This is a genomic window from Stenotrophomonas sp. (assembly GCF_032056425.1).
Taxonomy (GTDB): domain Bacteria; phylum Pseudomonadota; class Gammaproteobacteria; order Xanthomonadales; family Xanthomonadaceae; genus Stenotrophomonas.
On sequence record NZ_DAMBCN010000004.1, the window covers coordinates 57,672 to 113,706 of the forward strand.

The window sequence follows — 56,035 nt, forward strand, 5'->3', positions numbered from 1 at the left end:
TCCCCGGCGGAGCCCGAGCGGTGGTGGATATGGGCAAGATGTGGGAAGTTGAAGAGGCCCATGCGCACAGCGCAGAGGAGGCCAAGAGGTACGTCGAGCGCAAGGCTGCGGCCGTGCTGCTGCCAGGAATTGCATTGGATCAGGTGGCCGACCTTCTTGGTAGTAGAGAAGATTTGCGACCATTACCCTCAGTGCAGGGCCTTCCGCCTGGGTTTAGGTGGATCAAGCCCGCTTTGACGGCTAAGCGCGCCACGGTGGTTGCCTTCGGTGATCAGTGGGTGGCGGCAATTCACCAGTCCAACCGAAGCGCGCCGTTGGAAGCCATCTTGGCGCTTCATCTGGACTGTGCCCCGGGACATCGGCCTGTCCGTAGATGCACAAGTTTGGAGCAAGGCAAGCGCGGCTTGGAATTGTGGGTGGGACGGCATCAAGGCCGAATCGTCAGGGAGATCCAGCAAGGTAATCGGCTGCGCAGTGCTGGCGAGACACTGAGGCGAATGAACCTCCTCCCCTCGTGGAGCTAGTGTTCCAACAGTCAGGCACGGGCGGCACGCCGTGGTTCAGCGCCCAGGCCGCAACACGCTTGTCGCTGGCCTGTGGCCAGCTAGCCCGGCTCGGTCATTGCCTTGTTGGGTGGATCGAGCAGACCTATGCTTGAGAGGTAAGAAGAGCGGCGGCTCGCTGTACCTCGGGCCGTATCTGGAACAATTCATTAGGTCACAGACCTGCATAGACCAACGGCCCCAGACAATGTCGCTTGAGTCCCTACTGGCATTAATCCTCTCCCTTCCAATCGGCATCGCCGGCGGGCTGTACTCCAGCTTGATAGTCACCAAGTACGCACGCTTCTCAGAGCTTCGCAGCGAAGCACTTCGGATCATCAGATCTATCCGTTTCGTTGGCGATGACAACAAGCTTGAGATCTTTGAGCCAAACAACTTGGACTCTATGGGGCTCATCGCCTCAGATCTTGCCGGCCTTGGGCACAAGGCGGCTTGCGAGACAGTGCTTGAGATTTACAACGTGATCCTCTACTCGAACAGCGCAACGATCGCTGGTGATATGCGGCCAACGAATTACATGGATGCCTATACTGACTGGCAGCGGCGGACCAGAGAGATCAGCCCAAACAAGCGTATCTATCTCCCCTGGGGCTGGCCCTGAAAGGCGCGCCGGACAGATGGCAGGGTTTGGCGACTGGGCGATAACACCCCGAGCGTCGGCTTTGGGCCAAGTAGAGCCCGCTGCAGGTTCAAACGGGCAGCTGGTTCATCGCGAAGGTTGGCGCGATGCATCGACTCAAGCCCAGGATGTACTCCGCAGGGTCCAGCCGCGCTTGGAAGAGAGCCGTACTGACTTGGTCGTTTTCGCCGGCGGCATCCTGGTTGGCGGGCGACCATCGCTATCAAGATGCGATGCAGGCAGCTGCGGAAAGCATGAACGAGCACCGCAGGATAACGCTGGCCAAGGGTGGCTATCGGCGTATCAAGCCTCTGGACGCCGAGCAGTGGCATCTCCAGAACAAGATCTGTCTGCAGCAGGGGCCAGGCAAGACCTTCAGCGGCCCCACCATCGTGGTGGCCGAGGTGGCACCGTGTCGGAGGTCTGTCCCCGAGCGCTACAGCAATCAGCTGTAGTCCGCTGTATTTGCCTCAGACCTTGAGCCTTTGGTTGCCAAGGCCGATCTCTGGATCCGTGGTCGGGCCGTTCAACGTGATGTCGGGAGTGTCGCTGTTGACGACACTCCCGAGACCTCCATCAAGCTGCAGGTATGGTGGGCGCCGCCGCCTTAGACGGCGTTAGGCGTGGAAGCGGCAGACTGCTTCCTTGGAGGAAATGACCATGACGAATCGATAGAACACACCCTTATCAACGACTCGATCAAAAGCAGCACTGATCCGATTCGGGGAAATCGTCTCCACTTGGTGAGATACCGTGCCTGAAGCAATAGCCGATGACCGTCTGGGTCTCAGCGATTTCACCGATCATTGAACCGGAAAAATCGCTTGCGGCTAAACGCCACTGCAAGCGCGTAGAAGCCAGACGGCTCTGCAATCGAACGCACTTGATGCTCGACGCGGTGCAACAGAACAGTTACCGCAACTTCCGAATTTTACGTGGATCGACAGTGGGGGCCGGATCGCTGGCAACAGCGTCATTTGTTACAGGAGGCGGTGCGGGGGGCGGAGGTGTTGCTCCACCATTTGCCGGGCCAGGAGTGATTTCTGCGTCGGGAGCAGGATTCTGAAAGAGTTCCGTGATGAACTCATCCAGTGCCTGAGCTCTTTCTCGGATTCGCTGGTGCTCCTCCTCATCGGCCTTGATTTGCACTGCCAGAGCTGCATCAGCGATCTGGTAGGTCAGCAGCGACAGGATGACGATCAGCCAGAGAACGCCATCAATGTCTTCCGGCTCGCCGGTGTCAACGATCACTCCAAAATCCTGTTTGGGTGAAGTGGTCTTGATAGCTTGAGCCGACGCGCTGACGGTGGCCTTGAGAGTCCGAAGCCGCTCTTTGGCGTCCTTGAGTTTGCCGTCGGCGACAGCATCCGCCGTAATCCGAGATTCCATGAGATCTTCTAGCGCGAACTTCAAGTTCTCATCGCGTTTTCGCTCGAACTCCTTATCATCGTCCAGCGCTGTGTGGTCTGACTGGCGAAGTTCATTACGCAGCTGCACATCCTTATCGAGAACACGGAGAAAGCCAGTAAAGCGACGAAGATCGTCTTCATTAAGGAACTCGTGCCCATTGAGTCCTTCCCTGACAGCTGCCTTGGTTGCACTTGGCGGTGTGCCAGGGGTATCCAACAGGAGCTCATCAAAGGAAGCCTGGTCATCTGTTGCGTTGACATCGGCCATCAATTTCTCCTCAGTCCATTTGAATTTGCATGCTAACCGAAGCCTTGCACTGAGCGCGTAGGGAATATCCCTACACTCCTTTGAGCCAAGCATCAAGGTGCGGGCGCTCGATCCACCAAGCGCACTGCGCTGTCATGTCTAACCCGCGCGATGTACTAGACAATCGGCATTTGCCCTATGCTGCTGCCTCAATTGCCTTGAAGGCACTGGCTGATGAATCGACAGGGGATCTTGAAGACGCAGCCGCCCGCCGTTGATCGATGGTGCGTGAGTCTTTCTTAGTCGCTTGGCCTATCGCATGTCAGGTCCGCAGCGTTACTTTTTAACCAAACAGGGGTTGTCTGTGTCATCCGATAAGAATGGTGAGAAAGAGTCCTGGCGTGGCTTTATATGGATAGCCGTTGCCATCATCTGCGTCCAAGCCGTCGCCGGCGGCGTGATCTACGGAGTCTGGAGCAAATGGGAGGTTCGCGGTCAGTTCGGCGACATGTTCGGCGCAGTGAACACCCTGTTCTCGGGCCTTGCATTCGCTTCGCTGATCTACGCGCTTACGCTTCAGCGGCGAGATCTTGCTCTACAGCGGAGAGAGCTGGAGATGACCAGGTCGGAGCTGGAGAGATCGGCCACCGCTCAAGCCGATGCAGCAGCCACCGCCGGCCGCGTCGAGAAGCTCCAGCTTGAGAGCACCGAGTTGACGATCTTGACGAACAAGATTCAGTCGGCTGCAGCAGTCAGCCAAGCATTGATGGCCTACCTGCCACAGGCATCTAACATGAGCTCGAATCATGAGAAACCCGAAACTTACACGTTGCTGAAAAAGGTGCGCTCCCTGAACTCAGAAATTCAGTCGGACCATCTTGAACTTGCGAGGAGGGTGTCTGAGCGCAAGGCCGGTCAAGCAGCAGGCGCAAAGCAGAGTGGCTGAATGACAATCGGCCATTCTCACTATGGGCGTTGGCAAAGCTGAGTGTGATATCGCCCGTGTGGTCTGCAATCCTCTTGACTAGCTGCGTCGGGTAGCTGACCGTCAATGGACACGGGTAAAACCAGATGATGACGCTGGTGGTTGATGTCTACCCGTACGCACTGATGCAGTAGAGCCAGCCTAGGCTTGCTAGGTGGTCCGTTTAACGAAGTATTGGGAGTGTCGCTGTCGGCGACACTCCCGAGATCTCCATCAAAGGCGCCGAAGCGGCCGCCTTAGCGGGCGTCAGGCGTAGAAGCGACAGCATGCTTCCTGGAGGCAAAGTCGATGACGAATCGATAGCGCACGTCCTTATCAACGACTCGATCGAAGGCTGTGTTGATCTGATCCGGGGTGATCATCTCCACATCGGGAGCGATACCGTGCGCGAAGCAATGGTCAATGACCGCCTGGGTCTCGGCGATGCCGCCGATCATCGAACCGGCCAATCGCTTGCGTCCAAAGGCCATGGCAAATGTGTTGAGGCCCCGCGGCTCTCCAAGTCCGACGTTCACCAAGGTACCCTCGAGCGCCAGGGTATCCAGCAAGGGCTGGACCTCAAATGGGTACGGCACAGTGGAAATGATCATGTCCAGGCTATTGGCCAGCGGCTTGAGAGCTTCGCGGTCCGTCCACAGCACAGCGCGCTTGGCGCCCAGGCGCTTTGCATCTGCAACCTTGCCCGGCGAGGTGGTGAAGATTGTTACTTCGGCACGCTGGGCCACCGCAAGCTTGACTGCCATGTGACCCAGTCCGCCCAAGCCCACCACGCCGATGCTCTGGCCCGGCTTTACCTGCCAGTGCCGGAGAGGGGAGAAGGTGGTGATGCCGGCGCACAGGATGGGAGCGGTAGATGCCAGATCCATTCCCGGTGGGATTCGGATGGCGAAGCGCTCAGATACCACAACGCCTTCTGAGTAGCCGCCCAATGTGGTGCCGCCCGATACCTTGTCTGGGGAGTTGTAGGTAAAGGTCGTGCCACGTAGGCAGATCTGCTCTCGATCATTCAAGCAGTTCTCGCAGGTGCCACACGAATCGACCATGCAACCAACGCCGGCGATCTCGCCGACGGTGAACTTGGTCACCTTCTCACCGACCGACACGACACGGCCAACGATCTCATGGCCAGGCACGCACGGGTAGGCAGGTACACCCCAGTCCCCGCGGACGGTGTGGACGTCGGAGTGGCAGATGCCTGCGTATAGCACGTCGATGAGGATGTCGTGTGGACCGACCGCTCTACGTTGGATCTGCATCGGCACGATCGGAGCGCCCATGCGCTCCGTCCCATAGGCCGTCACGCGGGTCGGGCCGGTCGGGGCAGCTACTCGAGAGGTGCTTTGCTCAGCGCCACGCTGAGGAATCGCTGCAAGTGCCGGAGCGGCGATCAAGCTGGCTCCAGCCATTGCCAATGCGCGCCGGCGGCTGATCACCGACGGCTGGGTGCCGGTCTCGCTAGCATCATTGCTTGTATTGCACATACGCTGGTCTCCTGGCCAATTCTTCGATGATGCTGACTCGGGCCTGGGCGCATGACTATGGCCCCAGTGGGAATGACCCTATCAGCATTGCTAATGAATCACCGGTTTTGCCTGGAGCCCCGCAACGTCGATGCGATGTAATCACGCATCAAGTTGACAGCGCCACCAGCCAACTGGCCGGCACGGGCGCATCCGAGGCGAAGCTGATGTCTCAGCGAGATGCCGGAGTCAGCGGTGATCAGAAATCGGGGTCAGCTCGGCGGTTGCCAGTGAGTTCGCTCCGAGCATGTACCCGATCTGGGCGGCGCTCATCTCGGCATTGATCTGGATTCGGTCGATTTTCAGCGCCCACACCTTGAAGCGGTAGCGATGGGTTTGCCCGGGAGGCGGGCACGCGCCACCGTAGCCAGGCTTGGCGAAATCAGTTCGACCCTGTTGTGCGCCCGCGGGGAGGTTCTGACCGGATGTCGTGCCGGCGTTGGTTGCCAGGCTGTGCACCGAGGCTGGGATGTTCACTACAGACCAGTGCCACCACCCACTGCCGGTGGGAGCATCGGGGTCATACATGGTGACTGCATAGCTCCTGGTCCCTTCAGGACCGCTGCTCCAACTGAGCTGCGGAGAGACGTCGCCTCCCGTGCATCCCGAGCCTGCCTGCACCTGGGCCAAGGATAGCTGCACTCCCTGGCCGATATCCTGGCTGGTCAGTACAAAATCACCGGCATGGGCACAGGATGCAGCCAGTAGCAGTAGCGTGCTCGTAAGCAGTCTGTTCTTCATCTCAAAGGTCTCAATTCTGCGCGGCGATCAGGATGGTTTGCACACACACACCTCGGCGTCGAAGTTCGCGCCGAGATGAGGTTGCAGCGATTGGTGAATTGGATCGTGGGGAGCTTGTTGCTCAGATGACATAGGCACACTGAGAACAGGTTGCAGCGCTGAGAAGAGGCTCACTGGCGTGGCCAGCGAGCCTATTCCCTGTCGGACCGACGGGGGGAGGGTGAAAAGGTGGCCAAGAGGTATGCATCGCCGCCTTCCGGCCACCGATCAATCCGACCAGGCCACAGCGTGGCCAGCTCAGGCGGCGCAGTATGCGCCGCCCTTTGATGTCACTTGGTGTCCAGGTTCTTCTTGAAGAACGAGATGAGCTTGTCGAAGGGGATCAGATCCACACGGTCGTACAGGTCGACGTGTCCAGCACCCGGGACGATGTAGAGCTCCTTGGGCTGGCCGGCCAGTCGATAGGCCTCTTCACTGAACTCGAGCGAGTGAGCCTCGCTGCCTGCAATGAAGAGCATCGGCCGCGGCGAGATGGTCTCGATATCGTTGAACGGATAGAAGTTCATGAAGCGAACTTCACTGCTGAGCATGCGGTTCTGCGTCTGTTCCAGCGTGTAGCCCTTGGGAATGGAGATCCCACGCGGGGTACGGTAGAAGTCCCAGAACTCCTTGGTGACCGGGTCAGTCTTGTCGTCCGGCTTGGCCGGCAGATAGTTCAAAAAGATGCCTTTGCCAGTGGTGAATTCCTGGTAGCGCTGCTCTGCGGCCTTCTCCAGCAGGGCCTTGCGCTGCTCCAGGCTCACCGAGTGCTTCAGACCGTTGCGGGTCACCGCGCCCATGTCGTACATGCTGACGGTGGCCACAGCCTTCAGGCGCGGATCCAGCTTGGCCGCGGCGATGGAGAAGCCGCCGCTGCCGCAGATGCCCAGAACACCGATGCGATCGCGATCAACGAAGTCGCGGGTGCCCAGGAAGTCCACCGAGGCACTGAAGGCCTCAACGTAGAGCTCCGGTGCAACCAGGTTACGCGGCTGGCCATCGCTTTCGCCCCAGAAGGGCAGGTCGATGGCCAGGGTGACAAAGCCCTGCTCTGCAAGCTTCTGAGCGTAGAGCTGCGAGCTCTGCTCCTTCACTGCGCCCATCGGGTGGCCAACGATGATCGCCGGGGCGTGGGTGCCGGCGCGCAGGCCCTTGGGGCGATAGAGCGTGCCGACCACGTTCATCTTGTACTGGTTGATGAAGGAGACTCGTTCACCAGACACGGTGTTGCTCTTGTAGAAATTATCCGCACCAGCCGGGATGTCGCCCGTCGGGGCGACGGGGGCGGCGGAGGCAGTGAAGGGGGCAAGGGAGCAGGCGACCAGCGCCAGCAACAGAGTAGTGCGCTTCATGGGGAATCCTTTGGTCTACGGTGAGCGGTGCGGGATGCACCGGCCGATCACCTTGGATGCCAAGATAGACTCTGCTCGCCCTGCCGATAATCGGTCTACAGCTACAAGCATTCCTGAGCTCCCCTCACAAGTCCGTGGTAGGCTGATCCAGCGCCCCCACTGGTTGACCCGGCACATGACAGCTATCAAGACCAATGATCTGCAGGCCTTCGTGGTGGTCGCACAGGAGCAGAGCTTTACCAAGGCTGCAGCCAGGCTGGGGGTGACCCCATCGGCGCTGAGCCATTCCATGCGCTTGCTTGAGGAGAGGCTGGGAATTCGCCTTCTGGCCAGGACCACGCGCAATGTCGCAACCACCGATGCCGGCGAGAGGTTGCTGGGTTCGATCGCGCCTCACTTTGACGCCATTGGTGAGAGCGTGGAAGCGCTGGGGGAGCTTCGCGACCGCCCAGCCGGGACGCTTCGCATTTCCTGCACCGACGATTCCATCGAGATGGTGATACGTCCCAGACTGGCGGGATTTCTCGAGGCGTATCCAGAGATCACAGTCGAGTTCTTCGTCGACTATGGTTTTTCCAATGTGGTGGAGGAGCGCTTTGACGCCGGAATCCGCCTAGGGGAGGCGCTTAGCAAGGACATGATTGCTGTCCGGGTCGGGCCGGACTGGCGCCTGGTTGTCGTGGCATCCCCTGACTACTTCGCCAAGCACGGCCCACCCAAGAAGCCGGCGGACATTACCAAGCACAAGTGCGTTCACATCCGTCATCGGCCGACCGGCGCCATCTACTCATGGGAATTTGAGGAGAAGGGCAACGAATTTACGGTGCAAGGCGAAGGGCAGCTTGTGTTCAACAGCATGACCCACGTCATGAACGCGGCACTTGATGGACTAGGCTTGGCCTATGTACCAGAGCCTTTGGTGCTCGATGCCATAGCCTCAGGGCGTCTTGTCCAGGTGCTGGATAAGTGGTGTGTCCCGTTCTCTGGCTACCATCTTTATTACGCAAACAGGCGCCAGCACTCGTCCGCGTTTGCCGCTCTTCTAGACTGGTTCAAGTACACCGCCTAGCCAGCGAGATTCGTCTAGCTCTCTGAAGGTGCCCGGCAGGCCGATGGGCCTGCCGAGCGCGCCCACTTAGTTCGGCTTGGCAGTCTCTGCGACCGAGTACCTCAGCCAGACAAAGCCATGCTCCAGCGTCTCGGTACTCAAGTGCTTGAGCGAGGCGCCGGTCAGTACAGGGTTGGAGGGCTTAACGTTCGCGTCGAAGATCGTCGGGCTTCCGGCGTGGCCATCCACGCCTGGGTACACGACCACGCTGACCTCATCGATCAACCCGCTGGACAGGAAGTGACCATTGGTGACACCGCCGCCCTCAAGCAGAAGACGCTGGACGTTGAACTCCGATCCCAGTGCCTGCACAGCATGTTCGATGGCGCCTCCATCAGGGCCTGCGAACACGTAGGAAACGCCCTTCTCGCGGAGGTAGGAGAGGTATTCACTGGAAACACGCTCGCTAAGAACGGCCACGATGGGGTTCTCGTCAGCGTACCCTGACTCGTAGCGGAGCTTGCCGGAGGTGTCGATCACAACTGCCCACATACCTTTGGCATCACTGTTGCGGTAGTTGGGACGAGTCGTCAGGTCCGAAAGGGAGGCCTCACCCACCGAAACCGAATCGAACTCGGCCATCGATGAGCGACCAATGATGAAGGCGTCCCCGTTCAACGTGTTTGCCACTGCCTCATAGACCTCGGAGATGCGCTTGTGGCCGGAGCCATCCACGTGGGGCGACCAGCGGCTCACAAGCAGTCCACCGTCCAAGGTGGTGATCATGTGGCAAATAGTGTGGGGGCGATTAGACATAGGAAACTCCATTACAGGGTTTGCGGTAGTAGGCCACGCGGGCACGCCCGCATGCCAAGGCTAGCCGCGGAGAAGCCTCCGCGGAGGTGCCGTTAGTTAAAAGAGGCTTCGGTCGGTGCCGGAACATGTCCAGGCGCCCTCCACCAGGTGCCAAACTTCTGAGATCTCCCGTCCAGGTACATCGGGCTACCGATGGCGGGGGTCCAAAGCGCGTAGTGGCGACGCTTGGCTTCAACTTCGGATTGTTCCAGCGGTTCATCCCAGGCATGGGGTGCCAGGGAGAATCTGCCCACGTGGCCAGGTGTGAATGCTGCGGCGTGCAGGTCATCGGCTGCCTGGCCCGCCTGTTCGGCGTTCATGTGGACATTAGCCCATCTGCGATCGTACTGGCCGTCATCCAGGGCTACCCAGTCAAACGGCCCGTACTGCTTGCCGATCTCAGCAAAATGGGGCCCGTAGCCGGAGTCGCCGCTGAAGAACAGGCGCCTGCTCTTGGACTTGACGACATATCCCACCCAGAGCGTCTTGTTCTTCTCAAACAGGCGCCCTGAGTAGTGGCGTGCCGGCGTCACCACGATCTCCAGGTCATCGGCCGCAATGATCTGGCGCCAGTCTGCGTCGACGACCTTGTCGGCGGGGTAACCCCAGCCACGGAAGTACGAGCCAACGCCAAGCCCGGCCACAACGTGCCTGACCTTCGGCATGAGGCTCTTCACCGTTGGATAGTCCAGGTGGTCGTAGTGGTCGTGGGATATCAAGAGGTAGTCGATTTCGGGGAAATCATCTGCCGAGTAGATGTTGGTCCCGGCAAACGAATTGTTGGTGTGCCAGACAGGGGATGCGTTGTCAGTGAAGACCGGATCGATCAGGATCCGCTTGCCAGCCAGCTGCACGTAGTAGGAGGAGTGGCCAAGCCAGATGACCAGATCCGCATTGGGATCGAGGTCTTTGATCGACGTCTTTACCGCGGGTATCTGGGTGGCGGGACGCCGCGCCTTCCCGTCTGAGGCCACGAAACCGGTACCCGGGTCGGTATCGATCGTCGTATCAACCTCGTTGTGAAAGATGCCGTCCCAGTAGTGCCTGGAGGCCTCGAGCTGGTGCAGGGCGTTCCCGCTTGGCAAGCGGCCAAACTGAGGGTGCTGAAGAAATGCGACGACCACGGCCGCGGCGACGAGTACGAGTGCCGCGCCGACAATGGCCGCCTTACGTAGAGCTCTTGCAACGATCATCTTCTGTGAACTGTCCAGATGAAGGAGAGGGACTCAGCACGCGATCTGGGGAGTCTGAGTAATGGCTGCTGTTTCAAAGCAAAGGCCACAGGCTGTCGTAGTGGCCCAGTGATGAAGATAGCTGCAAGCGTGCAACGTGATTAGCGGCCAGTCTCTGTATGGTCCATTGAGCACAGCTCACAACTGCCGGTGCTAACGTGTCGCCACTTGCCAGGCCCACATTGGTCGACTGATGACATCGCTGAAAACGAATGACCTCCAGGCGTTCCTCGCCGTAGCCACTGAGCAGAGCTTCACCAAGGCCGGTGCCCGTCTCGGAGTGACTCCGTCTGCACTGAGCCACACGATGCGCCAGCTGGAAGATCGCCTGGGTATTCGGCTGCTGGCGCGCACGACTCGAAATGTCGCTCCTACCGAGGCCGGCGAGCGCCTCATGCGATCCATTGGGCCACACTTTGACGCCATCGCAGAGAGCGTAAGCGCGCTGGGCGAGCTGCGGGAAAAGCCCACGGGTACGATACGAATCACCTGCAGCGACGATGCCATTGAGATGGCCATCCGTCCCAAGCTCGCTCAATTCTTGGCGTCTTACCCGGATGTCACCCTTGAGTTCTACGTGGACTACGGCTTTTCCAACGTGGTTGAGGAGCGATTTGACGCAGGTATTCGGCTGGGCGAGGCGCTCAGCAACGACATGATCGCCGTGCGTATCGGTCCGGACTGGCGTCTGGTGGTGGTGGGATCCCCTGACTTCTTTTCTCGACACCCCAAGCCGGAAACGCCCTATGAGATCACGGCACTGCCCTGCGTGAACATCCGGCATCGTCCCTCAGGCGGCGTCTACGCCTGGGAGTTTGAAAAGGACGGCAAGGAGTTCACCGTCAAGGGAGAGGGCCAGCTGGTGTTCAACAGCATGATCCATGTGATCAATGCGGCAGTTGACGGGATCGGGTTGGCCTACGTCACCGAGGATCTGGCAGCACCCTATCTGGCCGATGGCCGGCTCGTGCAGGTTCTGGCCCCATGGTGTCCGATGTTCTCCGGTTACCACTTGTACTATCCCAACCGCAGGCAGGGTTCGCCGGCCTTTGCCGCCCTTGTCGCAACCCTGCGGCAGGATGCTGCCCCTCAACCGTGAGTGCTGACCAGCACAGCGCGCAGATGCTCCAGGACGACGTGGCTTCATCTCTTTCGCCATTGGCAGACCGGATGCGGCCTGGGGCCATGCAGGCTGTGCGAGGCCAGCACAGAGTGACAAGGCCCGGCGGGGCGCTCTTGAAGCAGGATGGGTCTCCACGAGGTCATTCCTGCGTCCTGTGGGGACCGCCTGGGGTAGGCAAGACGTCTGTCGCCCTGCTGTATGCCGGCATGGTGGACAGCACGTTCATCAAAGCATCCGGGCCCAGCTTCACTCGATCGGCTGCACTGGCAACACTGGAGGAGCTCTCCACGCCAGCGGGTGCGGCGGTGCGGGCGCTCTTCCTCGACGAGATCCATCGTGTCACCCGGTCCGTTCAGCAGCTGGTTGCCACTCATCTTCAGCGAAGCAGAAACCTGGTGGTAGTTGGCTGTACCACCGAGAATCCGTCCTTTGAGCTCGCGCCGTCTCTTGCCGCGCTTTGCAAGGTCCATGTTCTGGATGCGGTCTCCTCAGATCAGCTCAAGGCGATCTTGACTGATGCCGTTGTGCGGCTACCGGACACACCGGCGCGACGGATGCTGCTACAGGGCAAAGAAGCACTGGAGCAAATAGCGGCCCATTCCGATGGCGACGCTCGGCGGGCGCTGTCAGCACTGGAGGTGGCGTGCGAACTGGCTGACACCACCGAGCTGGATGGGAGTGCAATTTCAGCGGCTTTGCTGCGTCCACGACGGCGTTTCGACAAGGGTGGTGAAATGCACTACGACCAGGTGTCTGCCCTGTTCAAGTCGGTCCGAAGTACCAATCCAGATGCCGCGCTCTACTGGCTTGCGCGTATGCGCGATGGCGGTGAGAGCGTGGCCTATATGGCGCGGGCACTGACGCGCATGGGCCTTGAAGACATCGGCTTGGCAGATCCACGGGCGCTGTCGATGTCGCGAAACGCGTGGAAAGTGCATGAGACCTTCGGGGGGGAGCTTTCAGACCTGGCGCTGTCTCAGTTGGCGCTGTACCTGGGAGCAACCAGCAAGTCCAACTACACCTCAAAAGCCGTATCCGTGGCCCGCGCGCGAGTGCGCGCGGGCTGGGATCCTGAATGGCCTGACGATTAGGCGGCTTTCGCTCAGCCCTTGGTGCGGGCGGTTGCGGCCGCCAGCACCGATGCAAGGAGCAGTACGACTGCGCTGGCGATGAAGGTGATCCGGTAACCGCTGGAATCAAACAGCAGGCCGCCAATGGTGGAGCCCAGGGCGATGGAGAGCTGAATCACCGCAACCATCAAACCGCCGCCGGCCTCGGCGTCGTTGGGGAGCGACTCGGCCAACCACGACCACCATGCCACCGGGGCGGCGGTGGCTACCAGGCCCCACAGCGCGAGCAGCGCGAACACCGGCCCGGTCATGTGACCCAGGACGATCAGGGCCACCGCGACAGCAGCCATGACCGGCGGCACGACGATCAGGGGCTTGTAGACGCCCTTCTTGATTACCGAGCCAATGACCACCGTTCCAACGAAGCCGGCCACGCCCAAGGCGAGCAGCATCATGGACAGCTCAGTGACGCTGACACCAGTGACCGTCTCAAGGAACGGGCGCAGGTAGGTGAAGAGCATGAACTGGCCAATGAAGAACAGACCAACGGCTGCCATGCCCCGGCGGACAACCCGCTGGTTGAGCACACCGAATGCACCGGCCGATGCGGCGCCACCCTTCTCAGCCTTGAGCGAGGGCAGGCTGATCCATTGCCAGATCAGCGCGATGAGTGCGATGGGGACCAGGCACATGAAGGCACCGCGCCAGCCGATGACACCACCGAGGTAGCTGCCAAGCGGGGCTGCAACAACCGTTGCCAGTGCATTGCCGCCGTTGAAGATGGCCAGCGCCTTGGGAACGCTCTTGGCCGGCACCAGACGCATTGCGATGGCAGCCGACATCGACCAGAAGCCGCCGATCACCACGCCGATGAGCGCGCGGCCGATCATGTAGACCGGGTAGCTGGGCGCCAGGCTGACAATGACGCCCGACACACCCATCGCGATGGTGAGCAGAAGCAGCAGCGTCTTGCGGTTCAGATTGCCGACCAAGCGACTGATGGACAGGCTGGTGATGACTGCAAAGGCGCCGGAGATGGCGATGCCGTAGCCAGCCCAGCCCTCCGAAACGCCTAGAGAGGTTGCGATGGGAGTCAGCAGACTCACCGGCATGAATTCCGATGCGATCAGCCCGAAGACGCACAGCGTCATGGAGAGCACGCCTGCCCAATTGGCGGGTCTGGCGTCTGCCGCACTGTCGGCTGTAGTGGATGCTGCTGTGGGGTTCATGTTGATCGACTCCTGATAATTGGCATGTCTGATGCCCCACCCAAGCCAAGGCTCGGGTGAATACGGGCTAGAGAGAGAGGACGACGGAAAGACGCGTCGGCTGGAGCTGAAACGGTGGCTCGATCACTGGCCGGGGAACGAGCCGTCACTCTGGTGAGCGCTATGGTCTCGTGGGTACTGCCCGCTGATAAGTAGGTGCAATCTTCAAGCACTGCTGAGATTGCTTCAGGAATCACCGGCGCCGCAGCGGGGCCTGGAGAGGGGCGGATGCATGTTGCATCCATATCGCGGGGGCATTGCGCCCCCGCGAGCTACAACTGATAAGCATGACTTCCGAACAGCCGGCCTACAGGCGCGGCGTATCAGTGCGCGGTAAACCCGCCGTCTACCGGCAGTGCCACGCCGACCACAAAGCTAGCGCCGTCGCTGCAGAGCCAGAGCACGGACTGTGCGACTTCGTCAGCCCGACCCAGTCGCCCGATGGACTGCTCCTTCATGATTTCGGCCATCGCCTCTGGCTGGCCTGCAAGCATCTCCTGCACCATGGGGGTATCAATGGTGCCTGGGCAGATTGCATTGATACGGATCCCCCGCGGGGCGTACTCGATTGCAGCGCTCTTGGTCAGCCCAATCACGGCGTGCTTGGTGCCGTGGTAGGCGGCGCGCTGGGGCAGGCCCACAAGTCCACCGAGAGAAGAGCAGTTGACGATGGAGCCTGTGCCGCGCTCACGCATCACACGCAACTCGTGCTTCATGCAAGCCCAAACACCGAACTGGTTCACCGCGGTGACCCGGTTGAAGTTCTCCTGAAGCTCTTCAGCAGCATCGCTGGTTGGGACCTGGATACCCGCGTTGTTGAAGGCCATGTCGAGCTGACCGAAGGTCTCGACCGTGAGGTCAATTGCTGCTTCGACCTGCGCCTCAACACTCACATCGCAGCCAACGCCTACTGCCTTGCCGCCTTCGGCAACGATTCGCGCAGCCTGCTCCTTGGCCTTCTGCTCATCGAGGTCAGCAAGGACCACGGAGGCTCCGGAAGCTGCAAACGCTCTGGCGGCGGCCAGTCCCATGCCCATGGCCGCACCGGTCACAAAGGCAACTTTTCCGTGAAAATCATAGCTAGGGGTCATTTCAGAGCTCACTTCTATCTTGTGGTGTCGCCTTGAGCAGCTGGCCGCTCAAGGCGACCGCTGTTCAGGCCAAGGTGGAGTTGTCGATGACAAAGCGGTACTTCACATCACCGCGCATCATTCGCTCGTAAGCCTCGTTCACCTGCTCGGCGCGGATCAGTTCGATGTCGGCCACAACGCCGTGCTGCGCGCAGTAGTCCAGCATCTCCTGGGTTTCAGGGATGCCGCCGATTGCCGAGCCGGCCAGGCTGCGACGCTTGAGGATCAGGTTGAACACCGCCGGCGAAGGATGCGGGGTGGCCGGCGCACCAACCAGGACCATCGCGCCATCGCGCTTGAGCAGTACCAGGAACGCATCCAAGTCATGCGGGGCAGCAACGGTGTTCACGATGAGATCGAAGGAGGTCTGATGAGCTGCCATCTCCTGCTCATTGCGAGAGACCACCACTTCGTTGGCGCCCAGAGCCAGCGCGGCCTCGCGCTTGCTTTCGGAAGTGGTGAACGCCACGACGTGAGCGCCCAAAGCAGCGGCGAGCTTGACGCCCATGTGGCCCAAGCCACCGATGCCAACCACACCGACCTTCTTACCCGGGCCGGCGTTCCAGTGGCGCAGGGGAGACCAAGTGGTGATGCCTGCGCAAAGCAGCGGTGCGACTGCGGCCAGCTGGTCTTCACTGTGGGTCACCCGCAGCACGTAGCGCTCGTGCACGACGATTTGCTCGGAGTAGCCGCCAAGGGTGTGGCCCGGGGCATCTTGAGTGGGACCGTTATAGGTGCCGACCATGTGGTCGCAGTAGTTTTCCAGCCCGCTTTCACAGTCGCCGCATTGCTTACAGCTGTCGACAATGCAGCCGATGCCAACCAGGTCGCCTTCAGCGAACTTCTTCACATCGGTACCGACGGCCGTGACCCGGCCGACGATCTCGTGACCAGGCACGCAGGGGTACTGGGTGCCAGCCCATTCGCCGCGGGCCTGGTGGATGTCTGAGTGGCAAACGCCGCAGTAAGCGATGGCAATTTGAACATCGCTGGGTCCAACGGAGCGGCGGGTGATTTCCATTGCCTCCAGCGGGAGGTCGCCGGCCTGAGCACCATAGGCTTTTACGGAAGAGGTCATTGCGATGTCCTACTGTGAGTAGTGGGAAAAGCATTCTGCTACCGTCCGCCAACCAGCAGTAGCCGATAAATGGTTCTAGGGCCTATAAGCTGCGCTAATGGGTTGGGCGTGGCAAAGTGACGGTATGGCCAAGCGCAATTTCAATGATCTGCTCGCATTTGTGACCGTTGCCCGCGAGGGCAGCTTCACCCGAGCCGCAGTGGCAATGGGGGTCTCTCAGTCAGCGCTCAGCCAGACGATCAAGAGCCTGGAAGAGCGTCTCCAGATCCGGCTGCTGACGAGGACCACCCGCAGTGTCTCTGCCACCCCTGAGGGCGAGCGGCTTCTGTCTGCGATCGGTACCCGGTTCGATGAAATAGAAGCGGAGCTGGATGCGCTGACGACTCTGCGCGCCGAGCCGGCAGGATCTTTGCGCATCACCTGTGGTGAGCATGTGCTTGGCAATTTGCTGCTCCCGCGCTTGATGCCGGTGATGCGCAGGTATCCAGATGTGAATATCGAGTTCGAGGTCCACTACGGGCTGAGGGACATTGTCAGCGAGCGGTTCGACGCCGGCGTTCGCCTGGGCGAAAGTATTGACCGCGACATGATTGCATTGCCGATCGGTCCGCCACTGCGAATGGCAGCCGTCGCCTCACCGGCCTACTTTGACGCCCATCCGATTCCTCGGTCTCCGGAGGACCTCAGCGCCCATCGTTGCATCAACATCCGTCTGCCGACGAACGGGGGTCTGTACGTCTGGGAGTTTGAGCAAGGGGACAGGCGCATCAATGTGCGCGTTGAAGGTCAAGCAATCTTCAACACCTCGCCGCATATCGTCATGGCTGCGCTGGAAGGCTTGGGTGTTGCTTTCTTGCCTGAGGAAGAGTTCGCGCCTCATGTCGAGCAAGGACGGCTCGTACGCGTCCTAGAAGACTGGTGCCCGCCGTTCCCTGGCTACCACCTCTACTACCCCAGTCGAAAGCAGCACTCGCCAGCCTTCTCTCTGGTCATTGAAGCGCTGCGTTTCCGCTAGGCGACTATGCCGAGCTTGCCACGATCAAGGCACAGGCGGAGCCTGGTACTTGGAGTGCTTTTGAGCTCCCAGCGCCCAGCATCACGACGGGTGCGTGCTGGTCGGCGCATTTGCCTTGGTCAGTACGACAACGCTCAGTGCTACCGCCGCGGCAGCCGTCCAGAATGTTGCTCCAACGCCGGCGCTATCGACGATGTAGCCACCGGCTCCAGAGCCGAAAGCGATGGCGACTTGGCCGGTGAAGGTGAACAAGGCTGACTTGGCCTCGACGTGCCCATCTGAAGCACGCTGGTTCCAAGCGCTCAGGCACAGCGGCAGAGCGCCCCAAGACATCCCCCACGCAATAACGAGTGCAACTTCGAGCGTAGGAGCCATCACCAGCATTGGCATCAGTGCAAGTGGGATCAGCAGCAGACCCTTGGCGGTCATCAGGCTGTACTTGACGCTTTTGGCGACGAAATGGCTGGCCACAAACGTAGATAGAAAGCCTGCGATTCCGTAGCCGAACAGGACGTAGGTGATCGTCTCCTGCTGGATGGTCGCCTGGTGTAGCAGGGGTGCCAGGAAGGTGTAGGCGCCGAAGTGCGCCGCGAAGATCAGGCCAATCATCGCCAGACTGCGACGGGCATCGCGGGAGCCAGCTGCCTGCAGCAGGTCTGAGAACTTCAGTGCGCTGGTACCTGGTACCCGCGGAAGCACGGCGGCCTGAAGCATCATCGCCAGCAAGCCGATTACTCCAGCTGCAGCGAACGAGCCACGCCATGAATAGTGGGATGCCACCAGATTCCCCAACGGCACGCCGAGGATCATTGCTACCGTGACGCCGGCGAAGACCGCTGCAACTGCCCTTTGAGAATTCTCTGGTGAGACCAGGCGCGACGCCACGGCAAGTGCCATGGCCCAGAAGGCGCCCAGGCTGACTCCAACCAGTGCTCTGCCAATGAGCATCATTGGGAAGCTGCTGGCCGTGGCGGACACCGTGCAGGCGGCGACAAGGATCCCCGAGAGGACCAGGAGTATCGAGCGACGATCGTGACGGCCTGCTGCCAGCATGACCGCGGGCGCTGAAATGGCGGCGAGCATTCCGGGGAGCGTCATCATCAGGCCGGCGCTACCAGCAGAAATGTTAAAGGACGCGGCAATTTCCGGGAGGACGCCCACAGGCAGGAACTCGGCTGTGACCGAGGCGAAGGCGCCCAGTCCAAGCGAAAACACAGCGACGGCGCTGCGATACGCCCCGGGCTTGCGGTGGCCTGGCACCGGCTCGAAAGAGGAGTTGGGCATGGGGGGGCTGCCAGAAATGGTGCTGGACAGCATAGATGCGCGAATTCCGGGATAAAACCGGGTTCGATGCAATGACTATCCACCGGTATGTACAATCGAATCATGCAATCTTGTGGGGAAGACCCGCCATGAACCAGCTTTTGGCAATGCGCGCCTTCATTCGAGTTCTGGAGAGTGGCTCCTTTGGCAGGGCGGCCGATCAGATGGCTCTTCCGCGCTCGACGCTCAGCAAGCTGATTGCAGACCTGGAAGGTCACCTGAAGGTAAAACTGGTAAACCGCTCTACGCGGCGTGTTGCCGCCACCTCGGAGGGGCTTGAGTACCTCGTGCATGCCAGACGGATCGTTGAGGAGGTTGAAGCCGTTGATAGCGCGCTTTCAGGGCAGACGCTTAAACCGCAGGGTCATCTAAGGGTGGACGCACCCGCTTCATTCGCCGTGGAGATGTTGATACCGGCACTGCCTCAGTTCCACAGCGAGTACCCCGGCATCTCGGTGGCTGTCGGCATCAGCGATCGCACGGTCAATGTCATTGGTGAGGGCGTGGACTGTGCAATTCGGGCGGGTGGTTTGGACGACTCAGGCCTAGTAGCACGCCGGATCACCGAGATGCAGTACGTAACCTGCGCGGCGCCTTCTTACTTGGCGGCACATGGCATTCCCGCCACGCCTGATGATTTGCGCCTTCATCATCGACTAGTGGCTTACTTCTACTCCGGATCAGGCAGGCTGGATGCTCCGAGCTTCTCTGACGGAGAGCGCACCATTGTCTTTGACCAGGCCGTCTTCACAACCAATGAAGGCAATGGTCTTACCGCGCTACTGTTGGCCGGCGCAGGTGTCGGGCAGTCTCTTCGGCCACTGCTTCAGCGACACTTGGACTCTGGCGAGCTCGTAGAGGTCCTCCCAGGATGGACCAGGCCGCTGCTGCCATTCCATGCCCTCTACCCACCTAACAGGAACAGCAACGCTCGGCTCGCCGTGTTCCTGGATTGGCTTGACCGTACATTTGGCGCCGTTGGTAACCGGTAGTCCTCTTGGTGCACGCGTGCCCCTGCGTCTGGCCTGAGGCGGGCATGTGCCAGAGCAGGTCCGCCGCAACGGCACTCTGCGTGTCTGATAGGCATTGGCCGGACGTCGGGTTCCAAGCCAATGACTCTTCTGCACGAAGCCCGGCGAACCCAAGCGCTGCGTGTTCGGACTGGTCGACCTCCGTGAACCTCTCACCGCAAGCCGCTTCCCATAGCCAGGGCGCCGGCATGCTGGGAACGATGCGACTGCTGCAGCGGCCCTGGCCACGAGAGTCGTCGCGGTCAGGGCGCAGGTAAAGGCGAGTGGGCAACGTTGAACAGGGTGGCCGTGCCGGCCTGGGGCGATGAATCACTCGATTCACGCCCTGGCCGACGATGGAATAGGCCCGGGGCCCGTTGAACCTAGAACTCGGCTTAGCTGATGCCGACTGTCTGGCCGCCGTCGACCACCATGGCATGGCCGGTGGTGAATCCGCCTTCGGTGGAACAAAGCCACAGCACGGCCGAGGCGATTTCCTCCGGCTTGCCCAAGCGGCCGATCGGCTCCTGAGCGACGACTCGCGCATGCCCTTCGGCCGTGCCGCCGCTGAAACGCTCGATCATCGGGGTGTCGATGATTCCAGGGCAGATGGCGTTGACGCGAATGTTGGACTTCGCGTAGTCAAGCGCCGCGCATTTGGTGAGACCGATGACACCGAACTTGGAGGCGGCGTAGGCCGCCTGGCCCTTGATGCCAATGACGCCGGCGCTGGACGACGTGTTGACGATCGAACCGCCGCCGTTCTCGAGCATGATGGGAAGCACGTGCTGCATGCAGAGGAACACGCCGCGAAGATTGATGCCGACGATGCGATCCCACTCTTCTTCCGTGACCTCGCCAATGGGGCCTACCGGCTGTTCGACGCCTGCGTTGTTGAACGCAATATCGATGCGGCCGAAGGTGGAAACGGCCTGATCCACGGCCGCCTTCACCTGATCGGACTTGCGCACATCGCAAGCAACGGCAAGGGCACGGCCGCCAACTTCCGCGATGAGACGGGCTGTTTCCTGGACGCCCTGCTCGGAGATGTCAGCCAAGACGACGCTGGCGCCTTCTTGGGCGAACGCGATCGCGGTTGCGCGCCCAATGCCGCTGGTGGCGCCGGTGACAAAGGCCACCTTGCCGGCAAAACGCTTAATTGGATTGCTCATGATGTCTTTGTCCTTTGCATTGATACGATAAAAAACAGTGACCATCTATGCGACGGCATGTCCTCCAAATGTCTGGGCAGATAAGCAAACTGAGTTTGTTGATCACTCCAGCCATTCGCGTCGATGCTAGAAGTGCGCGACCACTTTGAATAGCGGCCTTAAACTCTATGTCACTGTGAAAAATTCTCAGCAATTCCAATGACGTAGTCCGCTGCACCTGCCGCGTCAATGCGGTGCAGTCACATTGCCTCGGTGATAACTACTCCGTCTGCCATGACCCCGGAGCGAGTGCTCGCCGGCTCATCAACGGAGATCCACTCAACGAGGTGAGCCTAGCCGTTCACCCGTTGATGACTAGATGGCCGTGGTTGTGCATATCGTCAGAGAGCGCGTTGGCGAGCATCCTCACCCCTGCTTGAGCGCCGCTTAGGCGTCGGGCGGATCTCATCGAAGCTCTGCAGTAAGACTGACTTGGCTTCCAAGTGGCCACTTGTTGCACGCTGGATCCAGGCGCTGAGGCACTGATGCCTAATGTAACTTGCGCGGCATCTCCCTACTTGGCAGAAGATGGAATTGCCGCCACGTGTAACGCTTTGAAATTACTACTATGTTCAACGTAGCCGTCAAGTATCGGTATGCTCGGCTAAATTCGAGCCTAAGGGGGGCATATGAGTGACGAAGACTACGTAGCTAACAAGCGCAGTGACAGGGTCTATGTCTCCCGACCATTCAAGATCGGATTGAGTAAGGATACGGACGCTCGTTACGTCACCAGGGTCTTTGATGATGGCCAGAGATCCTGCTTCGACTCGGTAGACGATGAGATCGTGATTAGAGCGACTCACGATGACAAAGTGCAGATCAAGGCCGTTGTTACAAGCGACCAGCAAGGCTTAAAGAGCCTGACCTTGCAGAGCTTCCGCATCTACAAAGACGGTACGCGGCCGAATGAGCAGTACGGCATCAATCTGCGCGGCCAAGAAATCGCTGAGTTTGTCGAATTCGCGCAGCTTGCCAGCAATGTGCAACTCGATAACACCGGCAAGCTGCGCTTGGATCGAGCATCACTTGCGCACGTCAATGTGGACATGGATTCAGCAGCGAGGGCTTGGATTGCTAAGCATCCAGATGCCTTACGTGAGCTCGTAGCGAGTGAGGCCACTTCCCGGGACGTGGTGGCGGTGGCTTACCGGCGCAAGCAGCTTGCGGTATTCGAGAGTCTTTTGAGCGATGACGCCTACTTTGATCAAGTAACTACTGATCACTTTAATGGGCGCAAAGAGGCGACATGGCAGGGCTTTTTCGAGCGAAACCGCTGGATCTTTGGTTATGGCCTGTTTCATCTGTCCGCTGATGGATTCACCGATGAGAAGCTAGAGCAGGTAATAGCAGGATCGACGGTTGCTACTCCCGGGAAACGTATCGACGGCCTTCTGCGGACGCGAGGGCGGATAAGCGCTGCGTGCCTAGTTGAGATCAAGCATCACCGAACTCCGCTGCTGGCTAGGGGAAGCTATCGCGCCGGCGCGTGGCAGCCCTCGCAAGAGCTCACGGGCGCCGTTTCTCAGATCCTGATGTCAGTAGATGGAATGGAGCGTCAGTTCCAGCGCTTGCTTGTGATGCGCGATAAGGACGGCAATCCCACCGGGGAAGAGGCGGTTGTAGCACGCCCCCGTTCCGTTATCGTATGTGGATCTTTGGCTGAGTTCGTCAAGGATTTCGGCATCAACGAGGATCAGTTCCGCAGCTTTGAGCTCTACAGGCGGCACTTGTTCTCTCCGGACATCGTGACCTTTGATGAGCTGTACGAAAGGGCAAAGCTCATCGTGGAATCATCAGACTAGCGCCTGGATGCAAGAGGACTGCAGCTAGATCCTCCTCACCTGGGGCAAGACCAATCCATGGAAGATCCGTGGCTCAGAAGGCGTAAAGACGTCGGAAGTGATCTCCCATCAACTACCCAAGAACTGCATTTGCTGGGGCGGCATAGCTGCACTTGCCGGGCCTTGGGGGAGGGACGAGATGGGCGCACGAGCTCTCAATAAGTTGCGTGGAGAGTGCTGGATGTTCAGCAGGGCAGGAGGGACTGGTAGGGCACTATGAATTTGTCGCCTACAGGTCAAACGGACCTTGCGCGTCCAAGTACTGTCGAACTGATGCTAGGTCGCATACTTGACCTGTGCACATCAGCTCCAGCGCGGACAGACCGCCAAACAGGGGAGCCTTGTTAGCTCGGCGAATCCAACTGTCAGCCTGATCATCATTGGGAAAGATTGCGTGCAGCGCACGATATATCCCAAGCAGGTAGCTGATTCTTTGCAGCGTCTCAGCCTGTATGCCGCCCGCGGCGCCGTCGAGCCGAAAGGCGGATTCAAGAGGTTGTCCAAGAATGGCGTCTTGCTCCTCTCCGCTTAGAGACCAGACGTCCGCGATTCGGGCGAAAACACGCCGAGCGGGCTCGCCAACCGAAAACTGACTGCTCATGAGCCTGTCCTTCACCGCGCCCCTTGGGGGGATCTGCCGCAATCCTACCTCTGCAGTGCGATTGTGACCCATCGATTCAATGCAGACGAATGGGCCTGGGTGTTAAACGAATCCGCGCAGGTCAAAACCTAGCATTCAGTCATGATGGGCAGTGCGGAGGCGGTCTTCCGTCTGCATATCCGGACACGCACTGTGGGATCAATGACTTACGGCAGGAGATTCGGTTCCGCGCGTTTCGGCCAGTCGCGACAATCAATGTCGAGTCGCGCTAATCACTGTGGATGACAGCCGCCACCCACCAGTGCGGCGGCGCTGGCGCTGTGGTGCGGGGATCGAAAGGGGCGCTGCCGCCAGCGCCGGGGGTCCAGGCCTTCGCCACTGACCGATGCAATGGCAGCCAACTGCAGCGCCTCGGCCTCGTCGGTATCGGGCAGCAGGCTGGGCAGGCGCGAGGCCAGCAGGGTCTTGCCGCAGCCGGGGCTGCCGATCAGCAGCAGATGATGACCGCCAGCGGCTGCCACTTCCAACGCCCGCCGTGCATGCGCCTGCCCCCGCACATCGGCCAGATCGGGCAGCGGCAGCGGCGTGGTGTCCACGCGCTGCACCGGTGGCAGCAGGCGCGGGTTGCTCAGGCCCGCACAGCATTCCAGCAGGGTCCGGGCCACGCGCACATCGGCGTGCTCGGCCAGCGCAGCCTCGGCGGCGTTACCGGGCGGCACCACCAGGATGCGGCCCGCTTCGGCGGCGGCAATTGCGGCAGGCAGCGCACCACTGACCGGACGCAGCTCACCGGTCAGGCCCAGTTCGCCAAGGAATTCGTACTGCAGCAGCGCCTGCGGATCGACCTGGCCGCTGGCAGCCAGGATGCCCAGTGCGATGGCCAGATCGTAGCGGCCGCCTTCCTTGGGCAGATCGGCCGGGGCCAGGTTCAAGGTGATGCGCCGCTGTGGAAAATCGAACCGTGCGCAGAGCAGGGCCGCACGCACGCGCTCGCGCGACTCGCGCACGCTGGCTTCGGCCAGGCCGACAATCTGGGTGACCGGCAAGCCGCCGGACAGATGCACTTCTACGCGCACCAGTGGCGCATCGACCCCGGCGCGGGCGCGGCTGTGGACCAGTGCCAGGCTCATGTGTGGTTTCCTGCGGGCGAGCGCTTGATGGTGGGGGAAGCGCTGGGTGGGAAACCATCGGGGATTGCGGATGGCGGGGCTAGGGGGATTCTGGGATGCGCTACAGGACAGCACGGCTTGCGGACAAGGCTGCCGGTCCGCTACACATGGATTCAGAGCCAGGCACCGCGCTCCAGGCGGAACCGGGGCAGATTCTGAGACGGCGTGAGGGTACCCATGGGAAATAGAACGGAAGACGTCGAGGTGGTTCTTCTCGGTGAGGTTGCAGATGTTCTCGATGACAACGTCGATGTGATCGTGAGATTTCCTCAGGGCGAGGCGAGGACATCGACCTTCTTCACGGTGAGGAACATTGAATCCATCATGGCCGGGTACAGAGCGAGCGGCGAATGCCTGGCCGGCAGATTTTTCTGGTCAAAAGACATGATCATCGTGGAGGATCTTCGGATGGAAACCATTCGGGACACCGTCCATGAACTGGTCCGCAGCGGCGAACATCGCCATGCCTTGGGTGCTGCGAAGTTCGAGGAGTGAATTCCGTGGGGGAATGGCAAGGTCCATCCGCGAAAATGCGCTGAAAACGCGAGGCGCAGTGCGCCCCCATTTCTCACTCCGCGCTGCCGCGCCCTTCCAGTTCGCGCACCGTGGCTTCCAGCGCATCCAGCTTCTGGCGGGTCTTCAACAGCACCGCACGCTGCACTTCAAACTCTTCGCGGGTGACCAGGTCCAGCTTGGCCAGGCCGGCCTGCAGCGCGCTCTTGAAGGTGGCCTGCAGTTCCTCGCGCGATTCGCGCAGGCCCGGCGGCACCAGGTCGCTCAGGCGGCGGGCAAGGTCATCCAGTTGGTTCAGGTCGATCATGGGGGTACTCCGGGGTGCGGGCGGGTGCAGGCCACAAGGATACTGCCGGGCCGGTCGCCCGCACAGGCGTGGGCGGTTTCGCACCGGGCGCGTTCAGGCGCTATCCTCCACGCCGGAATACAGGAGATTGGCGATGAAGATGGTCATGGCGGTAATCAAGCCGTTCAAGCTCGACGACGTGCGCGAAGCGCTGGCCGAGCGCGGGGTGACCGGTATTACGGTAACCGAGGTGAAGGGCTTTGGGCGGCAGAAGGGCCATACCGAGCTGTACCGCGGCGCCGAGTACGTGGTCGATTTCCTGCCGAAGGTGAAGCTGGAAGTGGCGGTGACCGACGACCAGGTGGAGGCCGTGGTGGAATCCATCGTGAAGGCGGCAGGCACCGGCAAGATCGGCGACGGCAAGGTGTTTGTGTACGACCTGGGCAGCGTGGTGCGTATTCGCACCGGTGAGCTGGACGCTGACGCGCTGTAAGTGGGGTGTGGGCGGCCATCTGCTGCAGTCGAGCAAGCTCGACTCTACGTATCGGCGCCCGGATGCATGACCCCTATGCCGTAGAGTCGAGCTTGCTCGACTGCTCTTTACCTCTACGGCGCGGTGCGCATCACGCGGTCGATCCAGTCGGCATAGCGCGAAATGCGCACGTTGTGCACCACTTGCCCGTAGTAGCCGGCTTCAAGTGCATGCTCGGGCACTGCGGTGATCCACGAACCCAGGCCGATCAGCTGCCAGCCCTGAGCGTCGCGGATCATCAACGGGCTGCCGCTGTCACCGCTGCCGAGCACGCCTTCCAGCGGCAGGCCGCCGCCGGGCCCGTCGAATCGATACCAGAGATAACGATCATTGCCGCCGGTCACCGCGTTTTCCGCGCGGCGCAGGACGCCGCGGTGCGATCCACCCGGCGCCAGCCCGGTCATGCCGGTGCCCGTGGCCCCCTTGCCGACCAGGGCAGCCACCTTTCCCGCTTCGTCCTGGCCGCGATAGAGGCGAACCGGCGCAACGTCGCTGACCGGTGCGGCCAGCTGGATCAGGGCAATGTCATCGGAGGCGGCGAGGAAGGCATGGATGGGGCCGGGGTTGCCTGACGCCAGCGCCGCTTGGCCAAGCGCATCGGGCATGCGTCGGTAACCGGGATGCACGAACACGCGCTCGACACGGTACGGGTGACCGCTGATCTGCACTTCGGCATCCATGCCTTCCATGGGCGCGGCATGTGCGGCGGTCACTACCCAGCGCGGCGCGATCAGGACGCCGTGGCCCTCGCCGGGCATGTCGGCCAGGGCCGGGAATTCGGAGGCCGGTACGCGGTAGGCGCTGTCATCCACATCGCTGCGGATGACGATGGCGCCGGCGGTGAAGGGCAGGGTAGCCAGGGCGAGTAGGAGCCAGTGGCGCATGGTTCGGTGCAATCCTGTGCGTGGAAGGCGATGACCCTAGCCGGGATCGGCTGGCGCGAACACCCATGTGCGACGAAGTGCCCTTCCGGTGCGATCAACCCGGCGGAATGAGGGGTGATGACTGCCACTCCGGCAGACGGAGTGCGCGGCGGGTGCGCGTCACGATCGCGGCGATCTCTGCCTCGAAGCCGCCACCAGTTTGCAACAGCGGCACGAGTTCGGCACCGCATTGCTTCAGCGCATCGACCCAGGGCGCCTGATCGGTTTCTGCGGCGGCCAGTGCGAAGTGCCTGCGACCCTCGTCGTAAGCGCCCGCCAGCCCGGCGGTGATGCCGGCATGCATGTGTTCGCGGATGCGTGGATTGGGGTGACGGCGCATCAGTGCACGCACATGCCCCGGGGTGGGGAAGCGGTCACGCAGGGCCAGTACCTCGGCGGCGGCCTGCTCGGCCAGTGCCTGTGCGACCGCGGTAAATTCGGCGGTATCGGTGAAGGGCTGGAACGGGGCGACGCGGTAGCCGGCATCGAAGGACAGGAAATCCTTCTCTTCCCAGAGCCAGCACGCGCCGACATTGAGATAGCTGCCCCTGCTCCATGCCGAGGGCTGGAACTCGATCACCCCGACCCACCAGCCGTGGTCGTCAAGCCAAGTGCGCGAACGGCCTTTCTGCATGCAGCCCAATGGGCGCAGGATGGATCGGGCGGCTGCAGTCAGCAGGCGGGTGTGTTCCGGTGTCGGCATACCCAGCGTCCTTGCGAGTGGCGTGCCGAGGAGTATCGCAGACGCGACGCGACGGGATGCCGGAATGCGACGGGGTAGAGTCGACTGTTAGTCGACTAACGCGCGCAGCGCGGGCATTTCGGTCACGGGCGGGAAGAGCAGTCGACTAACAGTCGACTCTACCCCGTCACGCATTCCATCCCCGTCAGGTATTCCACCCCGTCAGGCATTCCATCCCGGCACGCATTCAATACCGCCAGGCCATGCACCCACCCGGCCGCCAAACAGCGCTTAACGCTGCTTGGCCCACTTGTAGAACCGCTTCCAGCTCTGGCGCACGGCGGACACCCAGCCCGGGTCGGCCACCAGTGCGGCCTGTGCGGCGCTCGGGGCCTGGCCGGTCACGCGCTGGCGCATCTTCAGCAGGTTCTTCATGTCGCTGCGGCTCAGCTGGCGGCTGAGCGGGTTGCGGCGCAGCCAGCGCGGTACGCGCCAGGCCGAGGTGAAGTCCAGCAGCACCGGTACGCCGGCGCTCACCACCACATTGGTGCCGTGCAGGTCGTTGTGGGTGATGCCGGCGGCGTGCAGGCGGCTGAGGGCGTGCTGCAGCTGTTCGAACACGTCGTTGCCCACGGCCTGGGCGGTGCTCAGGGTCTGGCCGGGAATGAATTCCATGCCCAGCGCCAGGCCGCCCAGGGTGCCCAGCAGGGCCGGGGCGTGCTTCCATCCGCCCAGGCGCTGCAGCATGCGCGCTTCGCGGCGCACCATCAGGCGCGCGATCAACGAAACGGGCGTGCCGCGGTAGCGGGAATAGTCCTTCACCACGGCCGGGCGGCCGTCCATGCAGGTGCGGTAGACGTCCGGGGCCAGGAAACGATCGCCGCGCTTGAGCAGCAGCGGGGCCACGGCGTCATCGCCGCAGGACGGGGAGGGGGAGGCAGAGAGAGTCATGTGGCGGGGTCTCGGACGACCCGGTGGGCGGCGCTGAGCGTCAAGCGAACCGGTACGACTGGGGGGATTAGCTAAACTTTCGTTAAGTACAATTTTAGTACCGCCGAGTTCGCTATTCCACGGTTTGTCGTAGAAATGTCGGGGTCGTGGTTGGAACAGTTCGTCGCGCAGGTTCGGACAATTCCGTCTCACTTACCCGATAGGTCTTTACCTATCAATGCCTTGCAGGAACGGCAGCAGCGCATCGCGTAGCTGGTCCAGCCCCGGCTGTTCCACCGGGAAGTGGCCGCAGCCGTCCAGCAGCACGCGCTGCTTGGGCGCGGCCAGGCGCTGGTAGAAGCGGTCGCTGATGGCCACCGGGGTCCAGTCGTCGCAGGCCGGGTGCAGCATCAGTACGGGGCAGCGCTGGAACTGTTCGGGCTCCAGTGCAGGGGGAGTGCCGAACAGCGAGGCCAGCAGGCCGACCGGCACCCGGTTGCCGCCGCCCAGCGGATCGGCGCAGACCAGGGCGGTCAGGGCAGGATCGCGCGACATGCGCTGCATGTGGGTGAACCAGCGCACCGGCACGCGCAGGCCACGGGTCAGTCGGCTGAGCGGCCGCAGCGTCGGCAGCAGGGCGCGCATCCACGGCTGCCGCACCAGCGCGGCCTGCACGACCGGGTCGCGCGGGTCGGCCAGGGTGGTGGCAACAAGACCGCGCACACAGCGCGATTCGGCCGCCACCAGGTACGCCAGGTAGCCGCCAATGCTGGCGCCCAACAGCACGATCGGCCGCGCGCGCTGGGCGTGCTCGGCGTCGATCAGCGCCAGCAGGGCGCGCTTCCAGACCGCGTAGTCCACCTGTGCCCAGTGCGCCGGGCTCAGGCCGTAGCCGGGCAGATCAGGCGCCAGCACTTCGTGGCCGGCGTCGGCCAGGGCGGCGGCCAGCGGGGCGAACATACGGCCGTAGCCGCCGGCGCCATGCACCAGCACCACCGTCAGTGGCGCCTGGCGTGGGCCGTGGCGGTCCAGGCGCAGCGTGCCACCGGCCCAACGGAAGGCTTCGCTGCGCGGTGCAGCGATGGGCTGGCCGGGGAAGAAATCCGCGTAGCGGGCGCTCAGGGCGGGGTAATCGGCGGTCGCACGGGCAGGCATGCGGGAAGTGTAGGCCAGCCGTTCAGCCACGTGATGCTGAACCGGGCGCACGGGCAGCTTGACCCCGGCCCGCGCGCTGCCGACCATAAGCTGTTGACCCGCGACATCGGCGGCCGCCCCCATCCGGCACGTCCCCGTCCCCTGCCGCGTTCCCACCTGGTGCTGGCCGCGCGCTTGCATCGCCCCGTTTCCCTGTCCGGCCGCGGCTGGAGGAAAGTGTTTTGATCATCAAGATTGTCTTGGCAGCGCTGTTCGTGGCCTGCGTGCTGTACATCCATTTCCGCGGCAAGGTCCGCGCGCGCTGGTCGCGCCAGTTGCTGGACCATTCCAGCTTCATGGCCCCGATCAACGTGATCATGTACCTGTTCTCGAAGGTGCCGACCACCCCGTTCCTGGACCCGGGCAAGGAGCTGCCGCAGCTGGAACCGCTGCGCCAGAACTGGCAGGTGATCCGCGATGAGGCGCTGGCGCTGCGCGATGCGCAGAAGATCGCCGCCTCCAGCAGCTACAACGATGCTGGATTCAATTCGTTCTTCCGCCGTGGCTGGAAGCGCTTCTACCTGAAGTGGTACGGCCCGTCGCACCCGTCGGCAAAGGCCATGTGCCCGAAGACCGTGGCGCTGATCGAATCGATTCCCGATGTGCGTGCGGCGATGTTCGCGCAGCTGCCGCCGGGCAGTGAACTGCGCCCGCACCGCGACCCGTTTGCCGGTTCGCTGCGCCTGCACCTGGGCCTGAGCACGCCCAACGACGATGGCTGCTACATCGTGGTGGACGGGGTGAAGAAGAGCTGGCGCGATGGCGAGTGGATGATGTTCGACGAGACCTACATCCACCATGCGCACAACGAGACCGAGCAGGACCGGGTGATTCTGTTCTGCGATATCGCCCGCCCGCTGCGCTTCGGCCTGCCGGGCCTGTTCAACCGCGCGGTGGCGGCCACGTTGCTGGCCGGCGGTGCATCGCCGAACCTTCCCGGTGACCCGACCGGTGGCGTGAACAAGGCCTTCGGTGGCCTGTACAAGGTGCGCCTGAAGGCCAAGGCACTGCGCGAACGCAGCGTGGTGGCCTACCAGGTGATCAAGTGGGGCCTGGTGGTGGCCGTGATTGCCGGTATCTGGGCGATCTGAGCGAACGCCTTTGTAGAGTCGAGCCATGCTCGACTGCTCTACGGCGGGGTGCAAGAGCAGTCGAGCATGGCTCGACTCTACAGAAACAAAAAACCCGCGCTGTCGCCAGCGCGGGTTTTTGTTTGGATCAACCCTTCAGTGCGGCCTGCACGAACGGCGGGGTCACCAGCACGCCGGTGTGCAGCGCGGCGGTGTAATACAACGTGTTGAAGGTCTTGGCGGCCGAATCGGCCTGGCGGAAGTCGAAACCGCTCTCGCCCTTGCGGGCCATGGTCACGCTCCACCAGCCGGTGGGGTAGCACGGCTGCGGGAACGGCAGGGTCTTGAACGAGCCGAAGCCGGCCTTGCCCATTTCCGTGCGCATTTCGTTGATCAGGTCCAGCTGCATCAGCGGCGATTCGGACTGCTGCACCAGGATGCCGTCGTCCTTCAGGGCCTTGAAGCAGCTTTCGTAGAAGGCCTTGTTGAACAGACCTTCGCCCGGGCCCACCGGGTCGGTGGAATCGACGATCACCACGTCAACGCTGCCGGCCGGGCAGTTGGCCATGTAGGCCACGCCGTCGTCGAACAGCAGCTCGGCACGGGCGTCATCGTTGGAATCGCACAGTTCCGGGAAGTGCTTGCGCGCCATCACGGTGACCTGCTCGTCGATATCGCACTGGGTCACGCTCTCCACGCCGCTGTGCTTGAGCACTTCGCGCAGGGTGCCGCAGTCGCCGCCACCGATGATGACCACGCGCTTGGGCGCGGCGTGGGTGAACAGCACCGGGTGGCTGATCATCTCGTGGTAGAAGAAGTTGTCCTTGCTGGTCAGCATGATGGCCCCGTCGATGGTCATCAGGTTGCCCCAGTCGGTGGTCTGGAAGATTTCGATCTTCTGGAACGGCGACTGCACTTCGTCCAGCTTGCCGGTGATGCGGTAGCCGATGGCCGAGCCAGTGCGTTCGAAGTGTTCGATGTACCAGTTGCTGCTGTCAGTCATGGAGATACGGTCCTGTTCGGAGGGGATGGAGCCGGGCTGACGGCGGGGTGCCTCGCTTCCGGACGGATCGGCCCGTTCAGGTTCAGACCTGCCACGGGCGCGGGCGCGCATGATAACGAACCTGTGGGCATATAGGCGTTATCATGCCCCCCCTTTTATTGCCAACAAGGCCGACTGCAATGACCGATTGGTCCCTCGACCAAGCCCGCAAGACCTACTCGATCCCGCATTGGGCGGATGGTTATTTCGATGTGGATCAGGCCGGGCACATGGTGGTGAGACCGACCGGGGCGGACGGCCCGGTGGTATCGCTGCCCAAGGTGGTGGACGCCGCGCGTGAAGGCGGCGCCAAGCTGCCGCTGCTGGTGCGCTTCCCGGACATTCTGGGCCAGCGCCTGGGCAAGCTGCAGGCGGCCTTCGCCCAGGCCCAGCAGGACTGGGATTACACCGGCGGCTACACCGCCGTGTACCCGATCAAGGTGAACCAGCACCGCGGCGTGGCCGGCACTCTGGCCAGCCACCACGGCGAGGGCTTCGGCCTGGAAGCGGGCAGCAAGCCCGAACTGATGGCCGTGCTGGCGCTGTCGCGCCCGGGTGGCCTGATCGTCTGCAACGGCTACAAGGACCGCGAGTACATCCGCTTGGCCCTGATCGGCCGCAAGCTGGGCCTGCAGACCTTCATCGTCATCGAGAAGCCGTCCGAGCTGAAGCTGGTGCTGGAGGAATCCAAGGCGCTGGACGTGAAGCCAGGCCTGGGCGTGCGCATGCGCCTGGCCTCGCTGGGCGCCGGCAAGTGGCAGAACAGCGGTGGCGACAAGGCCAAGTTCGGCCTGTCCCCGCGCCAGCTGCTGGACCTGTGGAAGTCGCTGCGCGATACCGAATACGCCGACTGCCTGAGCCTGCTGCATTTCCACATGGGCTCGCAGATTTCCAACGTGCGCGACATCGCCAATGGCATGCGCGAGGCCACCCGCTACTTCGTCGAGCTGTCGCAGCTGGGCGCGAAGATCACCCACGTGGACGTGGGCGGCGGCCTGGGCGTGGATTACGAAGGCACCCGTTCGCGCAGCTTCTGCTCGATCAACTACGGGCTGCATTCCTACGCCAGCAACATCGTGCAGCCGCTGGCCAATGCCTGCGAAGAACACGGCCTGACCCCGCCGCGCATCGTGACCGAGTGCGGCCGCGCGATGACCGCACACCACGCGGTGCTGATCGCCAACGTCTCCGAAGTGGAGCAGGCGCAGGAAGGCCGCGTGCCCGACGCACACGACGACGAGCCGGCCTCTATCCGCCACCTGCGCGAGATCCACGAGGAACTGGACGTGCGCCCGGCGGTGGAACTGTTCCAGGAAGCGCAGCATTTCCATGCCGAAGGCCTGGCCAGCTACGCGCTGGGCCAGATCGACCTGCCGCAGCGTGCGCGCATCGACGATCTGTTCTACGCCATCGCCCACGGCGTGCGTGCGCGCCTGAGCTACGACGAAAAGAGCCACCGCCCGGCGCTGGACGAACTGAACGAGCGCCTGGTGGACAAGTATTTCGTCAACTTCAGCGTGTTCGAATCGATTCCCGATGCCTGGGCGATCGACCAGGTGTTCCCGATCGTGCCGATCGAGCGCCTGAACGAAACGCCGGACCGCCGCGGCATCATCGCCGACATGACCTGCGATTCGGACGGCATGGTGAAGACCTATGTCGAGAACGAAAGCCTGGACACCTCGCTGCCGCTGCACGCGATCAAGCACGGCGAAAGCTATCGCATCGGTTTCTTCATGGTCGGTGCCTACCAGGAAATCCTGGGTGACATCCACAACCTGTTCGGCGATACCGACGCAGTGGAAGTGGTGGCCGATGCCGATGGCTACGCGATCACCCAGCAGCGCCGCGGTGATACCACCGACGTGATGCTGGACTACGTGGGCTACAAGCTGGATGACCTGCGCGCGGCCTACGCCCAGCGCGTGGCCGCGGCCGATCTGTCGCCGGAACGTGCGCAGGAACTGGCCGAAGCGCTGGAAGCGGGCCTGACCGGATACACCTATCTGTCCGACGAACCGCTGGTGTGATGTTCATGGGAACGCCGGGCCTGGCCCGGCGCTACCTGTCCTGATGAGCGCGCGCGCGATCTTCCATCTGTTCCTGCATGCCGCCGTGCCAGCCCTGCTGGCATGGCTGTTCTGGCGCAAGCGTTTTGCGTCGGCGTGGCTGCTGATGCTGCTGGGCTGGATCATCGACCTGGACCATCTGCTGGCCGACCCGATCTACGCGCCGAACCGCTGCAGCATCGGTTTCCACCCACTGCACACCGCACCGGCCATCGCCGTCTATGCAGGCCTGTGCGTGCCGAAGAAAACCCGGCTGGTGGGCATTGGGCTGGTGATCCACATCGTGCTGGACGCCATTGATTGCTGGTGGATGCACCACCGCTGACGGCCAACGCGGTTCCATGCGTGGGCGGGGCCGTCGCATTGCTTTGGTAGATGCCGACCTTGGTCGGCATGGCGTGTCGACCACGGTCGACACCTACCGATCGTGGGCCGGGCCATTGCGCTGCTTTGGTAGATGCCGACCTTGGTCGGCATGGTGTGTCGACCAAGGTCGACACCTACCGGGCACGGGCGCGGCGGGGTGTCACCCCGCCGGCAACCACAACGTGGCCCGCAACCCCGGCTCTGCGTTCTGCAACGCCAAACGTCCGCCATAACTGGCGGCAATATCGCCCACGATCGCCAGCCCCAGGCCGCTGCTGCCGGCGCGCTCATCCAGGCGCACGCCGCGCTCGGTCACCCGCGCCAGCGCCTCGGCGGCCAAGCCCGGGCCGTCGTCGCGTACGTCGATGCGCAGTTGCCCGTCTTCGGCCACTGCGGTAACGCGCACCTGCTGCGTGGCCCACTTGCCCGCGTTGTCCAGCAGGTTGCCCAGCATTTCTTCCAGGTCTTCGCCCGCGCCGGCGAAGCGCAGTGCCGGTGCCATCGCCTCGGCAACGAAGACCACACCCCGTTCGCCGTGCACGCGTGTCATCAGGCCACACAGCGCCTGCACCACCGGTGCCACCTCAGTGCGTTGGCGGTGGTCGGCACTGATGCCCGCGGCCAGGTAGCGGTCCACGCTGGCCTGCATGCGTGCGCCCTGTTCGCGCAGGGTGTCGCGCCAATCGTGGCCGTCGCCGTCCGCTTCGGCCGCCAGCACGCTCAGCGGTGTCTTCAGCGCGTGTGCCAGATCCTGTGCGCTGGTGCGCGCGCGCGCCACCATGCGCTGCTGGTGGTCCAGCAGGGTGTTGAGTTCTTCGCCCAGCGGCGCGATTTCCGCACCCAGGCCGGTGCTATCGATCTGCTGTGCCTCACCGCGGCGCACGCGTTCCAACTGTGCGCCCAGACGCTGCAGCGGGCGCAGGCCGAAGTGCACCTGGCTGGCCAGCACGGCCAGCCACGCCGCCACCAGGATGGCCAGCGCGATGGCGGTGCGCTGGCGGAACGTCGCCACGTCGGCATCCAGTGCACTGCGATCAGTGGCCACCACGGCCAGGTATGGGCCACGGGCGCGCGGCAGGCGCACCTGCTGCACGCGCGCGCGCAGCGACTGCTGCAAGGGCCCGGGCAGGTCGCGCGTGGCCGGGCCTGTGGCGGAAACCGGCAGCGTTTCATCCCACAACGAACGCGACTGCAGCAGCACCTTGCCGGCTTCATCGGCCACCTGCCAGTAGGCACCGGAAAACACCCGCTGGAAGCGCGCATCGTTGGGTTCCTGGCGCAGGTGCAGTTGGCCGTCGGCGCCGATTTCTGCCTGCGACAGCAGGGTCAGCATGTCCTGCTGCAGTTCCTGGTCCAGGCGGTCGCGCGCGCTGCGCTGGTACAGCTCGCCCAGCAGCGCGCTGGCCAGCACCGAGACCAGCAGCAGGCCCACGCCACCGGCCAGCAGCAGGCGGCGGCGCAGCGAGGGTTGCCCGCTCATGGTGGCGCCAGCCGCCAGCCCTGGCCGCGCACGGTCTGGATCAGGTCTACCCCCAGCTTGCGCCGCACCCGACCCAGCAGCACGTCCAGCGCGTTGGAATCGGGGTCCAGCCCGCCGTCGAACACGTGTTCGCCCAGGCGATCACGGCCGATCACCTGGCCGCTGTGGTGGATGAAGCAGCTCAGCAGGCGGAATTCCTGCGGGCTGAGCGCCAGCGCGGCGCCGTCCAGCTCGAAGCGCCCGGCATTGACGTCCAGCTGCAGTGGGCCGCATTGCAGGCGCGGGCTGGCGTGGCCATGGCTGCGGCGGATCAGAGCGCGCAGGCGCAGGACCAGTTCGTCGGCCTGGAAGGGTTTGGTCAGGTAGTCATCGGCACCGGCGTCGAAACCGGCCAGCTTGTCGTGCCAGCGCCCGCGTGCGGTCAGCACCAGCACCGGGAACGTGCGGCCATTGCTGCGCCAGCGCTCGATCACGCTCAGGCCGTCCAGGCCGGGCAGGCCCAGATCGACGATGGCGGCCTGGATATCGTCCACCTGGCCGATCTCTTCGGCCTGGCGGCCATCGGCCACCGCCTGCACCACGTAGCCGGCCTGCTCCAGCAGCGGCTGCAGGCGCTGTGCGAGCGCCTCGTCGTCCTCGGCCAGCAGGATGCGCATCAGTCGTCCAGCTCCGTCTTCAGCAGCTTGCCGGTGCGCGCATCATAGTCCAGCTCCACCACCACGCCGTCGGCACGCAGGATCTCGACCTCGTACACGCCGTCGTCCAGCTCCACTTCCAGCAGTTGCCCCGCATGGCGCTTCAGCGCATCGCGCACCACGCTTTCCAGCGGCACGTAGCGACCCTGCTGCACCGCGCGGCGCGCCACCTGCTGTTCCGGGTCCTGGCTGGGCCCGGCGGCAACGGGGGCGCTGGCCAGGGCCAGCAGCAGGGACAGGGCGGGGAAGACGTTCAAGGCCAAATGCGACATGTGGAGGAGGATGGCGCGAGTGTGCCAGCGCTGGCTAACCATCGACTAACAGGCGCGGCTAAGGGGCTGTTAGGCGGCGTGGGCAAGCTGATGTTGCCGGGCTGGTCCGGCCCCAACAGGAGAACCCCCATGCTGAAGTCCCTCACCCTGGCCACCGTGGCCGCACTCGCCCTGGCCCCCGCCGCGCAGGCTGCCCCGCTGGGCATCGCCCAGGTTGAACAGACCCTGCGCAAGGCTGGCTACACCCAGATTCACGAGATCGAGCGTGATGACGGCCTGTGGGAAGCCGACGTGAGCCGTGCCGATGGCCGTTTCAGCGAAGTCTACGTGGATGCCAAGACCGGCGAAATCTTCGATGAGCACAACGGCCGTGCGCTGCTGGGCACCGAACAGGTGCTGGCCAAGGCACAGGCGCAGGGCCTGCGCGAGATCCATTCGCTGGAACGTGATGGCGCGACCTGGTCGCTGGAAGCGCGTAACGCCCGCAACCAGAAGGTGGAAGTGCGCCTGAGCGGTTACGACGGCCGCATCCTGCACAGCGAGCGCGATGGCTGGCTGGATTGACCGAGCGTTGGTAGATGCCGACCTTGGTCGGCAGAGCGTGTCGACCAAGGTCGACACCTACCGGGCAATCGGCTTTGGTAGCTGCCGACCTTGGTCGGCAGAGCGTGTCGACCCAGGTCGACACCTGCCGGGTCATCCGCTTACCAGCCGTACAGCGGCGGGTAATCCCAGTAGCCCGGGCCCCCGCCGTAGTAACCGCCGCCATAGGGACCGAAGAAACCCGGTCCCTTGCCTTCGCTTACATGGATGTTGACGTTGACCCCGTGGGTCTTGCCCTCATCGGTGGTGTAGTTCTTGCTCAGGTTCAGGGTGGCGGCGTTGTAGTGGCTGTTGCCGCCATTCTTCGAATAGCCGATGCCGGTGGTGAAGCTGCCGGACACCTTCAGCTTGTCGTCCTGCACATCGGCGATCTTCGCATCGTCGTGTACGCGCGGGCCGCTCTTGTCACCGTAATAGGTGCCGGGCGGGTCCTGCGGCAGGGACGGGTCGTTCAGATAGCGCATCGGCGCCTGCGGCACCGACAGGTCCAGGCCCGAGGCCTGCGGCGCGGTGGCGCCGGCAGCGGACTGGGCAAGCGCGGCGCCCGGTAGGGCGGCCAGGCACAGCAGCAGGGACAGGGGGCGGATCATCACGACGCTCCAACGCAAGGGGCCGCGCAACACGCGGCGGTACAGGCCGACGCTAGCAGGCGTTGCTTGAATGATGCCTGTAGCCGCCCCGTAGAGTCGAGCGACCGCCGCCGTTGTAGAGTCGAGCCATGCTCGACTGCCCTTGGCAGAAGCAGTCGAGCAAGCTCGACTCTACGAAAGGCGGGCGTCACGCCAGCCGTTCGAACCCGAACAGGCCCTGCAGCGGGTGCCGCCGCCGCTCCACCCCGGCGCGCAGCAACCCGGCGCCTATCATCGAATAGGTAATGCCGTTACCACCGTAGGCCATGGCGAAATGCACCCGTGGCCCCCACTGCGCGTGCGGGCCGAAGAACGGCAGGCCGTCGGCCGTTTCGGCGAACGTACCCGCCCACGAGAAGGCCGGGGTGGGCTGCAGCTGGGGGAACCAGTGCAGCAGCTGCTTCATCAGCTGCCTGGCCTTGCCCTGCACGCGGCGGTCGCGGCGCGCAGGCACGTCGATGGCATCGTCCAGCCCACCCACCAGCAGGCGCCCTTCGCCGGTGGCACGCAGGTACAGATACGGCCGCGCGCTTTCCCACACCATGGTCTGCTGCAGGGGCCCCAGCACCTGCGCATCGATGGGGTCGGTGATGAAGGCGTAGCTGCTGCGGTTGCGCGCCACCCGTGGCTTCAGCCAGTGCTGGGTGGCGTAGCCCATGGCCAGCACCACATGGCGCGCCTTGATGACCGCGCCCGCGGCGGTGCGCGCGGTCACGCCGCGCGGGCCGGGCTGCAGGGCCTCCAGCACGGTGCGGTCATACACACCGCAGCCGCGCCGCTGCAGGCGCTGCAGCAGCCCATAGGTCAGTGCGTAAGGATCGACCCGCGCGGCCTGCCGGGTCAGCAGGCCGCCCCCGGCGTCCACCCCGAACTGCTCGCGCAGGCGCTGCGGGGTCTGCCAGCGGGCATCCAGGCCGGCGCTGCGGCGTGCATCGCCCTCGGCCATCAGGCGTGGCACGTCGCGGCTGCGGCTGGCCAGGTACAGGCTGCCCATGCGCTGGAAATCCACGCCACGCAGGCCGCGGGCGGCGTCGCGCAGGGCAGGCAGCGCTTCGGCACAGGCCCGGTAGGCCAGGGTGGCCGCGTCCGCACCGTACTGCTCGGCCAGTTCCAGCAGATGGGTATCGATCTCGTACTGCAGCAGCGCGGTGCTGGCCGAGGTGCTGCCCCAGCCGATGTCGCGCTGTTCGATCACGGCCACATCGTGTCCGTGGCCGCACAGTTCATCGGCGATCAGCGCACCGGTCACGCCGCCGCCCACTACCAACACATCGCATTGCAGGTCCTGCTGCAGCGGCGGGAACGCATGCAGCAGGCCGTTGCGCACGGCCCACCACGGGTAGCCACTCTTCAGGTCCATGGAGGCCGGGGCTCAGGCAGTGGGGTGACCGGTGTGCGGGGTGTGGATCAGTTCGGACAGATCGAAGCCCTGCTGCTGCGCGGTGGCCAGATAATGGTCGCGCACGGTGGCATCGAGCTGCGGCTGGCGGGACAACAGCCACAGGTAGTTGCGGTCGGGGCTGCCGACCAGGGCGACGCTGTAGTCCGGGGCGACCTGGATGACCCAATAGTCGCCCTTGGCGAACGGCAGCCAGCGCAGGCCCTTGGGCAGGAAGCTGACCTCCAGGCGCGCGCTGTCGTTGTCCACGGCGCAGGCCTCACCGGTGGCTTCTTCCACCTCGCCGTCCATGCGGCAGCGGTTGGTCACCCCCACGTTGCCGTTGTCCAGCAGGCGGTAGTGCGCCGAGACATCGGTGCAGCCGTCCGGCTCGTGGCGCATGGGCAGGCGGGCGATCTCGTACCAGGTGCCCAGGTAGCGGGGCAGCTTGAGGTCGGTGACGGTCTTCAGCGGGGCCAGGTCGGTCATGGTCGTGCGGGGTTGCGAGCGGTTCCCCACCTTGCCGACGCGGCTGCCACGGCCGGGTGAAGCCGGGGCGAGGGTGGTGTCCAGAACATTGCGTCGCCGTGGCGGTGCAGGTGGGTTGCCGGCCACGGCGGTATGCTGCGGCCAGCGCCGGTTGTTTTTTCGATTTCAAGGCCGTGGAGGTGCCGATGTACCAGGTGATTCTGTTGAAGAGTGAAACCGCGTTCGCGCGCGAGCAGTGGCCGCAGGTCGATGATCTGGTGGACTACCAGGGCGTGAGCTACAGCCTGCGTGCGGGCCCGCGGCAGCCGCTGCCTACCGACCACCCTTGGCACCCGATCGCGGTGTACGCGCCCGATGAGATCACCGAAGAAGAGTTCCAGGACTGGTATGCCGCGCAGCAGCCGCAGGTGGAAGAGCTGCGGTTGAAGTACTGAAGGCGCGGCGCCGAACACCCCGACAGTCGAGCAAGCTCGACTCTACGAAGGGGCGGGCTGCGCGGGGCGGTACAGTCGAGCTTGCTCGACTGCTCTTCGCGCGGTGCCAACCATCCCGTTAGTCGAGCAGGCTCGACTCTACGCAGGCGTTACCCCCCGTGCCGTATAGTCGCGCGCAGGCGCGGTGGTCCGCGCGAACCGGTGTGGCTGGCTTGCTTTCCTTCTTCCGAACGATCCTGAAACGTGGCCCGTCGCTGTTGCTGCTGCTGTGTGGTGCGCTGCTGCTGGCTGCGCCGGTGCTGGCCCAGGATGACGACCCCACGCCGAAGCAGCAGCTGGCCAACATCGAAGCCAGCCTGAAGGATGTGGAGCGCAAGCGCGATGCCGCCGACGCCATCGAAACGCTGGCAATGCTGTCCGAAACCGCGTCGCAGGCGCGTCGCGATGCCGAGGCGCTGGACAAGAGCCTGCAGCCGCAGAAGGACCAGCTGGACGAGCAGCTGACCCAGCTTGGCCCGGTGCCCGACGGCACCACCGAACTGCCCGAGCTGGCCGCACAGCGCCGCAACCTGACCCGCCAGCGCGATGCGCTCGCTGCGTCCATCGCCCAGGCCAAGGCCAGCGCCGTGCGGGCGGGGCAGTTGGCCGCCGATATCGACAAGCAGCGCACCGCGCAGCGCACCGAGGAACTGGGCCAGAAGGTGGATTCGCCGCTCGCGCCCTCGCTGTGGCGCAAGGTCGCCAAGCAGCTGCCGATCGATGTTGCCCGGGTGATGCCGCTGGCCGAACAGGGCCGCGATACCCTGGCCGCTGCCCTGCGCAAGGAAGGCTGGAGCACGCCCCTGCTGGGCCTGCTGGCCGCGGTGGTGATGATGTTTCCGCTGCGCCTGTGGCTGCGCGCGCTGGGCCGGCGTTTCGCCGCGTCCGAACGCGCCCCTGATGGGCGGCTGCGCCGTTCCGGCCTGGCCATGTGGCTGCTGCTGGTGGGCACCCTGCTGCCGGGATACGCGGTGGCGGTGTTCATTGCCTCGCTCAATGCTATCGGCGCCATCGCTCCGCGCCTGCAGACCGTGGCCGAAGGCGTGCAGCACGCCACCTTCGCTGCGGCCTTCATCGCCGCACTCAGTGCCTGCCTGCTGGTGCCCACACGCCCCTCGTGGCGTTTGTTGAACCTGGATGACACCGCGGCGCTGAAGCTGCGCAAGTACGCCTGGGGCGCCGCGGCGCTGGCCTGGCTGAGCACGGTGCTGGTGGCCATCGACCGTGCCACGCGCACCAGCGATGTAACCACCGTTGCGCTGGACGGTGTGATCGCCCTGACCTACCTGGGCCTGATCATGGCCATGCTGGTGACCCTGGCGCGGCTGCACCGGCGGCAGACCGCCGAGGCCGAAGCGAAGCTGGAAGCGCAGGCCGACGGGCAGACCGTGGCCACGCCGGTGCGGCGCGGCAGTTGGCTGGTGCTGGCCCGCGTGGCTGGCAATGCGGCGGTGGTGGCCGCGATCATCGCCACCCTGCTGGGCTACGTGAACTTCGCCAAGTTCGTGAACCAGCAACTGATCGGCGGCACCATCGTGGTGATGGCCGCCATGTTGCTGTTCAAGTTCGTCGATGACTTCTGCACGTGGCTGCTGAATGCCGACAGCAAAGTGGGCCAGACCATCCTGCTCAGCACCGGCCTGAGTGTGTCGCGGCTGGAACAGGCCGGCGTGCTGCTGTCTGCGATGCTGCGCACCCTGGTGGTGCTGATCGCGCTGCTGGCGCTGGCGGCGCCGTTCGGCAACATCGGTTCGATCGTCGAGCGCATCGGTTCGCTGGCCAACGGCATCGTGATCAACAAGGACCTGACGCTGCAGCCGGGCCGCATCATCACCGGTGTGCTGGTGCTGCTGGTGGGCATGGGGTTGACCCAGCTGATGCAGCGCTGGCTGACCGACACCTACCTGCCCAAGACCGAGCTGGACCTGGGCGCGCGCAATTCGATCAGCACGATTGCCGGTTACGTGGGCATCATCCTGGTGGGCCTGTGGGCGCTGACCGCGATGGGCCTGAACCTGAAGAACCTGGCGCTGCTGGTCAGCGCGCTGTCGGTGGGTATTGGTTTTGGCCTGCAGGCGATCATCCAGAACTTCGTGTCCGGTCTGATCCTGCTGGCCGAGCGGCCGGTGAAGATTGGCGACTGGGTGAAGCTGGGGGACCAGGAGGGCGATATCCGCCGCATCAACGTGCGTTCGACCGAGATCCAGGTGGGCGACAAGTCCACGCTGATCGTGCCGAATTCGGAGTTGATCACCAAGACGATCCGCAACATGACGATGGGCAACAACCAGGGCCGCATCCAGATCCAGTTCGCGGTGCCCACCAGTACCGATGTGGCGGGCCTGCGGCAGGCGCTGCTGGACGCCTATGGTGCGCACCAATCGGTGCTGCAGCAGCCGGCGCCGTCGGTGTACATCGACAGCATTGCCGGCGGGCAGATCACGTTCAACAGCTTCGCCTACGTGGCCAGCCCGCGGCAGGTGTATGGCACGCGCAGCGATCTGTATTTCAGCCTGCTGCAGATCCTGGCCGAACGGGATATTCCGCTGTCCACCCCGACCGACATCCACCTGGTACGCGACACCCCAGCGGAGTAGGGGCGTTCTTGTTTGCAGGGCTTGCAGCCCTGCACCCGCTGTAGAGTCGAGCTTGCTCGACTGAAGCAACAGCAACAGCGCACATTCCGTGGGTTGGCGGGGTGGGTCCGGTTGCGGACACCCCCGCAACCGGACCCACCCCGCCTTCGACAGTTGGCCGCGATCTGTCGGAACGCACCGGGGTCGGATCCCGTTGCTGCGCAACGGGCTCTGACCCCAGATGAATTTCGATTTCTGACAGATGTGTCGACCAAGGTCGACACCTACCTACAGCCGCGGGGCACTGTCAGAGGTGGGGCGGTGTGGGCTTGCAGGACCGCAGGCGCCATGGATGGCGCCTACGAGCCTACAGGGACGTACTTGCGGCGTGTCCTGCAAGCCCACACCGCCCCGCCACCCCACGCAATACCCGCTTTTGACGTTGCCGTTGCCGTTGCATCGAGCAGGTGCAGGGCGCAGCCCTGCCGAAGCCCCCTTATCCCCGGGGTCTGCCGCGCGAGGGCACCAGGGCGAAGGTATCCACGGCCAGTTTCTCGGCATGGTTCAACCACGCGCGGATCTCCAGATCGTCCACTTCGTGGTCCAGGCCGAAGGAGACGTTGATCTTGCCGTCGGCATCGGGCTGCACCCACTGCTGGGCCAGCACCACCTTGCGCTGCGACGACACCGCTTCGATCCAGAAACCGCGGTCCGGGCGCGTGCTCGCCACCAGCTGCAGCATGTACTGCCCTGCGCGGGTGCGGCGGCCCTTCTGGGTGATCATGTGCGCCTGGCGCACGCTCGGGCGCGGGCCCTGGAAGGCGTCCAGCGGCGCGTCCACGGCAATGCCACCGCGCAGATCGTCGTCGCGGTACAGCTTGATGCCGTTGTCGCGGTTCACCAGCAGCGCGCACCAGTCGCCGTCGGCCGAACCGTCCTCGAATGCCGTGCAGCGGTCCACGTAGGCCAGCGTGTTGTCCGGGTCGGCATCGTCGAACTGGCGCGAGGTGTTTTCCAGATACACCGACTTCAACGCCCAATCCTTGTCGTACTCCAGCAGCACCGGCGGCTGCACCTGCTGCAGGCCCACCACTACCTGGTCATCGCCATCGATCTTCAGTTCGCGGGTGGGCTCGCCCAGCCACAGCGAACGGGCGAAGGCCAGGTACTGCGGGTAGTCGCGGCCGCCATCGCGGCGGGTGGCCACGCTGGCGCTCGGCGCACGCTCGGTGTCGATCAGCGAGCGGCCAAAGCCCATGGTCTTCAGGTTCGGGTCCAGCAGGCTGAGCAGGGTGGCGCCCGAATCCAGCGTGGTGCCGGCGTCGGTGGCCAGCTGGCGCGGGGCAATGCCATCGCCCAGGAACAGCAGCAGGTTCTCGCGCTTCTGCCGGGTCAGGATGTGGCTCAGGTCATTGGGCATGGCCAGGTGATCGGAGGCGATCACGATCAGCGTGTCCTTTCCATACGGGCTGGCCTGGATGCGCTGCACCAGCTGCGAGATCAACCGATCGCTGCACTTCAGCGCATTGAGCATGTTGATGTTGCCGTACTGGCTCTGGTAACGCTGGCCCTTGCAGGCCACCGGCAGGTGCCCGGCCGGGTGATGGGTATCCATGGTCAGCGTGGTCAGCATGAACGGCTCGCCCTTGCGCGAGAGCTGTTCGAAGCGCTGGTAGGCGGTATCCAGCAGCACATCGTCATGCACGCCCCACGGCGAGTAATGCACGCGGCCGATCTTCTTCTGCTGCTTGAACCAGTCCAGATCGTGCACTTCGTCGAAGCCGTGGCTGGCCAGGAACTGGCCCTTGCCGGCGAAGCGGCCGTTGGCACCCCCCAGGTAGTGGTTGGTGTAACCCTGCTGCTTCAGGTAATCGCCCAGGCACACGGCCTTGGGCAGGAAGCTGCCCATGCGGTCCATGCTGTTCTCATCGCCCGGCGAGGTGGTCAGCGGCACGCCGCACATCGACGACACCAGGCCAGCAATGGTCCAGCCGCTGCCTTCGGCCGAGGCCAGGCCGCGCACATCCAACGCTTGGCTGGCCAGGCGATTGATGTTGGGCATCAGGCCCGGGAACACGTTCTCGTCCAGATAGGTGCGTTCCAGGCTCTCGCCATAGATCCACACCACGTTGCGCGGGCGTTGCAGCGGCTGCGTGGGCACCTGGTATTCGGGGGCGATGCGTGCGAAATCGACCGGGCGCAACTGCTGGTACAGGCGCTGCCCATCGCGCGCCAGCGGGCTGACGAAGATCGTTGCCATCCACACCACGGCAAAGCCTGCGAACCACGCTGCACCGCGGCCGTGGCGGCGGAAGCGCTTCACCCGGGTCGCCAGCAGCGGCAGCAGCGAGACCAGTGCCAGCACCACGAAGCCGGCGATGTAGCCCTTGAAGTCCGCGACGCCGGCGCCTTCCATGTCCGCACCCAGATGGTACAGGGTGGCGGCATTGAGGCCATCGCCGGACAGCTTGTCGATCAGCCACCAGGCACTGAGCGACAGCAGCAGCAGCGAGAACAAGGCCGCCTTCCACCACACCCACTTATCGGACGCGAGGAACAACCAGGCCAGCAGCAACAGCGACAGCAGCAGAATCCAGAGCATAGGCAGCTTCGGCAGTGACGGGGTGGTGGTGATGGACGTCGTACCGACGCGTGTCCATTCGACCGACGCTGCCGCAAGCACACACACATGACAGGTCGATGACCCGATCATGCCTGCGCGAACCTGACTGAAATGTTTGTTCGTTACATGATGTGAAATCGCGCCGAATTGGTAAAACCAGCGTGAAAACAGCTACGCGATTTCATTAAGACGGCGCACGCAGTGCCCGCTTCAGCGATGCCCGCGTTCTTCGCGTGCGCGTGCACGGCGATCGAACAGCAGTGCGCTGGTAACGATTCCCAGGCCCAGCACCACGCCGATCAGCATCAACAGCAGGGCAATGGCGGGGTAGCCGAACACGTGCCAGCCGGTCTCCAGCTTCATCATCAGCGACGCGGCCATGATGAGTGCCGCACTGATGATGCCGGCCGCCACGCGGTTGGCGATCTTCTGCAGGTTTTCCATCAACCGCGACTCTTCCAGCCCGGTCACCTTCATCTGCAGGCGGTTCTCGGCCAGCAGCGCCATGATGTCGGAAAGCTTGCGCGGCCCGTCGCGCAGCAGCTGCTGCAGCTCCATCGCTTCGCTGGCCAGGTTGGCCGCCGACAGCGATTTTTTCAGGCGCGCGCGCATCACGTGCTGCAGCTGGCGTTCGACGATGCGTCGTGTATCCAGATCCGGCGCCAGCAGGCGGCAGACCGTTTCCAGGTTCAGCAGCGCCTTGCCCAGCAGGCTCAGCTCCGGCGGCGTGCGCAGCCCGCACGAGGTGGCGATGCGCACCAGGTCCAGCACCACGCGGCCTTCGGAGAAATTGCCGTTGGCTGCGTAGCGCGCGATCAGCTGGCCGGTCTCGCGCAGGTAGCGCTCTTCGTCGAAGGCTTCCAGCCGCGTGCTGATGCTGATCAGATCGTCGGCCACTTCCTCGCCGCGGCCATCGACGGCGGCGAACAGGATCTTCAGCAGGCGCTCGCGCAGCCGCGGTGGCATGTGCGCCACCATGCCCAGATCAAAGATCGCCAGGCGACCGTCCGGGGTGACGCGCAGGTTGCCCGGGTGCGGATCGGCATGGATTTCGCCATGCACGAAGATCTGGTCCAGGTAGCCGCGGATCAGCGCGGCCGCCAGCGGGTCCATTGCCTGTTCGGTGCGGCGCACATCGGGAATGGCGTCCACGCGCACGCCGGTGGCCAGTTCCATGGTCAGCACGCGCTGGCTGCTGAAATCCCACAGCGGCTGCGGCACCCACAGGCGCCGGAACGGCTTCAGGTGACGGCCGAAGCGCGCCAGGTTTTCGGCCTCGGCGTGGTAATCCAGTTCCTGCATCAGGGTCTTGGCGAACTCGTTCAGCCAGTCGCGCAGGCGCACGCGGCGGCCCACCTGGGTCAGGTGGTCGGCGGCCAGGGCGAAGCTGCGCAGCGCTTCCAGGTCCGAGCGCAGTTGCGCGGCCACTTCCGGCTTCTGCACCTTGACCGCCACCTGGCGGCCGTCGTGCAGCACGGCGCGATGGACCTGGGCGATGGAGGCGCAGCCCAGCGGTTCCGGGTCGAACGAGGCGAACAGCTTGTTCACCGGCGCGCCCAGCTCCTGCTCGACGATGGCGTGGATGCGCTGCACCGGAATGGCGGCGACCTTTTCCTGCATGCGCTCCAGCGCGGTGGCAAATTCCACCGGCACCATGTCGGGGCGGGTGGACAGCATCTGGCCCAGCTTGACGAAGGTGGGGCCCAGCGCTTCCAGGTCGCTGACGAACTGTTCGGGGTTGCCGTCGGGCGGCACGTCGGTATGGCTGCCCGCCGCATCCAGGTTCATGCCGGAAAACACCCCGGAATGGCGATAGCGCATCAGCAGGCGCAGGATCTGGCTGCGCCGGTTCATGCCCTTGACCAGCGGTGGATTGCCCGGGGCGGTGGACGGATTGCTCAAACGACACTCCTCGAAGACGACGGCAGGCCCGGCAGCGCGGGGCCATGCCCGGCGGAAGGGGCTACGCGCCCAGTGTCCCCGCAGCGCGGTAGGCGCGCGGTGAACCCGCTACCGCCGTTTCCCCCGATCAGTCAGAATCGGTCCATTCCCTCTCTGGAAGTGCCATGGCCGGTGCCAGTCTGTTTGCCCTGCTCGACGATATCGCCACCCTGCTGGACGACGTCTCGATCCTCACCAAGGTTGCCGCGAAGAAGACCGCCGGCGTGCTGGGCGACGATCTGGCCCTGAACGCGCAGCAGGTGACCGGCGTGAACGCCAACCGCGAACTGCCGGTGGTGTGGGCCGTGGCCAAGGGCTCGCTGCTGAACAAGGTGATCCTGGTGCCGGCGGCGCTGGCGATCAGTGCGCTGGAAGCCTGGCTGCACAGCCGCGGCTGGAACGTGCCGCTGATCGTGCCGCTGATGATGATTGGCGGCGCCTTCCTGTGCTTTGAAGGCGTGGAGAAGCTGGCGCACCGCTTCCTGCATTCCTCCGACGAGGACGCCGAGCACCAGGCCGAACGCCGCAAGGCGCTGGCCGATGCACAGGTGGACATGGTGGCGTGGGAAAAGGACAAGGTGAAGGGCGCGATCCGCACCGACTTCATCCTGTCGGCCGAAATCATCGTGCTGACCCTGGGCGTGGTGGCCGCGGCCTCGTTCACCCAGCAGGTGCTGACCCTGTCGGTGGTGGCGCTGGCGATGACGGTGTTCGTCTACGGCCTGGTGGCCGGCATCGTGAAGCTGGACGACGTGGGCCTGTACCTGTCGCGCAAGGGCGGGGCGGTGGCCGCGTTCGGGCGCGGCCTGGTGCGCTCGGCGCCGTGGCTGATGAAGTTCCTGTCGGTGGCCGGCACCATCGCCATGTTCCTGGTGGGCGGCGGCATCCTGGTGCACAACATCCCGGCGCTGCACCACGCGGTGCAGGCGATGGGCGGGGAAGGGCAGTGGGGCTGGCTGATCAGCGCCGCCGCGAACATGGTGGTAGGTATCGTGGCGGGCGCCATCGTGCTGGCCGCGGTGACCGGCTTCCAGAAGCTGCGCGGGCGGTAGTTGGCATCTACCACTGGTAGTGGCCGACCTTGGTCGGCCCCGTGAATCCATGCGTGCCAACCAAGGTTGGCACCTACCAGAGCGGGTATTCCGCGTGTAGCGGCCCGGCGGATCGCATCAACCCGCTTGTACGCGGTTCTTGCCATGGCGCTTGGCCTCGTACAGCGCATCATCGGCACGCCGCAGCAGGCTCTGCACATCGTCCCCCGGCTGCCACTGCGCCAGCCCGGCGCTGAAATGCACCGGCACGCGCTGGTCGCGCACGCTCAGCACGCGATGCGCCAGTGAACGCTGCAGCCGCTGCACGGTGGCCATGCTGTCGGCGGCCTGTGCATCGGGCAGCACCAGCACAAACTCATCGCCGCCCAGGCGCGCCACGCCATCGGTGGCCCGCAGCAACAGCCGGCACACCGACACAAGGTGCTGCAGCAGCGCGTCGCCACCTGCGTGCCCGTGGGCCTCGTTGGTCTGGTGGAAATCGTCCAGATCGATCACCGCCAGCCCCAGCGCCGTGTTGTTGCGCGCGGCACGGGCCAGTTCGCGCTGCAGCAGTTCGTCCAGGCCGCGGCGGTTCAGGGCCTGGGTCAGCGGATCGATGCGGGCCAGGTCTCCGGCCTCGCGCAGTTCCTGTTCCAGCTCGCTGATGCGCTGCTCGGCGCGTTCCACTTCCGCGCGGGCGCTGGCCAGATGGTCGCGCGCCTGGGCGGCCTGCTGCTGCACCTTGCCGGTGTCATGCATCACGTCCTGCAGCAGCTGGTTCAGGTCGGCAATGCTGCGCGCTTCGCGCAACTGCAGCGCGTAGCTGCCGATCCGGTCGTGGTATTCGCCGGTGCTGGCGGCCATGCCATCCATGCGTTCGATGAACTCGCCCATCAGCCCGCGCATGGCGGCCTTGGATTCATCGATACCCTGGCGCAGCAGCCCCTGCTTGTAGATCACTTCGCGCAGCTCGGCGCGCGTGCGCTCCACCGCTTCGGTGTCCAGCGGGCCGGTCAGCAGCTGCTGCACGGCGGTGATCTGGCCCTGCAGCCAGCTGCGGTCGTCCAGCAGCTCGCTGACGTTTTCCAGCAGCAGCGCGAACAGTTCCAGCAGCAGGGCCTGCTGTTCCTGCCAGCTCTCCGCACGCACGCCCACCTGGTGGCCGAGTTCGCGCACGCCCTGTTCGATGGGTTCCAGCGCCACGCCGGGCTGCCACTGGCGCAGCCGCGCAGCCAGGTCCTGGGCCTGCTCGCGCAGGTCGGGGTCGTGCTGCAGCAGGGCCACCACGGCGCCGCCCAGCAGCAGCCGCAGCTGTTCGGACAGGCGCAGGCTTTCGGGCTGGCCATCGGGGGAGTGCTGTTCGATGGTGCGGATGTACTTGTCGATCAGCTGGCGCATGGCCCGGCCATACCGCGGCCAATCAGCGCTGGCCTGGGCCGACTGCAGGCGGTCGCCCATGTCGCCCAGCTCGCCGGGCAGGGTGGCCATGCCGTTGGCGAAGGCGGCCAGCAGCGGCTCGGGCGCATCGGCACCGGCGAACAGCTGCTGCAGAGCCACGCCGCCGCCGCCCTGCAGCACCACCCGGTCGGCCCGGCCATCGTCCACCGCCGCGCGGACGCGCGCCGGCGGCCCAAGGGCGGTGCCGGGAGCAGGGCGGTGGTCTGGCTGGTCCGTCATGGAGCGAATCCCGGGGGTGGCAGGGGCTGGTTCCAGCATATCGGCGCGGCCGCGCACGGCTTGAACGGATAGCATGGGGGCACAGAATGCAGCAGTGGGGGTGGGTATGCGTGTGATGTTGCTGGGGGCGACCGGGCTGGTGGGCGGGCTGGCGCTGCCGATGCTGCTGGACGACCCGCGCTGCCGTGCCGTGGTGGCCCCCACGCGGCGGCCACTGGACCTGCGTGATGCCAAGCTGCACGCACCCGTGCTGTCCTTCGACGTGTTGCCCGAAGCCCCGGACTGGGCGCAGGTGGACGCGGTCATCTGCGCTCTGGGCAGCACCATGGCCCAGGCCGGCAGCCGCGAGGCGTTCTACCGGATCGACCACGACTACCCGCTGGCTTTCGCCAATGCGGCCCGCACCCAGGGCGCCCGCGCCTTCGTGCTGAATTCCGCGGCCGGGGCCAACCCGCGTTCGGCGGTGTTCTACAGCCGGGTGAAAGGCGAGCTGGAGCGCGACCTGCGCGCGCTGGACTTCGCCTCGCTCACCCTGGTGCGGCCCGGCTTGATTGGCGGCCATCGCCAGCAGGTGCGCCGTGGCGAAGCGTTCGCGCTGAAGGTGCTGGGCGCGTTGGATCCGGTTCTGCCCCGGGCCTGGCGGATCAACCCGGCCGAGCGTATTGCCCGGGCGCTGGTGGATGCCGCGCTGGCCCCGGCACCGGGCGAGCACGTCGTGCCGTCGCGGGATCTGGTGGGCTGACGGGTAGCGTCGAGCTTGCTCGACGGCTTCTGATCTTCGCTTTTCGCTTTTCGCCTTTCGTAGAGTCGAGCTTGCTCGACTGCCTTGGCCTTTCGCGAAGAGCAGTCGAGCAAGCTCGACTCTACCAAGGCAAACGCCAAGACAGTGGATCGCCGCATTTCGCCCACAAAAAAACGCCGGGCAGTGCCCGGCGTTTTTTTCAGTCAGCACCCACCCTTCAGTGGGCCGATCAGCTGGCCAGCGCCAGGTCGTCCATCATCGCGCGCAGGAAGCGGGCTGCTTCGCCACCGGTCGCCGCGCGGTGGTCGAAGGTGACCGACAGCGGGATGACCTTGTGCGCTTCCACGCCGCCCATCACCGGGGTCATCTGGTGACGGGCACGGCCGGCACCGACGATGGCCACGCACGGCGGTACGACCACCGGGGTGGCGTAGCGGCCGGCGAACATGCCGAAGTTGGACAGCGAGATGGTGTAGCCACTCAGTTCCGAGGCGGCGATGGAACGCGATTCCACCTGCTCGCGCAGACGGTTCACGCCCTCGCGGATGCCGCGGGCGTCGAGCATGTCGGCATTGCGCAGGGCCGGCACGAACAGGCCGTCGTCGGTGTCCACGGCAATGCCGATGTCCACCTGCGCGTGCAGGGTGCGGGTCAATGCTTCGCCATCGAACCAGGCATTCATCGCCGGCACCTTCTGCGCGGCCACCACGATCGAACGCACCAGGCGCGCGGTCACGTCATTACCTGGCAGCCAGGCGTGGATGTCGGCGTCGTCGTTCAGCGTGGTCGGCACGACCTTGCTGTGCGCGTCGGCCATCACCCGCGCCATGTTGCGGCGTACGCCCTTCAGCGGTTCCGGCTGGCCCTTGGCCACCACGCCCGGCGGCTGGGTGCGCATCGGCTTGCCGGCGGCCGACAGCGGGGTGCGGGCTTCGCTCTGCACCGGGGCCGACACCTGTGCCGGGGCCGGCGCGGCATAAGCGGCGGCAGCGACCGGTGCCGGGGCAGCGCCCAGCTTGGCGGTGCCGTTGGCAGCAGCCTGCTTCACGTCGGCCATGGTCACCGCGCCATCGGCGCCGGTGGCACGCACGCGCGACAGGTCCACGCCCAGCTTGCGCGCGGTGGCACGTACGGCCGGCACGGCCTTGACGCCACCGACGGCCAGCGCCTGTTCGGTATGCACGGCGTTGGAGCTCTGCATGGCGCCGACCACGGTGCCGGCGTCATCGCGCTCGGCCTTGGCTTCTTCGGCCACGGCCGGGGCTGCCGTCGGGGCAGTCGGAATGGGCGGCGGGGTCGGTGCGGCAGCAGCCGGTGCCGGGGCATGGCCGTGGCTGTGGCCGGTGTCCTGGCCATCGGCGCGCTGCGGCAGGTTCGGGTCGATCTCGAAGCTGGCCAGCACCGAACCGGTGGGAATGATGTCGCCGGCCGCGCCGGACAGCTTCAGCACCTTGCCGGACACCGGCGAGGGCACTTCCACCACCGCCTTGGCCGTTTCCATCGACACCAGCGGTTCGTCCAGCTTGATCACATCGCCTTCCTTCACGAACCATTCCACGATGGTTGCGTCCGGCAGGCCTTCGCCCAGGTCGGGCAGGTTGAAGTTCTTGGTCTGGCTCATGTGCAGTTCTCTTCCAGCAGTTCCAGTTCGCGGGCCGGCAGCCAGCCCGTCGCGCCGTTGGCGCGCTCGGACCACCACCACCCACCATGTTCGTGATGCAGCTTCACCATCTCGCCGCTTTCCACATCCAGCTCGCGGGCGTCGTAGTCGCGCAGGGCTTCGGCGCGACCTTCGTCCAGCGGCTGCAGCCAGGCGACGGGCGCCCAACCGGCGCGCCCATCGTTGCTGCGTACCCAGGCAAACGCCGGCCATTCTTCGTCACGTACACCCACTTCGACGATCTGGCCGGTGCGGAACCGGAGCGGATTGGAATATTGGCTGCGGTAAGCCCCCAGCAGGCGGGCCCGCATGTCAGCCCGCCGCCACCGCGCGCTTGGCCGCGGTCACGATCCGGTCCACGCTGGGCAGGTACTTCATTTCCAGGCGGAACAGCGGAATGTGGGTGTCGTAGCCGGTAACGCGCTCGACCGGGGCCAGCAGGTCATACAGCGATTCTTCGGCCAGGCGGGCGGCAATTTCGGCACCGAAACCTGCGGTCTTCGGCGCTTCCTGCACGACCACGCAGCGGCCGGTCTTGGCCACCGATTCGGCGATCGTGGCAAAGTCCAGCGGGCGCAGGGTGGCCACGTCGATCACCTCGGCGCTGATGCCTTCGCCGGCCAGCTTGTCGGCCGCTTCCAGTGCTTCCTTCACCTGCGCGCCCCAGGCGACCAGGGTCACGTCGGTACCGTCGCGCAGCACGAAGCACACGTCCAGCGGCAGCGCTTCGCCGTCATTGACGACCACTTCCTTGTACTGGCGGTAGATGCGCTTGGGTTCCATGTAGATCACCGGATCGGGATCACGCATGGCGGCCAGCAGCAGGCCATAGGCACGCTGCGGGCTGGACGGCAGCACCACGCGCAGGCCCGGCACGTTGGTGAAGATCGATTCGTTGGCTTCGCTGTGGTGTTCCGGCGCGCGGATGCCACCGCCCCACGGCACGCGCAGCACCATCGGGCAGTGCAGGCGGCCACGGGTGCGGGTACGCAGGCGCGCGGCGTGACAGATGATGTGGTCCACCATCGGGTAGACAAAGCCATCGAACTGGGCTTCGGCCACCGGCTTCATGCCCTGCGCGGCCAGGCCGACGGTCAGGCCGGCAATGGTGGTTTCATCCAGCGGGGTGTCGAGGATGCGCTGCGAACCGAAGCGCTGCTGCAGGCCGGCGGTGGCGCGGAACACGCCGCCGTTCACGCCCACGTCCTCGCCCAGCACCAGCACCGACGGGTCGTGTTCCAGCTCCCAGGCCAGCGCCTGGGTGATGGCTTCGATCAGGGTGATGGGGGTAGCGGTCATTGCGATGTCTCCACCGGCGACAGCGGCGCTGTCGGCGGCATTGGCCTGGGAAGCGGAAGCGCCGTGCTTGATCTCATCCATGGCGCTGCTCCAGGGCAATGGCAGCCGCGCGCTGGGCCAGCAGGTCCGCCGGCGGATCGGCATACAGGTAGTCGAACATGGCCTCGACCGGCTGCACCGGGGTGTTGAGGTACTGGTTCACTTCCTCGTCCACCTTGGCCGCGCACTGCTCGACCCAGGTCTTTTCTTCTTCTTCGCTCCACACGCCCTGGGCGACCAGGTACTTGCGAAGGCGCAGCATCGGCTCGCGGGTCCAGGCGTCCTTCACTTCGGCGTCGTCGCGGTAGCGGCGGGCGTCGTCGGCGGTGGTGTGGTCGGACAGGCGGTAGGTCATCAGTTCCAGCACCGTGCCGCCTTCGCCGGCCAGGCCGCGCTCGCGCGCCTGTTCCATCGCGGCCAGCACCGCAATCAGGTCGTTGCCGTCCACCTGCAGGCAGTGCAGGCCGCCGGCCAGACCCTTCTGCGCCAGCGTTTCGGCACCGGTCTGGGCCGAGCGCGGCACCGAGATGGCCCAGCCGTTGTTGACGATGCACAGGATCAGCGGCAGCTTGTAGGCACCGGCCGAATTCAGCGCAGCGTAGAAGTCGGTCTTGGAGCTGCCACCGTCGCCGCACACCGCCACCGCGATCTGCGCTTCGTTGTTCAGCTTGAACTTCAACGCAGCACCGGCGGCATGCAGGCACTGGGTGGAAATCGGCACGCAGAACGGGAAGTCCTTCACCGCGTTGCCGGTGTAGTCGTTGCCGCGCTCGTCGCCGCCCCAGTACATCAGCACGTCGTACGGGCGCACGCCACGCATGAACATGGCGCCGTACTCGCGGTAGCTGGGGGCGAACACGTCACCCTGCTTCATCGCGGCGCCAATGCCCACGTGCGCGGCCTCGTGGCCCAGGCAGGCGGCATAGGTGCCCAGCTTGCCGGTGCGCTGCAGCGCGATGGATTTGCTGTCGAACGTGCGCACGTACAGCATCTGCTTGAACAGCGGCACCAGGACAGCCGGATCCTTCAGGGATTCGGGCAGGTCGTTGCGGACGAGCTTGCCGTCCGCGTCCAGGTACTGCAGGTATTCGATCTTGAACTCGGCGGCTACCGTCATTGCGTACTGCACCTTCGACAGAGAAGTTACAAATGATATGAATCGCCATGTTAAGGATTGCGTACGAAATAGCCTTCCTGCGGCGCAACACGGCGATTCCCCGTTGTACCCCTGCCGACGGGTGGGGGGCCAATAACAACAACGTATTCAGTCGTTGCTGCAAAGCATCAGAATACGCCTTTGGCTGTCTGCTGGCGCAACGGCGCAAACGGTTCCACGCGCAGCCAGAGGCTCGCGGCTGGCTCCACGGGCCACCGCACGCCCCGGTACGGTCACGGCCGCTGCCAGCGCGGCGGCAACGCGCTACCCTTGCCGCCCCTGATCTGGTCCCGCCCATGTCCGTCGACAACAACCAACGCGATCTCGAAGCTGGCATCCACACCGATCTGCAGGGGCGCCTGACCTATGGCGGTTACCTGCGGCTGGACCAGCTGCTGAGCGCGCAGCAGCCGCTGTCCAACCCGCCGCACCACGACGAGATGCTGTTCATCATCCAGCACCAGACCTCGGAGCTGTGGCTGAAGCTGCTGGGCCACGAGCTGCGTGCGGCGATCGGCTTCCTGCAGCGCGACGAGGTGTGGCAGTGCCGCAAGGTGCTGGCCCGCAGCAAGCAGGTGCTGCGCCAGCTGACCGAGCAGTGGTCGGTGCTGGAAACGTTGACCCCGTCCGAATACATGGGCTTCCGCGACGTGCTGGGCCCATCCTCGGGCTTCCAGTCGCTGCAGTACCGCTACATCGAGTTCCTGCTGGGCAACAAGAACGCGCAGATGCTGCAGGTGTTCGAGCACGACCCGGCCGGGCAGGCGCAGCTGCGCACCGTGCTGGAAGCGCCCAGCCTGTACGAGGAATTCCTGAAGTACCTGGCCCGCTTCGGCCACGCCGTGCCGGCGCTGTACGACAGCCACGACTGGACCCAGCCGCACGTGGCCGACGACGCCCTGCAGCCGGTGTTCGAGCGCATCTACCAGGACACCGACCGCTACTGGCGCGAGTATTCCCTGTGCGAGGACTTGGTGGACCTGGAAACCGCGTTCCAGCTCTGGCGCTTCCGCCACATGCGCACCGTGATGCGGGTGATCGGCTTCAAGCGCGGCACCGGCGGCTCGTCCGGCGTGGGCTTCCTGCGACAGGCGCTGGAGCTGACCTTCTTCCCAGAACTGTTCCAGGTGCGCAGCACCCTGCAGGCCGGCCCCCCGGCCGATCAGGCCTGATCCCCATTCAGCTTGGCCTGCCGCGACCGGCTGGATCGTTT

Annotated in this window: 51 protein-coding genes and 1 pseudogene; 20 read left to right on the forward strand and 32 right to left on the reverse strand. The window is 64.2% G+C overall.

Annotation, left to right across the window (positions count from 1 at the left end):
* Positions 1-654 precede the first annotated feature (654 nt).
* The gene (locus tag RTY46_RS04520) at positions 655-1,164 is read left to right on the forward strand and encodes a hypothetical protein (RefSeq protein ID WP_312706869.1); all 510 of its coding nucleotides are present in this window, start codon (positions 655-657) and stop codon (positions 1,162-1,164) included.
* A 272-nt stretch (positions 1,165-1,436) separates the two neighbouring features.
* Positions 1,437-1,637, forward strand: coding sequence for a hypothetical protein (locus tag RTY46_RS04525; RefSeq protein WP_312706871.1), 201 nt, complete (start codon positions 1,437-1,439; stop codon positions 1,635-1,637).
* 457 nt (positions 1,638-2,094) lie between these two features.
* On the opposite strand, the gene RTY46_RS04530 is transcribed toward RTY46_RS04525, so the two are convergent.
* The gene (locus RTY46_RS04530; RefSeq protein WP_312706872.1) at positions 2,095-2,859 is read right to left on the reverse strand and encodes a hypothetical protein; all 765 of its coding nucleotides are present in this window, start codon (positions 2,857-2,859) and stop codon (positions 2,095-2,097) included.
* Between the two features lie 298 nt (positions 2,860-3,157).
* Here RTY46_RS04530 and RTY46_RS04535 point away from each other — a divergent pair, with 298 nt between their 5' ends.
* Complete coding sequence (locus tag RTY46_RS04535; RefSeq protein WP_312706873.1) at positions 3,158-3,784, forward strand: hypothetical protein; 627 nt, start codon at positions 3,158-3,160, stop codon at positions 3,782-3,784.
* 275 nt (positions 3,785-4,059) lie between these two features.
* Here the strand turns inward: RTY46_RS04535 and RTY46_RS04540 are convergent, their stop codons facing one another.
* The 3 genes from RTY46_RS04540 to RTY46_RS04550 all read right to left on the reverse strand — a co-directional run bounded on the left by RTY46_RS04540 (position 4,060) and on the right by RTY46_RS04550 (position 7,475).
* Positions 4,060-5,100 (reverse strand): NAD(P)-dependent alcohol dehydrogenase, encoded by a 1,041-nt coding sequence (locus RTY46_RS04540; protein WP_312707045.1) that lies wholly within the window; start codon positions 5,098-5,100, stop codon positions 4,060-4,062.
* A 432-nt stretch (positions 5,101-5,532) separates the two neighbouring features.
* Positions 5,533-6,084 (reverse strand): YbhB/YbcL family Raf kinase inhibitor-like protein, encoded by a 552-nt coding sequence (locus RTY46_RS04545; RefSeq protein WP_312706874.1) that lies wholly within the window; start codon positions 6,082-6,084, stop codon positions 5,533-5,535.
* Positions 6,085-6,413: 329 nt separating this feature from the next.
* A complete protein-coding gene (locus RTY46_RS04550; RefSeq protein WP_312706875.1) occupies positions 6,414-7,475 on the reverse strand; it encodes an alpha/beta hydrolase in 1,062 nt (353 codons plus the stop codon).
* Positions 7,476-7,650: 175 nt separating this feature from the next.
* Here RTY46_RS04550 and RTY46_RS04555 point away from each other — a divergent pair, with 175 nt between their 5' ends.
* The gene (locus RTY46_RS04555) at positions 7,651-8,544 is read left to right on the forward strand and encodes a LysR family transcriptional regulator (protein WP_312706876.1); all 894 of its coding nucleotides are present in this window, start codon (positions 7,651-7,653) and stop codon (positions 8,542-8,544) included.
* A 66-nt stretch (positions 8,545-8,610) separates the two neighbouring features.
* On the opposite strand, the gene RTY46_RS04560 is transcribed toward RTY46_RS04555, so the two are convergent.
* A complete protein-coding gene (locus RTY46_RS04560) occupies positions 8,611-9,351 on the reverse strand; it encodes a dihydrofolate reductase family protein (protein WP_312706877.1) in 741 nt (246 codons plus the stop codon).
* Between the two features lie 80 nt (positions 9,352-9,431).
* Complete coding sequence (locus tag RTY46_RS04565; protein ID WP_312706879.1) at positions 9,432-10,571, reverse strand: MBL fold metallo-hydrolase; 1,140 nt, start codon at positions 10,569-10,571, stop codon at positions 9,432-9,434.
* 232 nt (positions 10,572-10,803) lie between these two features.
* On the opposite strand from RTY46_RS04565, the gene RTY46_RS04570 reads away from it, so the two are divergent.
* On the forward strand, positions 10,804-11,709 hold the full coding sequence (locus RTY46_RS04570; RefSeq protein ID WP_312706881.1) for a LysR family transcriptional regulator: 906 nt from the start codon (positions 10,804-10,806) through the stop codon (positions 11,707-11,709).
* An 86-nt stretch (positions 11,710-11,795) separates the two neighbouring features.
* Complete coding sequence (locus RTY46_RS04575; protein ID WP_312707047.1) at positions 11,796-12,824, forward strand: AAA family ATPase; 1,029 nt, start codon at positions 11,796-11,798, stop codon at positions 12,822-12,824.
* Positions 12,825-12,835: 11 nt separating this feature from the next.
* Here the strand turns inward: RTY46_RS04575 and RTY46_RS04580 are convergent, their stop codons facing one another.
* The 3 genes from RTY46_RS04580 to RTY46_RS04590 form a co-directional block, all read right to left on the reverse strand.
* Positions 12,836-14,032: an MFS transporter gene (locus RTY46_RS04580; RefSeq protein WP_312706882.1), complete on the reverse strand. Its 1,197-nt coding sequence runs from the start codon at positions 14,030-14,032 to the stop codon at positions 12,836-12,838.
* A gap of 362 nt (positions 14,033-14,394) precedes the next feature.
* A complete protein-coding gene (locus tag RTY46_RS04585) occupies positions 14,395-15,174 on the reverse strand; it encodes a glucose 1-dehydrogenase (RefSeq protein ID WP_312706883.1) in 780 nt (259 codons plus the stop codon).
* A 52-nt stretch (positions 15,175-15,226) separates the two neighbouring features.
* Entirely contained in the window at positions 15,227-16,222 is a 996-nt protein-coding gene (locus tag RTY46_RS04590) for an NAD(P)-dependent alcohol dehydrogenase (protein WP_345785124.1), read from the reverse strand.
* A 181-nt stretch (positions 16,223-16,403) separates the two neighbouring features.
* Here RTY46_RS04590 and RTY46_RS04595 point away from each other — a divergent pair, with 181 nt between their 5' ends.
* Complete coding sequence (locus RTY46_RS04595) at positions 16,404-17,294, forward strand: LysR family transcriptional regulator (RefSeq protein ID WP_312706886.1); 891 nt, start codon at positions 16,404-16,406, stop codon at positions 17,292-17,294.
* Positions 17,295-17,375: 81 nt separating this feature from the next.
* Here the strand turns inward: RTY46_RS04595 and RTY46_RS04600 are convergent, their stop codons facing one another.
* Positions 17,376-18,578 carry an MFS transporter gene (locus RTY46_RS04600; protein WP_312706889.1) on the reverse strand — a complete coding sequence of 401 codons (1,203 nt, stop codon included), beginning with the start codon at positions 18,576-18,578 and terminating at the stop codon, positions 17,376-17,378.
* 35 nt (positions 18,579-18,613) lie between these two features.
* Here RTY46_RS04600 and RTY46_RS04605 point away from each other — a divergent pair, with 35 nt between their 5' ends.
* Positions 18,614-19,609 (forward strand): LysR family transcriptional regulator, encoded by a 996-nt coding sequence (locus RTY46_RS04605; protein WP_312706890.1) that lies wholly within the window; start codon positions 18,614-18,616, stop codon positions 19,607-19,609.
* Between the two features lie 413 nt (positions 19,610-20,022).
* Here the strand turns inward: RTY46_RS04605 and RTY46_RS04610 are convergent, their stop codons facing one another.
* Positions 20,023-20,799 carry an SDR family oxidoreductase gene (locus tag RTY46_RS04610; protein WP_312706891.1) on the reverse strand — a complete coding sequence of 259 codons (777 nt, stop codon included), beginning with the start codon at positions 20,797-20,799 and terminating at the stop codon, positions 20,023-20,025.
* A 668-nt stretch (positions 20,800-21,467) separates the two neighbouring features.
* Here RTY46_RS04610 and RTY46_RS04615 point away from each other — a divergent pair.
* Positions 21,468-22,643, forward strand: coding sequence for a Shedu immune nuclease family protein (locus tag RTY46_RS04615; RefSeq protein WP_312706893.1), 1,176 nt, complete (start codon positions 21,468-21,470; stop codon positions 22,641-22,643).
* A gap of 268 nt (positions 22,644-22,911) precedes the next feature.
* Here RTY46_RS04615 and RTY46_RS04620 read toward each other — a convergent pair whose 3' ends face one another.
* Positions 22,912-23,283, reverse strand: a complete 372-nt coding sequence (locus RTY46_RS04620; RefSeq protein WP_312706894.1) for an MbcA/ParS/Xre antitoxin family protein — start codon at positions 23,281-23,283, stop codon at positions 22,912-22,914.
* Positions 23,284-23,570: 287 nt separating this feature from the next.
* A pseudogene (locus RTY46_RS04625) lies at positions 23,571-24,413 on the reverse strand (magnesium chelatase domain-containing protein); the annotation flags it as partial.
* 243 nt (positions 24,414-24,656) lie between these two features.
* Between RTY46_RS04625 and RTY46_RS04630 the strand changes: the two are divergent.
* Positions 24,657-24,947: a hypothetical protein gene (locus tag RTY46_RS04630; RefSeq protein WP_312706895.1), complete on the forward strand. Its 291-nt coding sequence runs from the start codon at positions 24,657-24,659 to the stop codon at positions 24,945-24,947.
* Between the two features lie 73 nt (positions 24,948-25,020).
* On the opposite strand, the gene RTY46_RS04635 is transcribed toward RTY46_RS04630, so the two are convergent.
* Positions 25,021-25,272: an accessory factor UbiK family protein gene (locus RTY46_RS04635; protein ID WP_108751140.1), complete on the reverse strand. Its 252-nt coding sequence runs from the start codon at positions 25,270-25,272 to the stop codon at positions 25,021-25,023.
* Between the two features lie 133 nt (positions 25,273-25,405).
* Here RTY46_RS04635 and RTY46_RS04640 point away from each other — a divergent pair, with 133 nt between their 5' ends.
* Positions 25,406-25,744 (forward strand): P-II family nitrogen regulator, encoded by a 339-nt coding sequence (locus RTY46_RS04640; protein WP_108751139.1) that lies wholly within the window; start codon positions 25,406-25,408, stop codon positions 25,742-25,744.
* Between the two features lie 113 nt (positions 25,745-25,857).
* On the opposite strand, the gene RTY46_RS04645 is transcribed toward RTY46_RS04640, so the two are convergent.
* The 4 genes from RTY46_RS04645 to RTY46_RS04660 form a co-directional block, all read right to left on the reverse strand.
* A complete protein-coding gene (locus RTY46_RS04645) occupies positions 25,858-26,667 on the reverse strand; it encodes a trypsin-like serine protease (RefSeq protein WP_312706896.1) in 810 nt (269 codons plus the stop codon).
* Positions 26,668-26,761: 94 nt separating this feature from the next.
* Positions 26,762-27,286 (reverse strand): hypothetical protein, encoded by a 525-nt coding sequence (locus tag RTY46_RS04650; RefSeq protein WP_312706898.1) that lies wholly within the window; start codon positions 27,284-27,286, stop codon positions 26,762-26,764.
* Between the two features lie 393 nt (positions 27,287-27,679).
* Complete coding sequence (locus RTY46_RS04655) at positions 27,680-28,339, reverse strand: RIO1 family regulatory kinase/ATPase (protein WP_108757406.1); 660 nt, start codon at positions 28,337-28,339, stop codon at positions 27,680-27,682.
* A 207-nt stretch (positions 28,340-28,546) separates the two neighbouring features.
* Complete coding sequence (locus RTY46_RS04660) at positions 28,547-29,473, reverse strand: alpha/beta hydrolase (RefSeq protein ID WP_312706899.1); 927 nt, start codon at positions 29,471-29,473, stop codon at positions 28,547-28,549.
* 224 nt (positions 29,474-29,697) lie between these two features.
* On the opposite strand from RTY46_RS04660, the gene RTY46_RS04665 reads away from it, so the two are divergent.
* Positions 29,698-30,603: an aspartyl/asparaginyl beta-hydroxylase domain-containing protein gene (locus RTY46_RS04665; protein WP_205515562.1), complete on the forward strand. Its 906-nt coding sequence runs from the start codon at positions 29,698-29,700 to the stop codon at positions 30,601-30,603.
* A gap of 127 nt (positions 30,604-30,730) precedes the next feature.
* On the opposite strand, the gene speE is transcribed toward RTY46_RS04665, so the two are convergent.
* Positions 30,731-31,585, reverse strand: coding sequence for a polyamine aminopropyltransferase (gene speE / locus RTY46_RS04670; RefSeq protein ID WP_312706900.1), 855 nt, complete (start codon positions 31,583-31,585; stop codon positions 30,731-30,733).
* Positions 31,586-31,764: 179 nt separating this feature from the next.
* Between speE and speA the strand changes: the two genes are divergently transcribed.
* A complete protein-coding gene (gene speA, locus RTY46_RS04675; protein ID WP_312706901.1) occupies positions 31,765-33,654 on the forward strand; it encodes an arginine decarboxylase in 1,890 nt (629 codons plus the stop codon).
* Positions 33,655-33,697: 43 nt separating this feature from the next.
* Positions 33,698-34,018 carry a DUF6122 family protein gene (locus RTY46_RS04680; protein ID WP_065174355.1) on the forward strand — a complete coding sequence of 107 codons (321 nt, stop codon included), beginning with the start codon at positions 33,698-33,700 and terminating at the stop codon, positions 34,016-34,018.
* A gap of 201 nt (positions 34,019-34,219) precedes the next feature.
* Here RTY46_RS04680 and RTY46_RS04685 read toward each other — a convergent pair whose 3' ends face one another.
* The 3 genes from RTY46_RS04685 to RTY46_RS04695 are packed head-to-tail and all read right to left on the reverse strand — an operon-like array spanning position 34,220 to position 36,491.
* On the reverse strand, positions 34,220-35,539 hold the full coding sequence (locus tag RTY46_RS04685; RefSeq protein ID WP_312706902.1) for a sensor histidine kinase: 1,320 nt from the start codon (positions 35,537-35,539) through the stop codon (positions 34,220-34,222).
* The gene (locus RTY46_RS04690) at positions 35,536-36,195 is read right to left on the reverse strand and encodes a response regulator transcription factor (protein WP_312706904.1); all 660 of its coding nucleotides are present in this window, start codon (positions 36,193-36,195) and stop codon (positions 35,536-35,538) included. Before RTY46_RS04690 ends, RTY46_RS04685 begins: the two co-directional genes overlap by 4 nt.
* Entirely contained in the window at positions 36,195-36,491 is a 297-nt protein-coding gene (locus RTY46_RS04695) for a PepSY domain-containing protein (RefSeq protein ID WP_234412201.1), read from the reverse strand. Before RTY46_RS04695 ends, RTY46_RS04690 begins: the two co-directional genes overlap by 1 nt.
* 144 nt (positions 36,492-36,635) lie before the next feature.
* Here RTY46_RS04695 and RTY46_RS04700 point away from each other — a divergent pair, with 144 nt between their 5' ends.
* Positions 36,636-37,070 carry a PepSY domain-containing protein gene (locus RTY46_RS04700; protein WP_312706906.1) on the forward strand — a complete coding sequence of 145 codons (435 nt, stop codon included), beginning with the start codon at positions 36,636-36,638 and terminating at the stop codon, positions 37,068-37,070.
* A gap of 140 nt (positions 37,071-37,210) precedes the next feature.
* Here RTY46_RS04700 and RTY46_RS04705 read toward each other — a convergent pair whose 3' ends face one another.
* The 3 genes from RTY46_RS04705 to RTY46_RS04715 form a co-directional block, all read right to left on the reverse strand.
* Positions 37,211-37,699, reverse strand: a complete 489-nt coding sequence (locus RTY46_RS04705) for a hypothetical protein (RefSeq protein ID WP_312706908.1) — start codon at positions 37,697-37,699, stop codon at positions 37,211-37,213.
* 187 nt (positions 37,700-37,886) lie between these two features.
* Positions 37,887-39,098 (reverse strand): FAD-dependent oxidoreductase, encoded by a 1,212-nt coding sequence (locus RTY46_RS04710; RefSeq protein WP_312706909.1) that lies wholly within the window; start codon positions 39,096-39,098, stop codon positions 37,887-37,889.
* 12 nt (positions 39,099-39,110) lie between these two features.
* Positions 39,111-39,605, reverse strand: coding sequence for a lipocalin family protein (locus RTY46_RS04715; RefSeq protein WP_312706910.1), 495 nt, complete (start codon positions 39,603-39,605; stop codon positions 39,111-39,113).
* Positions 39,606-39,790: 185 nt separating this feature from the next.
* Here RTY46_RS04715 and RTY46_RS04720 point away from each other — a divergent pair, with 185 nt between their 5' ends.
* Both RTY46_RS04720 and RTY46_RS04725 read left to right on the forward strand, forming a co-directional pair.
* Positions 39,791-40,039 (forward strand): hypothetical protein, encoded by a 249-nt coding sequence (locus RTY46_RS04720; RefSeq protein WP_108751125.1) that lies wholly within the window; start codon positions 39,791-39,793, stop codon positions 40,037-40,039.
* A 203-nt stretch (positions 40,040-40,242) separates the two neighbouring features.
* Complete coding sequence (locus RTY46_RS04725) at positions 40,243-42,675, forward strand: DUF3772 domain-containing protein (RefSeq protein ID WP_312706911.1); 2,433 nt, start codon at positions 40,243-40,245, stop codon at positions 42,673-42,675.
* Positions 42,676-43,150: 475 nt separating this feature from the next.
* On the opposite strand, the gene RTY46_RS04730 is transcribed toward RTY46_RS04725, so the two are convergent.
* Both RTY46_RS04730 and RTY46_RS04735 read right to left on the reverse strand, forming a co-directional pair.
* The gene (locus RTY46_RS04730) at positions 43,151-45,256 is read right to left on the reverse strand and encodes a phosphoglycerol transferase I (protein WP_312706912.1); all 2,106 of its coding nucleotides are present in this window, start codon (positions 45,254-45,256) and stop codon (positions 43,151-43,153) included.
* 231 nt (positions 45,257-45,487) lie between these two features.
* Positions 45,488-47,131 (reverse strand): AarF/UbiB family protein, encoded by a 1,644-nt coding sequence (locus tag RTY46_RS04735; RefSeq protein WP_312707048.1) that lies wholly within the window; start codon positions 47,129-47,131, stop codon positions 45,488-45,490.
* Between the two features lie 212 nt (positions 47,132-47,343).
* Between RTY46_RS04735 and RTY46_RS04740 the strand changes: the two genes are divergently transcribed.
* Positions 47,344-48,270: a DUF808 domain-containing protein gene (locus tag RTY46_RS04740; protein WP_312706913.1), complete on the forward strand. Its 927-nt coding sequence runs from the start codon at positions 47,344-47,346 to the stop codon at positions 48,268-48,270.
* A gap of 117 nt (positions 48,271-48,387) precedes the next feature.
* Here the strand turns inward: RTY46_RS04740 and RTY46_RS04745 are convergent, their stop codons facing one another.
* Positions 48,388-49,926, reverse strand: a complete 1,539-nt coding sequence (locus RTY46_RS04745) for a diguanylate cyclase (RefSeq protein WP_312706914.1) — start codon at positions 49,924-49,926, stop codon at positions 48,388-48,390.
* Between the two features lie 106 nt (positions 49,927-50,032).
* Here RTY46_RS04745 and RTY46_RS04750 point away from each other — a divergent pair, with 106 nt between their 5' ends.
* Entirely contained in the window at positions 50,033-50,668 is a 636-nt protein-coding gene (locus RTY46_RS04750; protein ID WP_312706916.1) for an NAD(P)H-binding protein, read from the forward strand.
* Between the two features lie 229 nt (positions 50,669-50,897).
* Here the strand turns inward: RTY46_RS04750 and RTY46_RS04755 are convergent, their stop codons facing one another.
* The 4 genes from RTY46_RS04755 to pdhA are packed head-to-tail and all read right to left on the reverse strand — an operon-like array spanning position 50,898 to position 54,783.
* On the reverse strand, positions 50,898-52,289 hold the full coding sequence (locus RTY46_RS04755) for a dihydrolipoamide acetyltransferase family protein (protein WP_312706917.1): 1,392 nt from the start codon (positions 52,287-52,289) through the stop codon (positions 50,898-50,900).
* Positions 52,286-52,639: an SH3 domain-containing protein gene (locus RTY46_RS04760; RefSeq protein ID WP_108751116.1), complete on the reverse strand. Its 354-nt coding sequence runs from the start codon at positions 52,637-52,639 to the stop codon at positions 52,286-52,288. Before RTY46_RS04760 ends, RTY46_RS04755 begins: the two co-directional genes overlap by 4 nt.
* 1 nt (position 52,640) lies before the next feature.
* Positions 52,641-53,708 carry an alpha-ketoacid dehydrogenase subunit beta gene (locus RTY46_RS04765; protein WP_108751115.1) on the reverse strand — a complete coding sequence of 356 codons (1,068 nt, stop codon included), beginning with the start codon at positions 53,706-53,708 and terminating at the stop codon, positions 52,641-52,643.
* The gene (pdhA, locus tag RTY46_RS04770) at positions 53,701-54,783 is read right to left on the reverse strand and encodes a pyruvate dehydrogenase (acetyl-transferring) E1 component subunit alpha (protein WP_312706918.1); all 1,083 of its coding nucleotides are present in this window, start codon (positions 54,781-54,783) and stop codon (positions 53,701-53,703) included. The genes RTY46_RS04765 and pdhA overlap by 8 nt, the downstream gene beginning before the upstream one ends.
* 335 nt (positions 54,784-55,118) lie before the next feature.
* Here pdhA and RTY46_RS04775 point away from each other — a divergent pair, with 335 nt between their 5' ends.
* Positions 55,119-55,994: a tryptophan 2,3-dioxygenase family protein gene (locus RTY46_RS04775; protein WP_108754411.1), complete on the forward strand. Its 876-nt coding sequence runs from the start codon at positions 55,119-55,121 to the stop codon at positions 55,992-55,994.
* The last annotated feature ends 41 nt before the right edge of the window (positions 55,995-56,035 follow it).

Bases quoted from the DNA above. Each gene is read 5' to 3' on its own strand.
- RTY46_RS04720 (WP_108751125.1), top strand. From the start codon at position 39,791: ATGTACCAGGTGATTCTGTTGAAGAGTGAAACCGCGTTCGCGCGCGAG.
- RTY46_RS04600 (WP_312706889.1), bottom strand. From the start codon at position 18,578: ATGCCCAACTCCTCTTTCGAGCCGGTGCCAGGCCACCGCAAGCCCGGG.
- RTY46_RS04680 (WP_065174355.1), top strand. From the start codon at position 33,698: ATGAGCGCGCGCGCGATCTTCCATCTGTTCCTGCATGCCGCCGTGCCA.
- RTY46_RS04710 (WP_312706909.1), bottom strand. From the start codon at position 39,098: ATGGACCTGAAGAGTGGCTACCCGTGGTGGGCCGTGCGCAACGGCCTG.
- pdhA (WP_312706918.1), bottom strand. From the start codon at position 54,783: ATGACGGTAGCCGCCGAGTTCAAGATCGAATACCTGCAGTACCTGGAC.
- RTY46_RS04620 (WP_312706894.1), bottom strand. From the start codon at position 23,283: ATGAGCAGTCAGTTTTCGGTTGGCGAGCCCGCTCGGCGTGTTTTCGCC.
- RTY46_RS04640 (WP_108751139.1), top strand. From the start codon at position 25,406: ATGAAGATGGTCATGGCGGTAATCAAGCCGTTCAAGCTCGACGACGTG.
- speA (WP_312706901.1), top strand. From the start codon at position 31,765: ATGACCGATTGGTCCCTCGACCAAGCCCGCAAGACCTACTCGATCCCG.
- RTY46_RS04690 (WP_312706904.1), bottom strand. From the start codon at position 36,195: ATGCGCATCCTGCTGGCCGAGGACGACGAGGCGCTCGCACAGCGCCTG.
- RTY46_RS04655 (WP_108757406.1), bottom strand. From the start codon at position 28,339: ATGACTCTCTCTGCCTCCCCCTCCCCGTCCTGCGGCGATGACGCCGTG.
- RTY46_RS04575 (WP_312707047.1), top strand. From the start codon at position 11,796: ATGCAGGCTGTGCGAGGCCAGCACAGAGTGACAAGGCCCGGCGGGGCG.
- speE (WP_312706900.1), bottom strand. From the start codon at position 31,585: ATGACTGACAGCAGCAACTGGTACATCGAACACTTCGAACGCACTGGC.
- RTY46_RS04550 (WP_312706875.1), bottom strand. From the start codon at position 7,475: ATGAAGCGCACTACTCTGTTGCTGGCGCTGGTCGCCTGCTCCCTTGCC.
- RTY46_RS04645 (WP_312706896.1), bottom strand. From the start codon at position 26,667: ATGCGCCACTGGCTCCTACTCGCCCTGGCTACCCTGCCCTTCACCGCC.
- RTY46_RS04750 (WP_312706916.1), top strand. From the start codon at position 50,033: ATGCGTGTGATGTTGCTGGGGGCGACCGGGCTGGTGGGCGGGCTGGCG.
- RTY46_RS04590 (WP_345785124.1), bottom strand. From the start codon at position 16,222: ATGGAAATCACCCGCCGCTCCGTTGGACCCAGCGATGTTCAAATTGCC.
- RTY46_RS04760 (WP_108751116.1), bottom strand. From the start codon at position 52,639: ATGCGGGCCCGCCTGCTGGGGGCTTACCGCAGCCAATATTCCAATCCG.
- RTY46_RS04735 (WP_312707048.1), bottom strand. From the start codon at position 47,131: ATGAACCGGCGCAGCCAGATCCTGCGCCTGCTGATGCGCTATCGCCAT.
- RTY46_RS04615 (WP_312706893.1), top strand. From the start codon at position 21,468: ATGAGTGACGAAGACTACGTAGCTAACAAGCGCAGTGACAGGGTCTAT.
- RTY46_RS04685 (WP_312706902.1), bottom strand. From the start codon at position 35,539: ATGAGCGGGCAACCCTCGCTGCGCCGCCGCCTGCTGCTGGCCGGTGGC.
- RTY46_RS04535 (WP_312706873.1), top strand. From the start codon at position 3,158: ATGTCAGGTCCGCAGCGTTACTTTTTAACCAAACAGGGGTTGTCTGTG.
- RTY46_RS04635 (WP_108751140.1), bottom strand. From the start codon at position 25,272: ATGATCGACCTGAACCAACTGGATGACCTTGCCCGCCGCCTGAGCGAC.
- RTY46_RS04745 (WP_312706914.1), bottom strand. From the start codon at position 49,926: ATGACGGACCAGCCAGACCACCGCCCTGCTCCCGGCACCGCCCTTGGG.
- RTY46_RS04660 (WP_312706899.1), bottom strand. From the start codon at position 29,473: ATGCCTGCCCGTGCGACCGCCGATTACCCCGCCCTGAGCGCCCGCTAC.
- RTY46_RS04775 (WP_108754411.1), top strand. From the start codon at position 55,119: ATGTCCGTCGACAACAACCAACGCGATCTCGAAGCTGGCATCCACACC.
- RTY46_RS04715 (WP_312706910.1), bottom strand. From the start codon at position 39,605: ATGACCGACCTGGCCCCGCTGAAGACCGTCACCGACCTCAAGCTGCCC.
- RTY46_RS04730 (WP_312706912.1), bottom strand. From the start codon at position 45,256: ATGCTCTGGATTCTGCTGCTGTCGCTGTTGCTGCTGGCCTGGTTGTTC.
- RTY46_RS04545 (WP_312706874.1), bottom strand. From the start codon at position 6,084: ATGAAGAACAGACTGCTTACGAGCACGCTACTGCTACTGGCTGCATCC.
- RTY46_RS04595 (WP_312706886.1), top strand. From the start codon at position 16,404: ATGGCCAAGCGCAATTTCAATGATCTGCTCGCATTTGTGACCGTTGCC.
- RTY46_RS04700 (WP_312706906.1), top strand. From the start codon at position 36,636: ATGCTGAAGTCCCTCACCCTGGCCACCGTGGCCGCACTCGCCCTGGCC.
- RTY46_RS04555 (WP_312706876.1), top strand. From the start codon at position 7,651: ATGACAGCTATCAAGACCAATGATCTGCAGGCCTTCGTGGTGGTCGCA.
- RTY46_RS04565 (WP_312706879.1), bottom strand. From the start codon at position 10,571: ATGATCGTTGCAAGAGCTCTACGTAAGGCGGCCATTGTCGGCGCGGCA.
- RTY46_RS04560 (WP_312706877.1), bottom strand. From the start codon at position 9,351: ATGGAGTTTCCTATGTCTAATCGCCCCCACACTATTTGCCACATGATC.
- RTY46_RS04755 (WP_312706917.1), bottom strand. From the start codon at position 52,289: ATGAGCCAGACCAAGAACTTCAACCTGCCCGACCTGGGCGAAGGCCTG.
- RTY46_RS04610 (WP_312706891.1), bottom strand. From the start codon at position 20,799: ATGAGCAATCCAATTAAGCGTTTTGCCGGCAAGGTGGCCTTTGTCACC.
- RTY46_RS04570 (WP_312706881.1), top strand. From the start codon at position 10,804: ATGACATCGCTGAAAACGAATGACCTCCAGGCGTTCCTCGCCGTAGCC.
- RTY46_RS04740 (WP_312706913.1), top strand. From the start codon at position 47,344: ATGGCCGGTGCCAGTCTGTTTGCCCTGCTCGACGATATCGCCACCCTG.
- RTY46_RS04540 (WP_312707045.1), bottom strand. From the start codon at position 5,100: ATGGGCGCTCCGATCGTGCCGATGCAGATCCAACGTAGAGCGGTCGGT.
- RTY46_RS04605 (WP_312706890.1), top strand. From the start codon at position 18,614: ATGCGCGAATTCCGGGATAAAACCGGGTTCGATGCAATGACTATCCAC.
- RTY46_RS04765 (WP_108751115.1), bottom strand. From the start codon at position 53,708: ATGGATGAGATCAAGCACGGCGCTTCCGCTTCCCAGGCCAATGCCGCC.
- RTY46_RS04580 (WP_312706882.1), bottom strand. From the start codon at position 14,032: ATGAACCCCACAGCAGCATCCACTACAGCCGACAGTGCGGCAGACGCC.
- RTY46_RS04530 (WP_312706872.1), bottom strand. From the start codon at position 2,859: ATGGCCGATGTCAACGCAACAGATGACCAGGCTTCCTTTGATGAGCTC.
- RTY46_RS04705 (WP_312706908.1), bottom strand. From the start codon at position 37,699: ATGATCCGCCCCCTGTCCCTGCTGCTGTGCCTGGCCGCCCTACCGGGC.
- RTY46_RS04525 (WP_312706871.1), top strand. From the start codon at position 1,437: ATGAACGAGCACCGCAGGATAACGCTGGCCAAGGGTGGCTATCGGCGT.